56 protein-coding genes, 2 tRNA genes and 1 pseudogene (1 of these 59 running past the window's edge) are annotated in these 57,671 nt (G+C 40.2%); 34 read left to right on the top strand and 25 right to left on the bottom strand.

The annotated features are described in order from the left end of the window. The 14 genes from GTQ34_RS10330 to GTQ34_RS10265 all read left to right on the top strand — a co-directional run. Window positions 1–83, top strand: partial view of a thymidylate synthase gene (locus tag GTQ34_RS10330; protein WP_166523732.1) — the final stretch only. The gene continues 742 nt to the left of window position 1, outside the view; the window shows 83 of its 825 coding nt (coding positions 743–825); the start codon falls outside the window, past its left edge; it ends in the stop codon at window positions 81–83. Between the two features lie 91 nt (window positions 84–174). After that, window positions 175–669, top strand: coding sequence for a nuclear transport factor 2 family protein (locus tag GTQ34_RS10325; RefSeq protein WP_166523731.1), 495 nt, complete (start codon window positions 175–177; stop codon window positions 667–669). An 85-nt stretch (window positions 670–754) separates the two neighbouring features. Then, window positions 755–1,216, top strand: coding sequence for a VOC family protein (locus GTQ34_RS10320; protein WP_166523730.1), 462 nt, complete (start codon window positions 755–757; stop codon window positions 1,214–1,216). A 21-nt stretch (window positions 1,217–1,237) separates the two neighbouring features. Next, window positions 1,238–1,990: a class I SAM-dependent methyltransferase gene (locus tag GTQ34_RS10315; protein ID WP_166523729.1), complete on the top strand. Its 753-nt coding sequence runs from the start codon at window positions 1,238–1,240 to the stop codon at window positions 1,988–1,990. 7 nt (window positions 1,991–1,997) lie between these two features. After that, the gene (locus GTQ34_RS10310) at window positions 1,998–3,140 is read left to right on the top strand and encodes a DUF819 family protein (RefSeq protein ID WP_235915020.1); all 1,143 of its coding nucleotides are present in this window, start codon (window positions 1,998–2,000) and stop codon (window positions 3,138–3,140) included. A gap of 27 nt (window positions 3,141–3,167) precedes the next feature. Beyond that, window positions 3,168–3,743 (top strand): Crp/Fnr family transcriptional regulator, encoded by a 576-nt coding sequence (locus tag GTQ34_RS10305; RefSeq protein WP_166523728.1) that lies wholly within the window; start codon window positions 3,168–3,170, stop codon window positions 3,741–3,743. Window positions 3,744–3,812: 69 nt separating this feature from the next. Beyond that, window positions 3,813–4,490 (top strand): hypothetical protein, encoded by a 678-nt coding sequence (locus GTQ34_RS10300; RefSeq protein WP_166523727.1) that lies wholly within the window; start codon window positions 3,813–3,815, stop codon window positions 4,488–4,490. Window positions 4,491–4,609: 119 nt separating this feature from the next. After that, complete coding sequence (locus GTQ34_RS10295; protein WP_166523726.1) at window positions 4,610–6,169, top strand: sugar porter family MFS transporter; 1,560 nt, start codon at window positions 4,610–4,612, stop codon at window positions 6,167–6,169. Window positions 6,170–6,186: 17 nt separating this feature from the next. After that, window positions 6,187–6,534 (top strand): nuclear transport factor 2 family protein, encoded by a 348-nt coding sequence (locus tag GTQ34_RS10290; RefSeq protein WP_166523725.1) that lies wholly within the window; start codon window positions 6,187–6,189, stop codon window positions 6,532–6,534. A gap of 14 nt (window positions 6,535–6,548) precedes the next feature. Further along, window positions 6,549–6,875: an antibiotic biosynthesis monooxygenase gene (locus GTQ34_RS10285; protein ID WP_166523724.1), complete on the top strand. Its 327-nt coding sequence runs from the start codon at window positions 6,549–6,551 to the stop codon at window positions 6,873–6,875. Between the two features lie 168 nt (window positions 6,876–7,043). Next, complete coding sequence (locus GTQ34_RS10280; RefSeq protein WP_166523723.1) at window positions 7,044–7,373, top strand: ArsR/SmtB family transcription factor; 330 nt, start codon at window positions 7,044–7,046, stop codon at window positions 7,371–7,373. Then, on the top strand, window positions 7,366–7,833 hold the full coding sequence (locus GTQ34_RS10275) for an SRPBCC family protein (protein ID WP_166523722.1): 468 nt from the start codon (window positions 7,366–7,368) through the stop codon (window positions 7,831–7,833). Before GTQ34_RS10280 ends, GTQ34_RS10275 begins: the two co-directional genes overlap by 8 nt. 16 nt (window positions 7,834–7,849) lie before the next feature. Then, window positions 7,850–8,077, top strand: a complete 228-nt coding sequence (locus GTQ34_RS10270) for a DUF1059 domain-containing protein (protein WP_235915019.1) — start codon at window positions 7,850–7,852, stop codon at window positions 8,075–8,077. Window positions 8,078–8,220: 143 nt separating this feature from the next. Continuing rightward, window positions 8,221–9,099, top strand: a complete 879-nt coding sequence (locus GTQ34_RS10265) for a DUF5694 domain-containing protein (protein WP_166523720.1) — start codon at window positions 8,221–8,223, stop codon at window positions 9,097–9,099. 9 nt (window positions 9,100–9,108) lie between these two features. Here GTQ34_RS10265 and GTQ34_RS10260 read toward each other — a convergent pair whose 3' ends face one another. Then, entirely contained in the window at window positions 9,109–9,903 is a 795-nt protein-coding gene (locus GTQ34_RS10260) for a hypothetical protein (protein WP_166523719.1), read from the bottom strand. 64 nt (window positions 9,904–9,967) lie between these two features. Further along, on the bottom strand, window positions 9,968–11,071 hold the full coding sequence (locus tag GTQ34_RS10255; RefSeq protein WP_166523718.1) for a helix-turn-helix domain-containing protein: 1,104 nt from the start codon (window positions 11,069–11,071) through the stop codon (window positions 9,968–9,970). 120 nt (window positions 11,072–11,191) lie between these two features. Here GTQ34_RS10255 and egtB point away from each other — a divergent pair, with 120 nt between their 5' ends. The 3 genes from egtB to GTQ34_RS10240 are packed head-to-tail and all read left to right on the top strand — an operon-like array spanning window position 11,192 to window position 13,622. Beyond that, the gene (egtB, locus tag GTQ34_RS10250) at window positions 11,192–12,352 is read left to right on the top strand and encodes an ergothioneine biosynthesis protein EgtB (RefSeq protein WP_166523717.1); all 1,161 of its coding nucleotides are present in this window, start codon (window positions 11,192–11,194) and stop codon (window positions 12,350–12,352) included. Between the two features lie 16 nt (window positions 12,353–12,368). Further along, a complete protein-coding gene (egtD, locus tag GTQ34_RS10245) occupies window positions 12,369–13,337 on the top strand; it encodes an L-histidine N(alpha)-methyltransferase (protein ID WP_166523716.1) in 969 nt (322 codons plus the stop codon). Between the two features lie 3 nt (window positions 13,338–13,340). Then, window positions 13,341–13,622: a DUF427 domain-containing protein gene (locus GTQ34_RS10240; RefSeq protein ID WP_166523715.1), complete on the top strand. Its 282-nt coding sequence runs from the start codon at window positions 13,341–13,343 to the stop codon at window positions 13,620–13,622. A gap of 24 nt (window positions 13,623–13,646) precedes the next feature. Here the strand turns inward: GTQ34_RS10240 and GTQ34_RS10235 are convergent, their stop codons facing one another. Together GTQ34_RS10235 and GTQ34_RS10230 are read right to left on the bottom strand one after the other, a co-directional pair. Further along, window positions 13,647–13,943 carry an isoamylase early set domain-containing protein gene (locus tag GTQ34_RS10235; RefSeq protein ID WP_166523714.1) on the bottom strand — a complete coding sequence of 99 codons (297 nt, stop codon included), beginning with the start codon at window positions 13,941–13,943 and terminating at the stop codon, window positions 13,647–13,649. Window positions 13,944–14,085: 142 nt separating this feature from the next. After that, window positions 14,086–15,180 (bottom strand): aminotransferase class V-fold PLP-dependent enzyme, encoded by a 1,095-nt coding sequence (locus tag GTQ34_RS10230; protein WP_166523713.1) that lies wholly within the window; start codon window positions 15,178–15,180, stop codon window positions 14,086–14,088. Between the two features lie 54 nt (window positions 15,181–15,234). On the opposite strand from GTQ34_RS10230, the gene GTQ34_RS10225 reads away from it, so the two are divergent. Next, on the top strand, window positions 15,235–15,627 hold the full coding sequence (locus GTQ34_RS10225) for a 2TM domain-containing protein (RefSeq protein ID WP_166523712.1): 393 nt from the start codon (window positions 15,235–15,237) through the stop codon (window positions 15,625–15,627). Beyond that, window positions 15,624–16,115: a dihydrofolate reductase gene (locus tag GTQ34_RS10220; RefSeq protein ID WP_166523711.1), complete on the top strand. Its 492-nt coding sequence runs from the start codon at window positions 15,624–15,626 to the stop codon at window positions 16,113–16,115. The genes GTQ34_RS10225 and GTQ34_RS10220 overlap by 4 nt, the downstream gene beginning before the upstream one ends. A 3-nt stretch (window positions 16,116–16,118) precedes the next feature. Here the strand turns inward: GTQ34_RS10220 and murI are convergent, their stop codons facing one another. The 8 genes from murI to GTQ34_RS10180 all read right to left on the bottom strand — a co-directional run bounded on the left by murI (window position 16,119) and on the right by GTQ34_RS10180 (window position 24,197). Further along, on the bottom strand, window positions 16,119–16,898 hold the full coding sequence (gene murI / locus GTQ34_RS10215; RefSeq protein ID WP_166523710.1) for a glutamate racemase: 780 nt from the start codon (window positions 16,896–16,898) through the stop codon (window positions 16,119–16,121). Between the two features lie 86 nt (window positions 16,899–16,984). After that, complete coding sequence (locus tag GTQ34_RS10210; protein WP_166523709.1) at window positions 16,985–17,494, bottom strand: OmpH/Skp family outer membrane protein; 510 nt, start codon at window positions 17,492–17,494, stop codon at window positions 16,985–16,987. A gap of 45 nt (window positions 17,495–17,539) precedes the next feature. Then, window positions 17,540–18,376 carry an OmpH/Skp family outer membrane protein gene (locus GTQ34_RS10205; RefSeq protein ID WP_166523708.1) on the bottom strand — a complete coding sequence of 279 codons (837 nt, stop codon included), beginning with the start codon at window positions 18,374–18,376 and terminating at the stop codon, window positions 17,540–17,542. Window positions 18,377–18,474: 98 nt separating this feature from the next. Next, window positions 18,475–21,147 carry a BamA/OMP85 family outer membrane protein gene (locus GTQ34_RS10200; protein WP_166523707.1) on the bottom strand — a complete coding sequence of 891 codons (2,673 nt, stop codon included), beginning with the start codon at window positions 21,145–21,147 and terminating at the stop codon, window positions 18,475–18,477. Further along, window positions 21,119–21,859, bottom strand: a complete 741-nt coding sequence (locus GTQ34_RS10195) for an isoprenyl transferase (protein ID WP_166523706.1) — start codon at window positions 21,857–21,859, stop codon at window positions 21,119–21,121. Before GTQ34_RS10195 ends, GTQ34_RS10200 begins: the two co-directional genes overlap by 29 nt. A 1-nt stretch (window position 21,860) precedes the next feature. After that, window positions 21,861–22,544: a type IX secretion system protein PorG gene (porG, locus tag GTQ34_RS10190; protein WP_166523705.1), complete on the bottom strand. Its 684-nt coding sequence runs from the start codon at window positions 22,542–22,544 to the stop codon at window positions 21,861–21,863. Window positions 22,545–22,657: 113 nt separating this feature from the next. Next, a complete protein-coding gene (locus GTQ34_RS10185; protein WP_166523704.1) occupies window positions 22,658–23,539 on the bottom strand; it encodes an NAD kinase in 882 nt (293 codons plus the stop codon). 1 nt (window position 23,540) lies between these two features. Next, window positions 23,541–24,197, bottom strand: a complete 657-nt coding sequence (locus GTQ34_RS10180; RefSeq protein WP_166523703.1) for a CBS domain-containing protein — start codon at window positions 24,195–24,197, stop codon at window positions 23,541–23,543. An 85-nt stretch (window positions 24,198–24,282) separates the two neighbouring features. Here GTQ34_RS10180 and GTQ34_RS10175 point away from each other — a divergent pair, with 85 nt between their 5' ends. The 7 genes from GTQ34_RS10175 to clpX all read left to right on the top strand — a co-directional run bounded on the left by GTQ34_RS10175 (window position 24,283) and on the right by clpX (window position 31,333). Then, the gene (locus GTQ34_RS10175) at window positions 24,283–24,999 is read left to right on the top strand and encodes a pyridoxine 5'-phosphate synthase (protein ID WP_166523702.1); all 717 of its coding nucleotides are present in this window, start codon (window positions 24,283–24,285) and stop codon (window positions 24,997–24,999) included. Next, window positions 24,999–25,769, top strand: coding sequence for an alpha/beta fold hydrolase (locus GTQ34_RS10170; protein WP_166523701.1), 771 nt, complete (start codon window positions 24,999–25,001; stop codon window positions 25,767–25,769). Before GTQ34_RS10175 ends, GTQ34_RS10170 begins: the two co-directional genes overlap by 1 nt. A 134-nt stretch (window positions 25,770–25,903) precedes the next feature. After that, window positions 25,904–27,400 (top strand): SGNH/GDSL hydrolase family protein, encoded by a 1,497-nt coding sequence (locus GTQ34_RS10165; protein WP_166523700.1) that lies wholly within the window; start codon window positions 25,904–25,906, stop codon window positions 27,398–27,400. Window positions 27,401–27,474: 74 nt separating this feature from the next. Then, entirely contained in the window at window positions 27,475–27,819 is a 345-nt protein-coding gene (locus GTQ34_RS10160) for a phage holin family protein (RefSeq protein WP_166523699.1), read from the top strand. A gap of 97 nt (window positions 27,820–27,916) precedes the next feature. After that, complete coding sequence (gene tig / locus GTQ34_RS10155; RefSeq protein ID WP_166523698.1) at window positions 27,917–29,239, top strand: trigger factor; 1,323 nt, start codon at window positions 27,917–27,919, stop codon at window positions 29,237–29,239. A gap of 90 nt (window positions 29,240–29,329) precedes the next feature. After that, on the top strand, window positions 29,330–30,010 hold the full coding sequence (gene clpP / locus GTQ34_RS10150) for an ATP-dependent Clp endopeptidase proteolytic subunit ClpP (RefSeq protein ID WP_166523697.1): 681 nt from the start codon (window positions 29,330–29,332) through the stop codon (window positions 30,008–30,010). Window positions 30,011–30,097: 87 nt separating this feature from the next. Further along, window positions 30,098–31,333 (top strand): ATP-dependent Clp protease ATP-binding subunit ClpX, encoded by a 1,236-nt coding sequence (gene clpX, locus GTQ34_RS10145; protein WP_166523696.1) that lies wholly within the window; start codon window positions 30,098–30,100, stop codon window positions 31,331–31,333. 4 nt (window positions 31,334–31,337) lie between these two features. On the opposite strand, the gene GTQ34_RS10140 is transcribed toward clpX, so the two are convergent. Both GTQ34_RS10140 and GTQ34_RS10135 read right to left on the bottom strand, forming a co-directional pair. Then, complete coding sequence (locus GTQ34_RS10140) at window positions 31,338–31,877, bottom strand: alpha/beta fold hydrolase (protein WP_166523695.1); 540 nt, start codon at window positions 31,875–31,877, stop codon at window positions 31,338–31,340. Between the two features lie 177 nt (window positions 31,878–32,054). Continuing rightward, a complete protein-coding gene (locus GTQ34_RS10135) occupies window positions 32,055–33,566 on the bottom strand; it encodes a GH3 auxin-responsive promoter family protein (RefSeq protein ID WP_166523694.1) in 1,512 nt (503 codons plus the stop codon). 96 nt (window positions 33,567–33,662) lie between these two features. Between GTQ34_RS10135 and GTQ34_RS10130 the strand changes: the two genes are divergently transcribed. The 3 genes from GTQ34_RS10130 to GTQ34_RS10120 all read left to right on the top strand — a co-directional run bounded on the left by GTQ34_RS10130 (window position 33,663) and on the right by GTQ34_RS10120 (window position 36,701). Beyond that, window positions 33,663–34,457, top strand: a complete 795-nt coding sequence (locus GTQ34_RS10130) for a DUF2797 domain-containing protein (protein ID WP_166523693.1) — start codon at window positions 33,663–33,665, stop codon at window positions 34,455–34,457. A 30-nt stretch (window positions 34,458–34,487) separates the two neighbouring features. After that, entirely contained in the window at window positions 34,488–35,822 is a 1,335-nt protein-coding gene (locus GTQ34_RS10125) for a YfcC family protein (protein ID WP_166523692.1), read from the top strand. A 111-nt stretch (window positions 35,823–35,933) separates the two neighbouring features. Then, entirely contained in the window at window positions 35,934–36,701 is a 768-nt protein-coding gene (locus GTQ34_RS10120) for a DUF6090 family protein (protein ID WP_166523691.1), read from the top strand. A gap of 4 nt (window positions 36,702–36,705) precedes the next feature. Here the strand turns inward: GTQ34_RS10120 and GTQ34_RS10115 are convergent, their stop codons facing one another. From GTQ34_RS10115 to sppA, 3 genes are read right to left on the bottom strand one after another with little or no spacing between them, the layout of a single operon-like run. Next, window positions 36,706–39,393, bottom strand: a complete 2,688-nt coding sequence (locus tag GTQ34_RS10115) for an AsmA-like C-terminal region-containing protein (protein ID WP_166523690.1) — start codon at window positions 39,391–39,393, stop codon at window positions 36,706–36,708. A gap of 36 nt (window positions 39,394–39,429) precedes the next feature. Beyond that, a complete protein-coding gene (locus GTQ34_RS10110; RefSeq protein ID WP_166523689.1) occupies window positions 39,430–40,137 on the bottom strand; it encodes a queuosine precursor transporter in 708 nt (235 codons plus the stop codon). A gap of 4 nt (window positions 40,138–40,141) precedes the next feature. Continuing rightward, a complete protein-coding gene (gene sppA, locus GTQ34_RS10105) occupies window positions 40,142–41,902 on the bottom strand; it encodes a signal peptide peptidase SppA (protein WP_166523688.1) in 1,761 nt (586 codons plus the stop codon). Window positions 41,903–41,973: 71 nt separating this feature from the next. On the opposite strand from sppA, the gene folK reads away from it, so the two are divergent. Then, window positions 41,974–43,116 (top strand): 2-amino-4-hydroxy-6-hydroxymethyldihydropteridine diphosphokinase, encoded by a 1,143-nt coding sequence (gene folK / locus GTQ34_RS10100; protein WP_166523687.1) that lies wholly within the window; start codon window positions 41,974–41,976, stop codon window positions 43,114–43,116. Between the two features lie 114 nt (window positions 43,117–43,230). Here the strand turns inward: folK and GTQ34_RS10095 are convergent, their stop codons facing one another. Further along, on the bottom strand, window positions 43,231–43,773 hold the full coding sequence (locus GTQ34_RS10095; protein WP_166523686.1) for an RNA methyltransferase: 543 nt from the start codon (window positions 43,771–43,773) through the stop codon (window positions 43,231–43,233). Between the two features lie 152 nt (window positions 43,774–43,925). Between GTQ34_RS10095 and mutS the strand changes: the two genes are divergently transcribed. From mutS to GTQ34_RS10080, 3 genes are all read left to right on the top strand, one after another. Beyond that, complete coding sequence (mutS, locus tag GTQ34_RS10090; RefSeq protein WP_166523977.1) at window positions 43,926–46,508, top strand: DNA mismatch repair protein MutS; 2,583 nt, start codon at window positions 43,926–43,928, stop codon at window positions 46,506–46,508. 76 nt (window positions 46,509–46,584) lie between these two features. Then, window positions 46,585–46,657 (top strand) — tRNA-Gly (locus tag GTQ34_RS10085). 38 nt (window positions 46,658–46,695) lie between these two features. Further along, window positions 46,696–46,780 (top strand) — tRNA-Leu (locus GTQ34_RS10080). A gap of 247 nt (window positions 46,781–47,027) precedes the next feature. Here GTQ34_RS10080 and GTQ34_RS10075 read toward each other — a convergent pair. From GTQ34_RS10075 to GTQ34_RS10045, 7 genes are all read right to left on the bottom strand, one after another. Further along, entirely contained in the window at window positions 47,028–47,966 is a 939-nt protein-coding gene (locus GTQ34_RS10075) for a hypothetical protein (protein ID WP_166523685.1), read from the bottom strand. Between the two features lie 108 nt (window positions 47,967–48,074). After that, the gene (locus GTQ34_RS10070) at window positions 48,075–49,310 is read right to left on the bottom strand and encodes a BspA family leucine-rich repeat surface protein (protein ID WP_166523684.1); all 1,236 of its coding nucleotides are present in this window, start codon (window positions 49,308–49,310) and stop codon (window positions 48,075–48,077) included. Between the two features lie 62 nt (window positions 49,311–49,372). Continuing rightward, the gene (locus tag GTQ34_RS10065) at window positions 49,373–50,728 is read right to left on the bottom strand and encodes a Kelch repeat-containing protein (protein WP_166523683.1); all 1,356 of its coding nucleotides are present in this window, start codon (window positions 50,726–50,728) and stop codon (window positions 49,373–49,375) included. A gap of 145 nt (window positions 50,729–50,873) precedes the next feature. Continuing rightward, a complete protein-coding gene (locus GTQ34_RS10060) occupies window positions 50,874–52,520 on the bottom strand; it encodes a leucine-rich repeat domain-containing protein (protein WP_166523682.1) in 1,647 nt (548 codons plus the stop codon). Window positions 52,521–53,624: 1,104 nt separating this feature from the next. Then, complete coding sequence (locus tag GTQ34_RS10055) at window positions 53,625–54,029, bottom strand: response regulator (protein ID WP_166523681.1); 405 nt, start codon at window positions 54,027–54,029, stop codon at window positions 53,625–53,627. Next, a complete protein-coding gene (locus GTQ34_RS10050; RefSeq protein ID WP_166523680.1) occupies window positions 54,026–56,224 on the bottom strand; it encodes a PAS domain-containing sensor histidine kinase in 2,199 nt (732 codons plus the stop codon). Before GTQ34_RS10050 ends, GTQ34_RS10055 begins: the two co-directional genes overlap by 4 nt. 169 nt (window positions 56,225–56,393) lie before the next feature. Continuing rightward, a complete protein-coding gene (locus GTQ34_RS10045; RefSeq protein WP_166523679.1) occupies window positions 56,394–57,419 on the bottom strand; it encodes an alpha/beta hydrolase in 1,026 nt (341 codons plus the stop codon). A 90-nt stretch (window positions 57,420–57,509) separates the two neighbouring features. On the opposite strand from GTQ34_RS10045, the pseudogene GTQ34_RS16795 reads away from it, so the two are divergent. Beyond that, window positions 57,510–57,671: pseudogene (locus tag GTQ34_RS16795) on the top strand (NRAMP family divalent metal transporter); the annotation flags it as partial.

The raw sequence follows: 57,671 nt of genomic DNA, 5'->3' as shown, positions 1-57,671 counted from the left end.
ACATTTTTGGCTTTACTTTTGACGATTTTGAACTGCTCAACTACGACCCACATCCAGCGATACGTGCGGCGGTGGCTGTGTAAAGAAGTTAAAACTTATCACATTTATTCCTAATTTGGGAGCATATAGATGTATTTTACGTCCATATAAACAAGTTGTAGCCAATTAGAATAAATGAAAAAAATGAAGTTGATTTTTATATTATATATTTTAATAGGGCTCAATTTCCATTCTTGTTCAGACGAAGAAAGTAGTATTGGAAAAATTGTTGAAGATTACTACGAGACGTTCAATAAACGTCAAGATTTCAATAAGTTTCTCTCATTTTACGATGAGAAAATAATACTCGAAGATATAATTAATGGAGATAGAGTTATTGGTAAGAAGGAATTAAGTGATTTTTTTGATTGGAACAATCCTAATTTTAAGAGTTTGGATTCAAATACTTTAATAATTGAAAACAAAATCATTAATAATAACACCTCCGTTGTAAAAGGATACTTTACAAGGTTCCAATGGGGACATTCCGAATTTGAGTCGATGCATTTCACCACGATTTTGACTTTTAATGAATCGAAAAAAATAGTAAAGCAAGTAGATTGGATAAATTACCCTTCAACACTTGTCAATTACAATGAAAGAAGGAATTCAAATGAATGGATAGAATGAAAATTGGCTGCAACAAAGCATAAAATATTCATTTGCCTTATGCGACCACATACCATTTATAAGCGTCGTTGTAAAAAACAAAAAAATGATCAAAGGCCTTTATGAAACACATTTGTTTGTGGAGAACCTTCAACGCTCCATAGACTTTTACGGAAAAGTCCTTGGCCTAAAACAATGCCATTATGAAGAAGAACGCAGAGTTGCCTTTTTTTGGATTGGAAAAGACAAGCAGTTTATGCTTGGACTTTGGGAAAAACCCAAAGAAGAAATAGATGTCAGGCATTTTGCATTCGAATGTGAGCCCGATTGGATTTTAAACGAATCTGTAAATTTTTTAAAATCCCGGAATTTGAAATGCAGGAACTTCCTTAACGATGGAACTGAGCGACCCATGGTATTTGCCTGGATGCCGGCCATAGCCATATATTTTGATGACCCCGATGGGCACTCCCTCGAATTTATCGGAATTTTGGATGGAGAAGGAAAACCAGAAAATGGCATAATTTCCTATGACCGTTGGATAGAACTTGAAAAGGATGTCCCGTAATATTGGATTTGATAAAATTGAATGGAAAGTAATTATAATGTAGGAGATTTAATATACGATGCCAACATTTACGATGGCATGAACAGCAACCTCAATGATTTGCCATTTTACAAAAAGTGGCTTCCTAAAAACAAAGATTCTCGTATTTTGGAGCTTTGTTGTGGAACAGGCAGATTAACACTACCAATTGCAAAGGATGGATATGATATCACAGGAGTGGACTATACGGATTCCATGCTCGAAAAAGCAAAAGCAAAAGCCCGTGAAGAAGAGATCAAATTGGAATTTATTGAAGCCGATATTCGCCATTTGAGTTTGCCGAAAAAATATGACGTCATTTTCATCCCCTTCAATTCAATACATCATTTATATACCAATGAAGATTTGTTTCAGGCATTTACAGTAGTGAAAAATCATCTTAAAAAGGGCGGTCTTTTTTTGTTGGATTGTTTTAATCCCAATATGCAATTTATTGTTGAAGGAGAAAAAGGACAAAAAGATATTACAGATTATACCACTGAAGATGGTAGGCAAGTATCGATAAAAGAGACCATGCGTTACGAAAACAAGACGCAAATCAATCGGATAGAATGGCATTATTATATAAATGGCAAGTTTCAGTCGGTTCAAAATTTGGATATGCGATTGTTTTTCCCTCAAGAGTTGGATTCTTACCTAGAACGGAATGGTTTCAGGATCATCCATAAGTTTGGAACCTTCAAAGAAGATGCTTTTCAAGACAGCTCGGAAAAACAAATATTTGTTTGTCAATAAATTATCCATGAACTTCACCACCCAGCCATTCTACGTACTATCCATTTTATGTTTTATGGTGGTTGCAGCGGTGTACGCCGGAAAAACCAAATTTGGAAAACAGTTTGGTGCTGCATTGTTGGTCATTCTGTTCACGGCAGTTCTGGCCAACCTGAAAATCATTCCTTCGGCTTCCAACAGCATTCCACTCTATGATGGTATTTTTAAATATATCGCTCCGATTTCCATTTTTTACCTGTTGTTAAACGTTAACTTGGTTTCTATCAAGCGGGCAGGTCTGCCGATGATCGGTTTATTTTTGGTGGGTTCGCTGGCCACAACTTTGGGCATTCTCATCTCGTGGGTGTTACTCTCACCCGAAAATATTCTGGGTGAAGACGGAAAAGTCATTGCGGGTATGCTCACAGGCACCTACACGGGCGGGAGCGTCAATTTTAATGCCGTAGCTTTGGAATACGACTTTCAAGAAAAAGGGATTCTGTATGCCGGGACCATAGCCGTCGACAATGTAGTCACCACACTTTGGATAGTGGTAACACTTGCATTTCCTGTTGTTCTACGACGTTTTTGGAAAGACAAAAAAGTTTTAAAATCCTATGAACACTTAGAAAAAAAAGGGCGTCCTGAAGAGGAAAGCATGGACCTGCACTCCCTAATGTGGTTGCTGTTTTTGGGGGTTGGCGCCTACTTCGTCTCCGATGTCATTAAACAGCTTGTACCTCAGATTCCATCCATTTTAACCTTGTCTACCATTGGCATTCTATTGGCCCAAACAAAGTTTGTGTCCGGATTAAAGGGCAGTCATAATTTAGGATTGTATTTGGTGTTCCTGTTCTTGGCGGTCATCGGCGCGTATTGTGAGCTTTCCGCCGTTACAGCACTAAAAGATATCGGCCTGGCCTTATTGCTTTTTACGGCTTTGGCTGTTTTGCTGCATGGAATAATTGTAATTGTAATGGGAGGTTTAGTGTACCGCGATTGGGAGATGATAGCCATTGTAAGCCAGGCCAATGTTGGGGGTGGCACCACAGCCATAGCATTGGCCGAATCCTTTAATCGAAAAGAACTGATATTACCGGCAATTCTAGTGGGTACACTCGGAAATGCATTGGGCACCTATCTTGGATTTTTAGTAGTTTTCATCCTTTGAAACGAAACTAAAAACAACCTCAACGTCATGCAAAGTAGGGAATCGTTAGTAAATTTTATTTTGAAAGTCGTCGAAATCTCCAATGACGATGCCCAGCAAATTGCTAAATCCTTCCACCCTGTCACATTAAGGGAAAAAGATTTTTTAGTTCATCAAAATGAAGTAAGCGATGATTATTTTTATCTAGAAACTGGCTTGATGCGAACATTTCTCCATGATTTGGACGGCAACGAGATTACCATTGAATTTTTCATTGAGAACAATATTGTTTTTGAGGTTACCTCCTTTTTCAAGCGAGTTCCATCAGAAGCCAATATCCAAGCCATCACAGACTGTTCTGGTTTTAGAATCTCTTACGGGGAACTGAATACACTTTTTCATAACAAACCGGCCTTTCGAGATTTCGGTCGTGCCATTTTGGTCAAGGAGTTTATCGCCTCCCAAAAAAGAAATTATGGCATGATCAACAAAACCGCAGCCGAACGCTACCAAGAGCTATTAACTGCAAAACCTCAAATTTTACAGTATTCACCCCTTAAATATATCGCTTCCTACTTGGGAGTTACCGACAGCACCCTTAGCAGGCTAAGAAAAAAACTATAAATCATATTTCTTGCCTTTTGTCAAGTGGGTTTAAAAGCTACTGTCAGAAATTTGAACAAAAATCAAGGTATGGCAGCAGTTTCCATTACGACAACCATTCTTTTTATATTAACCACTTTTCTGACGCTGTGGTTCTTCCATAAAGCTGGTAAGAACAAAGGTGTTCTCTTGGGACTGTTGATTTGGATGATCATTACTGGCCTCCTAGGTATTTTTGGATTCTACAGCGTCGAAAATGCCATGCCACCAAGATTCATCTTTTTGTTGGGTCCCGGGATGCTATTCGTTGTCTTTCTTCTTATAACCAAAAAAGGTAGGTCTTTCGTAGATATGCTGGATTTAAAATGGTTGACCCTGTTACATGTGGTCCGCGTCCCAGTCGAAATTGTACTTTACTATATTTTTTTGGAAGGCTTGGTTCCAGAGTTGATGACCTTTGAAGGTTGGAATTACGATATTATCTCCGGGCTTTCAGCCCCAATCATATTTTATTTGGTTTTTGTGCAAAAGTGGATAGGCAGAAACGCCCTGTTACTTTGGAATTTCATTTGTTTGGGGTTGCTCCTAAATATTTTGACCATTGCCGTTTTAAGTGCCCAAACTCCATTTCAACAACTGGCTTTTGAACAACCGAATATTGGTGTTGCTTATTTTCCCTTTGTGTGGTTACCTACACTCGTTGTCCCTCTTGTCCTCGTTTCCCATTTGGCAAGCATAAGACAGTTATTGCATCGAAAAACTATTTGATTCCTAACAATATTCCCATTTATGGGAAGTCATCTTTTTTGGACCCAAATTCGATGTTTCAGGCAATGGAAGATTTATAGTATCTTGATGCGATAATCAACCACAAAGCCATTCTTCTCATGACCAAAGAAACACTTTTCACCACCCGTATTGCTCTGATTGTAGCCTTGGGTGGTTTTCTTATGGGGTTTGATGCCTCCGTAATTTCCGGGGTGAACAAATTCGTACAAATAGATTTCAATCTCACTGATTTGGAATTGGGTTTTTCTGTCAGTTCCCTGACCATTGTCGCGGCCCTAGCCATGATGTTTTCTGGACCATTGAGTGACCGTTTTGGAAGAAGGGTGGTGTTAAAACTTTGCGCCATTGTCTTCTTCATATCTGCAGTTGGATCGGCATTCGCTCCAAATTTTCCGCTTTTTCTAGTATTTCGAATGCTTGGGGGCATTGGTGTAGGAGCATCTTTGATACTTGCGCCCATGTATATTGCTGAGATTGCCCCACCCAAACAAAGGGGAAAATTGGTTTCCTTTAACCAGTTGAACATTGTTTTGGGTATCACTGTAGCATTCTTCAGCAACTATTATATTCTTTCCCTTGGCGATTCCGAAACTGAATGGGTTAAATCACTGGGGATTGCTGAAAACAATTGGCGCTGGATGTTGAGTGTAGAAGCATTGCCCGCCGTGTTGTACTTTTTTGGCCTCTTGACCGTCCCCAGAAGTCCCAGATGGCTTATTATGAAGGCCAAAGTAGATGAGGCAAAACTGGTGCTTCGAAAGTTTAGCTCAGCAGAGCAGGCAGAAAAAGACCTAAAAGCGGTGACCGAGTCCTTAAATAGCACAGCGAACAAGGAAAAAACCCGTATCGCGGAATTGTTCAAACCGGCCATGCGCTTGGTGATCACCATAGGCCTGGTCGTGGGTATTTTACAGCAGATAACGGGAATTAATTCGGTCTTCTTTTATGCACCCATGATTTTTGAGCAATCCGGGATTGGCACGGACGCTTCGTTCATCCAGGCAATTCTTGTGGGGGTAACAAACCTCGTTTTTACCATTTTGGCCATGGTATTGATCGATAAACTGGGGCGAAAACCACTTTTGGCATTTGGTGTGGCCGGGATAGCCGTGTTCATGGCCTTACTGGCTTATGGCTTCAGTGCGGCCAACTATACCCTTACCCAAGATAAGATTGATCAACTTTCGGACGCAAAACTAAGAACAGAGGTTTCCGTGTTGGCTGGAAAATCATTTAAAAACGATGTGCAATACAAAAACGAAATAAAAGCATTGCTAGGAAACGAAAGGGCGAAGCAATACGAGTCAGAATTGATTACCGCTGCGATAGATATGAATCCCTCTTTAATCCTTATTGGCATCATCGGTTTTGTGGCCTGTTTTGCCATTTCTTTAGGCCCCGTTATGTGGGTGCTGTTCTCAGAACTGTTTCCTTTAAAAATCCGGGGGATTGCCATTTCATTCGTCGGGTTTGTGAATTCAGCGGTATCAGCTGGGGTACAGTTCATCTTTCCGTGGGAACTGTCCACCATTGGCAGTGCATGGACTTTCTTGATTTACGGACTATTTGCCTTGGCGGGGCTGATTTTTATCATCCGTGTAATTCCAGAGACCAAAGGAAAATCCCTGGAAGAGCTGGAAGCGCAATTGGTGAAATAACAAAAAGCATGCCTACAATGTCCAATAAAGAATTGTGTCTATACTACCTGGAAAAATACGCTGCTAAAGACCTTTCAGTAATTGATGATCTATTTTCGGATGACATTGTCCTCCGTGATTGGAAAATTCGGGTGGTTGGAAAACAAGCGGCCTTACGGGAAACCCAGAAAAACTTTGAAGCCGCAGATTCCATTGAAATTGATGTGCTATCTACTTATGAAAACGAAGACACCGTAGCTGCAGAGTTAAAAATCACCGTTGACAATACGGAAGAGCTCTTTGTTGTGGATGTTATTACTTTTAATCCTTTTGGAAAGATAACGTCCATTAGGGCCTATTTGGGGAGAGGCGATTCTTTAACCTAACTAAAACTGGAAAAATGATTTCAAGAATCTGGCATGGTTACACCACCAAAGACAATGCTGATGTATACGAAAACCTTTTGAAAACTGAGATATTTCCAGGAATCGAAAAGAAAAATATCACGGGATACAAAGGCATTCAACTTCTAAGAAGGGAATTGGACAACGAAGTGGAATTCATCACCATAATGTGGTTTGAGAACATGAAATCTGTGACACAATTTGTGGGTAAAAATCCAGAAAAAGTATATGTTCCCGAAAAAGCATGTCAAGTACTTTCGCGATTTGACAACAAATCAAGCCACTATGAACTTAGACATCAGCTGGAATACGGGGGCATTTAAAAGCCTTAACCAACGATCTTGCAAGAATATCTTCTTCAAAGAATTTAGAGTTGATTTGTAATGGCTTAAATATCAATATACTATCTTAAGTTCTTTTTAAAAATCTTAAAAATATTTGCGTAACCTAATGGTTACATTTATATTAGTAACCGATTAGTTACTCAATTTATGCGTAGAGATGTCTTTCAAGCCATTGCAGACCCAAAAAGACGCGAAATTATAGAGCTTTTGGCAAAAGAACCCTTAACAGTAAACGCCATAGCTGAAAATTTCAACATAAGTCGACCTGCTATTTCTAAACACTTAAAAATCTTGAAAGAATGTGAAATAGTTGATTTCAAAAAAGAAGGCAGGGAACGTTTTTGTTTTATTAAGCCCAAAAACCTTATACCGGCTTTTATGTGGATTGATCGTTACAGGGACTTGTGGGAAGACAAGTTGGACTCGTTTGAAGACTATCTGGCAAAACTACAAGCTAAAAATCCATCTGATGAATAAATCCAACTTAGACAACCGTACCATTACCATTCAACGCACATTTGATGCCCCTTTGGCTCTGGTTTGGAAGGCCTGGACCCAAGCTGAGCACATTGCTCAATGGTGGAGTCCCAAAGGAATAATTACAAAAGTGGTTGAGCATAATTTTACCGTAGGTGGTAAATGGAAATACATCATGCCCATGCCCAATGGTCAAGAATTTATAGCCGAGGGAGAATATCTTGAGATAGAGGAACATAAAAGAATAGTATCATTGGCCAATTTTAAGCCCATGACCGAAGGCGTTGAAATACAAGCCTTTTTCAAGGCAAATGGGGACAAAACGGATTTTACCTTTAATGTGGTCCATCCAACCGAAGCTTATAAAATTCAACAAGAAAAAATGGGCATCATGAACGGTTGGGGTTCGGTATTCGACCGCCTTGACGCACTTTTAAAAAATCAAATCAATAATACATAGCACCATTATGAAAACCATGACATGCAAACAATTAGGTGGCGCCTGCAAACAGAAATTCCAAGCAGAAACCTTTGACGAAATCGCTGAATTGAGCAAGAAACATGGAATGGAGATGTTCCAAAAAAAAGACAAAGCCCATTTGGAGGCCATAAGCAAAATGCAGACGTTGATGGAATCTCCTAAACAGATGCAGGAGTGGTTTGAGAACAAAAGAAAAGAGTTTGAAGCACTTCCAGATGAATAAGATTTTTGTTTTCAGTGGATAATATAAACCCGTTTGAGATTTAAGGTTGAGCTTACCAACCAAAGTGACTTTAAGAATTTTTGTTGCTGACTGTAACAAATCTCAAGTTGAGCCATCTTTCTTAAAACATTAAACCTTTTGCCATGGCTCAAAAATGGGGTATCTCTCTTTCAATTGTTCTTTTTGTGTTTTCAATTCATATAACTGCGCAGGAATCCAATTCCAAAACATCAACAAAGCAAGCTTTGCTTATTGGCACCTTTCACTACCACAACCCTGGCGCTGACGTAGCAAAAACCAAAAGTTTTGACATATTATCTGAAAAGTCCCAGACTGAACTGGAAACAATCACTCAAAAGATAAAGGCTTTTGACCCAAATCAAATTTTTGTGGAATGGCCCTACGACGAGCAGGAAAAGCTCGATTCGTTATACCAACTGTATTTGGACAATAAATACTTTACAAACGATAGCCTTTCCGACTTTTACTTGAAGAATGAAATCTTTCAATTGGCTTTTCGTGCGGCGAAAAAATCAGGATTGAAGTCGGTAAAAGCTATTGATTACAGAAACACTGAATTTCCCTTTGACAGTTTGATGACGGTTGTGGCAACCTCCGGGCAAACGGATTTACAAAACGTAATCCTAAAGGGAATCGAAAGTTTCAGCAGGGATTTTGACGAGAAAATTGAGCAAGGGATATCCTTATTGGATCTTACCTACCATCTTAATTCGGAGCAGGATAGGCAGATAAGTAACCTATTCCATACCGAAATACCGCTTCTGGTTGGGAACTCAGATAACTTTATTGGACCCTATCTTACAGCGGAATGGTATCGTAGAAATTTGTATATGTGGTCTTTGATTCAAAAGGGAACCAGGGCTGATGACCAACGGGTAATGGTACTATTGGGTGCCAGCCATATAGCGCTTATCAAGGATTTTGTTGACAAGAACACAAATTGGAACTCCCTAGAATTAGAAGAAGTGATGAAACAAGAATCAAAATCACTAAAACATTAGATTTCTCTTCTATCTTCCATTGAATTCGATTCCCGGACTCATGACCAGCAAGTAAAAAACAACCATCCCCATTAAAAAAAGTTGTAATACCAAATTCTTGGTATCCACGAAACTAGGGGATTTCATCTCCTTTTTCGTACTGAAGAATCCTAAAACAAAAAGAGGGAATAAAAAAGTGAATCCGTTGCCAATACCCCCCATAAGCATCATAAATCGGTCGGTGGTTGGAATCAAGACTGAGGACACAACCGACAACACCGTGGATGTGAACAAGGGAACCCAGTACAGTATTTTGGACGAACTTATAGTTCCCCAACCCATGAACCACTTGCCGTATCGTACAGCGACCCAAACCCCAAAAGTTAAAAGCAAGAGTCCTCCAAAGGTCTCCATAAATTCCCAAAGCATTCGGTTTTGTATTCCTTCCAAAATCATGGACCAGTCCATCCCCTTGCTGATGTAGCGCCCAAAGCCAATATAGGAACCCGATTGCATAAGGTTTAATGCCACCGAGACCCATAAGAAATAATTGGTGGTATAATTTTTAAACGTTCTTGACCTTAGCAGTAAAAATGCCCCGATGGCCCATACTATATTGAAAAGGGAACCACCGGCCTTTACCCATCGGAGACCCAAATCACTGACATCCTCAAGATTATGGTTCAAATACATCCCGTCTACAGAAAGTACTTCTCCACCAACCATGATGACCATAAACCCATGCCCTATAATTTCATGGCCAACCTGTAATATAGACCAAGCACCTGCTGATAAGAGGATAATTCGTAGAAACTGAGCTTTCATTATATAGTTTTCGCCAAAATAAAAGATAAAAATACTGTTACAGGTCTACCCCGCTAGGTGTGGACTAGATAATGGATTGCCTGTATTCGTTGGGAGACTTCCCTGTTACTTTCTTAAAAACCTTGTAAAAGCCAGATTTTGAATTGAAACCACTATCCTGAGCAACCCCAAAAATGGTTAAATGGGAATTATCTGGATTGGCCAATCTCATTTTGAATTCATCAATACGATACCTGTTTATCAGATCGAAGAATGAGGATTCCATTGTTTCATTGATCAGCTGTGATATTTGATAGGCGGGAAGTTGCAATGCTTCAGCTAGGTCCATAAGATTGAGTTCTGGGTCCAGATATGGTTTCTCCGACTCAAAATAGGTGGTCAGCTTTCTCTTGAGCTTTTCCTTGTCCTGTTCCTTTAGTCCTGAGGCTGCATATTTTTTCATTGCGCCCATTTCTGGAAAGGAAAAATTTCTTGCGGCACCTATTTGACCGACCATAAACACCTGCAAGGTCAGTACCGCACAGACAATCAAAAAAGAGCTTTCAATCACCATAATTTCCATGTCTCCCAAAAAAATCGAACCTATTATCAAAAGCGACGCCATCAAGTAGGAGGTCAACCAATAATTAAGCCAATCCACATTGGTGCGTATTCCATCAGAATACAGGGTTTTTATTTTGAACCGATAGCCCTTTATCTTATTGAACAAGACAAGAGTAAGTGCTGCAAATATGGGAATGAAGGAAGTGGTTACCAGATAAGTCCATAAAGGAGCGTGATTGGAATACACAATCAACAAACCGACTTGGCGGGTATAGCCCAATTTGCCCATGGTAAAGAAAAGCAGAACATACCCCAAAAAAGTAAGACAATAGATTACAACCAGCCTTGTGGACGCTTTCTGGTACACTTCCCGTATATAGAGCGAAACAAGAAAAATGTGAAGCAATGGAAGGGCATTGCCAAACGCGGTAACCAAAGGTAATTTATCCAAATGGTTTTGAAAGCCAGCTCCCAGAAACAATAGATGTAAAACAACCAATAGAAGCCAAGCAGCAAGATAGAGGTTACCCTTGGTTTTGGTTGATTTTCGTACTAGGAGTGTAAATACAAAAACGGTTATGGAGACTCCAAAAATGACAATTCCAGTGCTCAATGTGACTTCCATGAGTACAAAGTAACAAATACTTGAAGAGCTATTTATATACAAAGGTCGTGCACCTTAACGTTTGAACAGACTCTATGACAAAACTATTATTCCTTATCTTTAAAGGAGTAAAAACCTACTATGATAATAACCGATTCATTGCTGGATTTCTTTCTGGAAACCCGTTCCCATACTGAAGCTATTTGTGAACCCTTGGAGATTGAGGACTATGTAGTTCAACCCATTGTGGACGTTAGTCCTCCCAAATGGCATTTGGGACACACCACTTGGTTTTTTGAGGAATTTATCCTTAAACCCCATACGGAAAACTACAAGGAATTTAATGTGGATTTCTCCTTTGTTTTCAATAGCTATTACGAAACAGTAGGAAAGCGCGTGGTCCGTTCAGACCGAGGCAATTTATCAAGACCTTCTGTAAAAAAAGTGTATGAATACCGAAATTACGTGACAGAGGGCATCAAAAAAATGTTTTTGGAAAACCAAAATGACACTTTGAACGGTTTACTTGAAATAGGAATACATCATGAGAAACAGCACCAGGAGCTGTTGCTGACGGACATTAAATACATTTTGGGCAATAACCCGTTGTTACCGGAATATTCCAAATCTTTCGAGGACCACCCATTGGAATCACACGAACAAGATTGGATATCGATTGAAGCGGGAATATATGAAATAGGACATGATTCTGAAGACTTTTGCTATGATAACGAATTGGGTCGACATAAAGTTTACCTACAGCCATTTTCTATTTCCAATAAGCTGGTCACCAATGGGGAATACGTTCAATTTATTGAAGCTGGTGGCTATGAACGCTTTGCTATTTGGCATGCCGAAGGTTGGGATTGGGTAAACCAGAATAGAGTTTCGGCACCACTATATTGGCACAAGGTTGATGGCTCTTGGCATCACTACACTGCCCAAGGTTTACAACAAGTTGATTCCGCAGCTCCGGTGACCCACATTTCCTATTTTGAAGCCTTTGCCTATGCGCAGTGGAAAGGTAATAGATTACCCACAGAATTTGAATGGGAGGTGGCGCAAGCCTATTTTTCATGGGGCAAACGTTGGGAGTGGACCGAAAGTGCATACCTACCCTACCCCAATTACCAAAAAGTTGATGGGGCCCTTGGCGAATACAACGGAAAATTCATGGTGAACCAAAAAGTGCTCCGTGGTAGTTCTGTTGCCACACCATCCAAACACACAAGACACACGTACAGAAACTTTTTTCACCCTCAATTACGATGGCAATTTACCGGGATAAGGTTGGCCAAATAATTACGACACAGTTTTTATGCAAAACGAAAAGATTCCGGTTTTTACCTCAGCTTTTGAGCAAGAAGTATATGAAGGGCTAACAAATTATCCCAAACATTTATCCTCCAAGTATTTTTATGATGAAGTAGGGGATAAACTTTTTCAGGACATCATGGCGATGCCTGAATATTATCTTACCAATTGCGAATTTGATATTCTTGAGATCCATAAGGAAGAAATTGTATCGCTCTTTACCAATAATGAAGAACCCTTTAGCCTATTTGAATTGGGTGCAGGAGATGGGAAAAAGACCAAAATATTGCTAGAGCACTTGATAAACCAAAATATCCCGTTTGATTATCGCCCCATTGACATCAGCCATAACGCGCTGCACCAGCTCACACAATCCCTCAAAAGCGAAATTCCCAATATTACCATTCACCCACTGCAAGGAACCTACTTTGAAACCCTAAAGAATATTGGTGAAACAAATGGACGAAGGAAGGTTATCCTGTTTTTAGGATCCAATATTGGAAACTTATTGCATCCCGTGGCTGTTGATTTTTTGCAAAACATGAAGGACGCAATCAATAAAGATGATTTGATTTTCATGGGTTTTGACCAAAAAAAGCATCCCCAGACCATTTTGGATGCCTATAACGACAAGACAGGTATTACGGAAGCTTTCAACAAGAACATCTTGGTGCGCATCAATAAGGAAATGGGCGGTAATTTCGAGGTAGATAATTTTTTACACTGGGAAGTCTATGACCCCGAAACGGGAACGGCAAAGAGTTATTTGGTCTCCAATGTAGACCAAACCGTTTACATTGAAAGCTTGGAACTGGAAGTGCAACTGAAACGCTGGGAGACCATTCACACGGAAATTTCACAAAAGTATGATGATGAGGTAGTGGAATGGTTGGCCGAAAAGTCAGGATTAAAGATTGTGACCTCTTTCTCTGACCATCAGGAAAATTATAAAAACTATGTTTTTAAGAAATAAGCTATGAAAGCCATTTGGAACAATACTGTAATTGCGGAAAGTGATAATACCGTTGTCATTGAAAACAACCACTACTTTCCTCCGGAAAGCATCAAAAAAGAATACTTCAAGTCGAGCGACACCCATACCACCTGTCCATGGAAAGGTATGGCATCGTATTATTCCCTAGACGTGGATGGAAAAGAAAACCCTGATGCCGCCTGGTACTATCCAGAGACAAGCGAATTGGCCAAGTCCATCAAAGGACACGTCGCCTTTTGGAAAGGAGTCGCCATTGAGGAATAAGCCCCAATGGCGATTTTTTAATGTTTACAATTCAATAACGGCATTCTCAGTACCCGCATAATCGTTCCATTGGTAACGATCGGCGGCTTCATCATTAATGTAGTTACCGTCTACAATATATCGGAACTCGAAAGTGTTTTCTTTTGGAAGGTCAAAAGTGCCTTTAAAAGTTCCGTTCTTTAATTTCTTTAGCATACTGCCTTTTGGGTTCCAGTTGTTGAAATCGCCAACAACAGCTACTTTCTTTGCTTCTTCTGCTGGCACGGTAAATGTAACTTTACATACCGGCTTGCTCTTTAGGTATTGTTTTTTTATTGCCATGGTTTCAGCTCTTTTAGATTTTAAGGCAAAACAAAATATAAAACCTCTTATTTACAATAAGTTAAGCTCGATTTATCATATTGATAAAATAATCCTAACAATAGGGTTACCTTATTAATATTGAGAAGTATTTTTTTCCAAATCACAATTTTGCGCTGTTGGCTTTCAGTATTTTCGCAATGGTCTCAATCTCATCTTCGGTATTATAGAAGTGAAAACTCAGCCGAATTCCCTTTCCACGAAGAGAGCAGACCACCTCTTTGTCTCTCAATTGATGAAATAATGCTTTGTCTCCACTAACATTAAAAATGGTACTGTGCTGTTTCCGTTGCACCACTGCCTCTTCCAAAAGTCCCAAAGCAGAAAATTGTTCTATTGATTTTTTGGACAATCGACTCAGTTGTGCCTGTATGTGTTTAACACCTATTTCATTCAGGAAGTCCAGGCCAAAGCTGAGACTGCCAAAATTTAATGAAGCCAAATGACCTGGTTCCAGGTGCCTGCAAAACGGAATATTTTCTCTTTTGCTTAAATCTCCAGCTACGGAACCATATCCGGTAAACTTTAGGTCGAACCTGTTTTTAACCTCATCCTTGACCAGAAAAAAACCGTTGCCAAATCCCGCCAAGAGCCATTTATAGCCACTGCTGCCCAATATATCGATTCCCGAGTTCCCAAAATTAAAGGGTTCCGTGCCACAAAATTGGGTGCCGTCTGCAATTAACATGAGGTTGGGAAAGTCTTTTTTTAGCTTCTTGAGAAATTCCAGGTCTATCTTTATTCCATTGACCCACTGTACCACACTCAATGCCAAAACATCAATCGCTCCACCAGCAACTTTGTCGTAAATACGCTCTTCCAATCGATGGTCTATTTCCACATATTCCCTTTTAAAATTTCTCGACTCGAAAGGCCAGTTCAGGGAGGGGTAATCCTCTTTCAGTAGTAATGCTTTTTGGTTTTTCGGGAGTCCTTCCAAAATAATATTGAGTCCCATACTGAAATTGGGAACCAAGGCTACATCATCAGGATGACAATGAAAAAAATCACCTACGGTACTTCGGATATCTGGAATTTTTTCAAAATTCTTCATCTTTACCTCGCTACCTCCTATCAAGTAGTCCAAATCATGCCCTTGCCGCCATTCCATCAAATCTTCACTTAAAAGACCTGTGGCAGCAGTGTTTGCATAAATGCATTGTTGGAGAACCGGAAATTTCTTTCTTAAATTTTGCATTGAACAACTATTGGAATCAATTCAACTATATTTGTTATTAAAGATAGCCATTCCATGTTGTCCTTCGGAAAAAAGAAAGAGCGCTCCATTAATCTTGAACAACACGAACTGCTGGAAAATGCCCAAAAACGCATCAAGCAGAAAAAGCGAGTGTTCTCCCATTTGGTCATTTTTTTGATTGGGAGCGTTTTCTTGATCTTAATCAACAAAATCTTCAAGTATGGTGAGTCTTATGATTGGTTTTTGTGGGCGATTTTAATCTGGGCCTTTTTGCTAGTGGTACACGCCTTTAATGTGTTCGTTACCCAGAAGTTCATGGGTCAGGAGTGGGAACGTCAGCAGCGGGAACGCCTTGTAGCCAAGCAAAAAGAGCGTATTTCTGAAATACAAAAGGAGATTGAAACGGATTTTCCGTTGTCCAAGGTCAATAAAAAAAAAGAACCTTGAAGAAACTCATTATTATTGCCGCGGCTGGAGAGAACAATGCCTTGGGTAAGGACAATGACCTTCCATGGCATCTTCCCGATGATTTCAAACGGTTTAAGGCCTTGACTTCTGGCCATAAAATCATTATGGGCCGAAAAACCTTGGAGAGTTTTCCCAAGCCTCTTCCCCAAAGGGAACATATCGTTATAACACGTGACAGGAATTATGTTCCCAAATTTCCATGTACAGTGGTACATTCTCTTGGGGCAGCCCTGGATTTGGTCGAAGAAAATGAGGCGGCTTTTATTATTGGTGGTGGTGAAATCTACAGTCAGGCCATGGCCCATGCCACCAATATTGAGTTAACGAGAATTCATACTTCTTTTGAAGCCGATACTTTTTTTCCCGAAATTGATGAGACCCAATGGACTTTGGTCAAGGAGGCCCATCATCTGAAGGATGATAAACACAATCATGACTTTACGTTCCTTACCTACAAGCGGAAATAGCCTTTAGAAATCCATAGAAAAAATCTCGGAATTGGGACTTTGTACAAGATTTTCAAGTACCGCGGTATTCGAGTTACTGTAAAAAATGTGGGTTGGGGTTCCTTTTCTATCAGACAACAGCCCTTCTTTTTTAAGTACGGCATAGGTCTGTCTCGCCACCGCTTCACCTGAATCGATAATTTTGATATCACCCGGAAGCATTTTCTTTAGTACAGGTATTAAATAGGGATAGTGCGTACATCCCAAAACGAGGCTATCTATGTTTTGCTCCAACATAGGATCAATGTATTCCGCGAGTAGGTTTTGCATGGCTTTTGAATCGGTTTGCCCGGCTTCAATAAGTTCAACCAACCCTTTTCCTTCACGTTCGATGATGGTTATTCCTTGCGCAAACAGTTTGGATGTGTTATGGAACAAACTACTGGAAAGTGTTCCCTTGGTGGCCAATACACCCACTTTTTTGGTCTTTGTTTGAAGTGCTGCGGGCTTAATTGCTGGTTCAATACCGATAAAAGGTATGTTATAGTTGGCCCTTAACTGTGCAATGGCATTCGTAGTGGCGGTATTACATGCGACTACGATAATCTTACAGTTTTTTGTAAGCAGCAGCTCGGTATTCTTGATACTCAGGGCAAGAATTTCCTTCTCCGTTTTGCCACCATAGGGGGCATTGGCACTATCAGCCAAGTACACGGTATCTTCATAGGGAAGTTTTTTAACGATTTCCTTCCAAATGGATGTACCCCCAACTCCAGAATCAAAAATACCTATGGGTTCATGCATGTCCAAAAATAGCAGCTAAGTTGAAATAAAAAAACCGCTTTGTCCAAAGGGCAAAGCGGTCTTCAAAATTTGGTGTAACGTAGCTTTTAAAAACCCAATTCTTGTTTTACGGAAGGTAAAAGGTCTTTTCCTTTAGCCACGATAAGGCTCAATCCTGGGCTGGCGTCGATTACATAATCGAACCCTTGTGCAGCGGCCACCTTTTCTATGGCTGCTTTTGCCTTATCGGATATGGGTGCAAAAAGTTCTTGTTGCTTTTTTTGCATTTCTTGCATTGCTGCCTGCTCAGCTTCCTGAATGTTTTTTTCGAACCCTTGGAGTTCCACTGCCCTTTTTTGATTTTCCTCCTCGGACTTTGAAGTGGCTTCATTGGAGTATTGGGTGTACTTATTTCTAAGTTCCGTCATGGAACTCTCAATGTCTGCCCTATACGTTTCTTGCAGTTTTTTCAGTTCTGCCTGTGCTGATTTCATCTCCGGCATTTCAGATAACAATTGTTGCACATTGATGTGGGCAACCTTGCTCTGTGCATTTACAAACCCCGTAGCTGCTACAAATAAAACTAGGGCTACAGCAATCTTCTTTACATTTTTCATGATTCTAAGTTACTATTTTGAATGTTAATTTTAGTGTTTCAATATTTATTGTTGTATTGAATCTTTTGTCTGTTCCTGCGCTTTTTTCCGTTCTTCCAATTTCTCTTTACGTTTGGCCTCGCGCTCTTCCAATAATTTTTTTCTTCTTGCCTCGTAGGCCTTTTTTCGTTCTTCCCTTAGTCTTAGTTGCTCGGTTCTCCGGTCTTCAGCTGCCTTGGCCTTGGTCTCTCTATTTTCTTCAGCTTTCGCTTGTCTTTCTTTAAGGGCCTCACTGATTTGTTCATCTGTGGCTTCCTCTTCCTGCTTGAACTTGTCCAGTCGACTCTTTTCCTTGGCCTTTTTGTTGGAAGCGCTTACCTTTCTGGTACGTCCTATTTCCCTCAAAACCAAATCACTGATGTCATGTCTTTTTTCGGAGTACAACATTACAACATCTGCCGATTTATCGAAAATAAAATCATATCTTTTATTACCGCCGATTTTTTGTACCTCGTTAAACACTTGGTCCTGTATGGGCTGTATCAATAGCTGTTTTTGCAGGACCAAATCCCCTTGAGGGCCGAAACGGTCTTGTTGGTATTTCAGCATTTCAGTCTCCAAAATTTGAATTTCCTCCTCACGCTCAGCTATTAGCTCATCGGTAAGCAACACCTTTTCTGCCGAAAGGTCTTTCTTCATTTGCTCAACAGTACTTTGTTTGAGCTCAATTTCCTGTTTCCATTTTTCGGCCTTTCTGTTCAGCTGTTCCGTGGCTTCTCTATATTCCTCAACATTTTCCAGAATGTATTCCATATCCACATAACCTATCCGAACACCACGTTGGGAGAATCCATATAGCGATGACATTAAAACAGCTATTGTCAAAAGAACTTTGGTACTCATTTTTGGTTCCGCATTTTGTATAGAAAATATCGTGCCAAAATAACTAATTAATTTAAAATGAGTTATTTATAAATTACTAAAACACAAATTTTCTTTGATTAAAATTGCTGTCCGATAATGAAGTGCGTTTGCCAGCCGCTTGGTCCTGTTGATTGCGGTCTGGCATCTGAATCAAAGCCATAACCAAAATCAATCCCCAAGAGTCCGAATGCCGGCATAAATATACGTAGCCCCACTCCGGCAGATCTTTTTAATTCAAACGGATTAAAGTCGTTAAAATTGTTGAATGCGTTTCCTGCCTCCAAAAATGAAAGTGCATAAATGGATGCTGATGGTTTCAGGGTCAATGGATAACGCAACTCCAATGAGAACTTGTTGTAGATGGTACCACCGTCCTGTTCTACTCTATTGGTAATTGGATTTAAGCTGAACGGGGTTAGTGAGCTGTTTTCATAACCTCTCAGCTGAATTACATCCCTACCATCCAAGGTGAAGTTCCCTAGCCCATCACCACCGACGAAAAACCTTTCAAAAGGTACATTTCCTATATCTTGGTTATAGCTTCCCAAAAAACCAAACTCGGCATTGGTACGCAATACCAATTTGTCAACTAAATTGGTGTACCAGTCGCCACGAAATTTAATCTTATAGAATTCCAAAAGCTTAAATCGTTCCTCTTCCAGCCTTTCCAAATCATCACTCAACTGTTCGAATTCCAACTGCTCCTCTATATTTGCTGGGTTGGGCCCTATTTCAAAAAGTCGTTCTGTGGTAGAATCAATATCCTCCCTCAATTGCTTGAAGTCCTTTGAACCAAAAAGTGAATAGGGAGGGGTGAATTTTGCCGTTAGCTCAAAGTTGGAGCCGCTCAATGGGAAGATTCTACTCGGTCCCTGCGAATTTCTTGATATTCCAAAGGTATAGCTCAAAGAATTGGAGCTACCATTTCCAAAATTGAAAAGTCCATTGTTGAAATTATCAAAATCGTACAACTGGTAACTCAAGGAATGGGATACGGTAAAGAAATCATCAGGCCATTGTACTCTTTTGGCCAAACCAGCTGAAACACCAGTAATGGCAAAACCCCTGCTACGGTCCACATCCAACCTACCACTATTGTCAAAATTGGTGGCAAATTGCTGGGTACGTGAGAGGGATAGGTTGAATCGCACTGGTTTCTTGCCGCCTAACCAAGGTTCGGCAAAGTTTAGACTGTAAACACGAAATGTTCTACTGGCCTGCAAACGGAGGGCAAAAGTCTGCCCGTCTCCCATGGGAACAGGTTTGTAAGCTTCTCCGTTGAAAATGTTCTTCAGGGAGAAGTTACTGAATGAAAGTCCCAAAGTACCGATAAAACCGCCGCCGCCAAAACCTCCTTGAAGTTCTATCTGGCTGGAACCGGCTTCCACAAGGCTGTATTTTATGTCCACGGTACCGGCATTGGGATCGGGGTTTTGAATATCTGGAACAATCTGTTCGGCATCAAAGAAACCCAATTGCCCCAATTCCCGAATACTACGTACCAGGTTGTCTTTACTATACTTCTGTCCGGGTCTAGTTCTTAGTTCCCTAAAAATTACATGGTCGTTGGTCTTGTCGTTTCCAACCACCGTAACATGATCTAAAAAGGTTTCTTTTCCTTCTATGATTCGTATTTCAAAATCAATCGTGTCATTAGCTGCCGAAATCTCAACTGGATTAATGCTTGAGAAAAGGTACCCATTGTTCTGATACAAATTGGTCAAGTCTTGGGCATCGGGTTTGGAGTCGTCTGCAATGCGTTCTTTCAACAATACACCATTGTACGTCTGCCCTTTTCGAATACCTAACACTTGACTCAATTGCCTATCGGTATAGACCGAGTTGCCCACAAAGTTGATTTCTCCAAAGTAATATTTGTTCCCTTCTTCTACCTTTATCTTAAGATCGATATTGTTTTCGTCCACTTTGGTAAACGTATCCATTAAAATACGGGCATCTCTGTAACCTTTTTCAGCATAGGCGTCCACCAGACTGTTAAGGTCTTCCCTATAGTCTTCTTCTATGTATTTTGATTTTTTCCAAAAACGGTAAAACTTCTTCTTTTTGGTTTTCTTTAAAGACTTGCGAAGCCGCTTATCAGACAGCTTTTCGTTTCCTTCAAATACGATTTTCCGTATTTTGACCTTATCCCCTTTCTTGACATTGATCACCATGCTCTGAGCATTGGTCGCCGAAGTATCTGCCGTAGTGGCAATGTTCACCCTAGCGTTCAGGAAACCCTGTTTCTTGTATTTATTCTGAAGGTAGTTTTTGGTATTGGTGATTAAACTTTCAGTAATCTTTTTTCCTTTTTTAAGGTCGGTATCGTTAATAATGTCTTCAACCTTACGCTTCTTTACACCGTAAACAGTAACGTTGGTCAAGGTAGGACGCTCCAAAATGCTTAGTTCCAAAAATATCTCATCCCCTTCTATTTTTGTATAGTACATTTCCACATTGCTGAAAAGCTCAAGGCTCCACAACTTTTTGATTACTGCACTAATTTCATCACCAGGTACTGTAATAGGCTGACCGACCCTAAGACCAGTATACGTCTTTACGGTTTGTTCGTTATAGCTTTGAAGGCCTGTTACTTCCAGACCACCCAATATATAGCGTTTTCCATCCTCAAAGGAAGTGTCCTGAGCAAAAGTTTGAACAGTGAAAAGCAACAGGGGAATCAGTAGTGCTAAGTATGGTCGGATGAAGTATTTTATACCTTTAGTTAAGTTGTTCGCTAGTTTTTCCAAATCGTCGTTCTCTATTTTGGTAACTTAATATTGCCTCTACCAAATGATGCTCTCTAAAATCGGGCCAAAATACATCAATAAAATATAATTCAGCGTATGCTATCTGCCAAAGTAAAAAATTGCTTATCCTACGTTCCCCACTGGTTCGGATAAGCAAGTCCACATCTGGCATAAAATGCGTGTAAAGATGAGTATTTATAACGGTTTCGTCAATATTTTCAGGTGAAATTATATTATTTTTAACTTTGGTCGCAATCGCTGTTACTGCTGATTTAATTTCTTCCCTAGACCCGTAACTTAAGGCCAATGTAAGGGTCATCCCCGTGTTGTTGGATGTTTTTGAAATAACCTCAGAAAGTTCTTTTTGTGCTTTGGATGGAAGGGAATCTATTTTGCCGATGGCCCTCAACCTTATGTTGTTCTTGCTCAAGGTCTTCATTTCTTTCCGTAGCGAGGCCACCAATAATCGCATCAAAGTCTGAATTTCGACTTTTGGACGGTTCCAGTTTTCTGTGGAAAAAGCATATAAGGTTAAAAACTGAATTTCCAGCTTGGCGCAGCTCTCAACGGTGTTCCTTACCGCTTCAACACCATTTTCGTGCCCAAAAACGCGAAGCTTACCCCTCTCTTTGGCCCATCTGCCATTGCCGTCCATGATAATGGCCACATGTTTGGGAAGTTTATCTTTGTTTAGGTCTTCTAGCGTATGCATGTTATTGAAAACAATCCTGGCAGGGCTTGCGTCCAAAGGTATACGTTAATGTAAAACCCGAAAAGACGTACCAGTCATCGCTCAATATATTTCCGAATCTAAACTGCTCAAAATTGGAACCTTCAGGATTGCTAGCATCCAAATTGTCCGTAAACGTATATCTGGCCCCAATCTCGGCACCAAGAATCAGGTATTGGTTTAACCGATACTTTGCCCCAACCGTCATTGGAATTGCAAAACTACCTTCTTTTTGGTTAATATCCTGCACCTGAAGGGCATCAATGTAGTTAAAATCGTATCTAAAATAGGTCAATCCCGTGTAAAGATAAGGGGTAAAGGCTGGTCCTAGTTTATGCAGATTATATTCAACAAAGTTGAATTCCAACCCCAATGAGGCTTCGAGCACCGAATTTTCAACCACATAATCACGCTGTTGTCGTGAAGATTTGCCTGATTTTGAATCGTCTGCGGTGAAATCTCCGTATAAAATACTTGCCCGCCAAGCGTATCTTTTGCTTTTGTTCCATTTAAATATACCGCCAAATGCCGGTCCTGAAGGCAAAATATAATTCGTGCGGCCCACATCTCCAATCACATTGGCCCCTCCTGCAAAAACACCAACCTCATAGGTCTGTGCACTTACCTTTACCACACAGCAAAGAAAAATAGCCAAAACTATTCTCATACTATCCAAAAAATTACGCATGTTAAGAGTAAAGGAAGATCTATAGATTTCTGGTTATTCATGTTCTCCTTTGATAAACAGTTTTTAGCCTTTTTTATTGTTTTTAAAAGGGCTCAATTCCGTTTGTCTTCACCCCAGAGCAATTTGTTGCGAAGTGTTTTCAGGAAGCTTTCAGACTTATACTCAATCATTTTAATAGTAAAATCGGATTTTTTTACCTTGATTTCCTTCCCATTGGGGATATTGGCTATTCTTGAATCCAACGAAACAAGATGTGTATGTTCCCTACCTGAAACCTTAAGACGTATTTGCGTGCCATCGTCAATGACCAAAGGACGAGCGTTTAGGTTGTGCGGAGCAATCGGAGTAAGGACCAAGGCTCTTGCATTGGGCGCAATAACAGGTCCACCACAGCTCAAGGAATAACCTGTAGATCCAGTAGGTGTGGAGATAATAAGTCCATCGGCCCAATATGAGGTGAGATATTCATCGTTCAAATACGTTTCCACCGTGATCATCGAAGTAGTGTCCTTTCGGCTCACGGTTATCTCGTTAAGGGCAAAATTCATATCTCCAATTTCATCTATATCCTCGTTGAGCTCAACTTCCAGCAAGGTTCTTTCCTCGACGGTGTAACGACCTGCAACGAATTCAGATACCACCTTGCGGACGTCCTCTTTTTTGAAGGTAGAAAGAAAACCCAATCTACCGGTATTTACCCCTACAATGGGTATACCCAAATCCTTTATGTAAGTAACGGCTCGAAGCATGGTCCCGTCGCCACCAAAACTGACAAAAATATCAAAGGAAGCATTCAGTCCATTGTCTTGCGTGAATGTCCCGTAGTCCATTCCCCGAAAATGTTTGGAAATTTCTTTCGCAAACTTTTTCTCAAAAAAAATTGTGGATTCAATTTGATGAAGTTCCTCCAACAAATCTTTCAAGTAGATGAGATCTTCTTCCTGAATTGCTTGACCGTAAATGGCAATCTTCATGCTACACGTTAAGGTATTTTTCCAAATAGTCTGATCGCTGTTTCAAGTCCTCTAAAAACTGATCGTCACTATTTCCGAACACAATAGTATAGTTGTATCTTCTAAAGGTCTGTGCCACCTCGTTAAGGTTTTGGGTCCCTATTTTTAGTGTGATTTGAACAACATCATTCATGGAATCTGTAATGAATGCTCCCAAAAGACGAGCGTTGTTGCTCTCTACTATTTGGGCTATTTCACTGAAAGAATAATCCTTTATTCCTGTAGAAACCACCAAAATTGCACCAGGTTCCCTAAAAAAAGGAGTATCAATGAACATGCCCACGATATCCTCTAAGTCGTAATATCCTATTATTATATGATCGTCATCCAAAATAGGTAACACGTTGGCTTCATTTCTTGCGAACATTTCCAAAACGTCCAACCAGGAGGTTTCCTTACCCACATAGAAAGTTTCCAACTCATATCGAAAATCCTCAATCTTTTTATCTGGTTCGTAGCAGGCCAAATCGTTTTCGGAGAGCAACCCTATGTAAATTCCATTTTCGGTAACACCTACATGCGAGAACGTAGTCTCTTCAAAAAAACGTATTACTTCTTCCAAGGTCTCGGAGACCTCAAAAATGGGAATAGTGGTTAAAATTTGATCGTGAATCTGCATGATTTTCCTATTGGGTGCAAAATACTAATTTTAAATCGCAAAAGGTGTGCCTAATTCTTATTTTTGACACGCTAAAAAGGACTCTATGACAAAGTTGAGTGTCAATATCAACAAACTGGCCACCTTGCGAAATTCACGTGGTGGCAACCAACCTAATTTAATTACTGCTGCGCAGGATATCGAAGCGTTCGGTGCACAGGGCATCACCATTCATCCTAGACCGGATGAGCGACACATACGTTATAAAGATGCCCATGACCTTAAAAAGGTGGTGACTACAGAACTCAATATAGAGGGCAATCCCATTCCGAAATTCATCGATTTGGTCCTCGAGGTAAAACCAACCCAGGTAACCTTGGTACCCGACGCGGAGGATGCCATTACCTCCAATGCAGGGTGGGATACCCATAAGAACAAAGACTTTTTGGCGGATGTCATTAAAACTTTTAAACAACATGGAATTCGCACGTCCATCTTTGTAGATCCAGAGGTAACCATGGTTAAAGGGGCGGCCGATACGGGAACAGATCACATAGAGCTCTACACGGAAAGCTACGCTAAAATGTTTGCAGCGGGTGAGGCCGAAAAGGGAATCCAGCCTTATGTCGATGCAGCCAAGATAGCTCACGAACTTGGACTAGGTATAAACGCAGGCCATGATTTGAATCTTGAAAATATCAGATTTTTTAAAGAACGTATCCCTCATCTGCTAGAGGTATCCATAGGTCATGCACTTATCTGCGAGTCCATTTATTTAGGATTGGAAAATGTTGTCAGCATGTATTTACACCGATTAAAATAATGGAAATATTGCATTCAAAGATTATGGGCACAGGAAAGCCATTGCTTATTTTGCATGGTTTTTTAGGGATGTCCGACAACTGGAAAACACTGGGAAGCAAATATGCTGAACAAGGTTTTGAAGTACATCTGCTAGACCAACGCAATCACGGCAAAAGTTTTCACTCACCAGACTTTGACTATGTCATATTATGCCAGGATGTCGTGAATTATATAAAACACCACCATCTTGATGAAATAAATGTATTGGGGCATTCCATGGGAGGCAAAACGGCCATGCAATTGGCTATTTCCAACCCAGAAATAGTATCGAAACTTTTGGTAGCGGATATTGCACCCAAGTTTTACCCACCCCACCACCAACATATTATTGATGCACTGATCCAACTTGATTTTAATCACATTACCAGCCGAAAAGAAGCCGACAAACAACTTTCAAAACATCTATCTGATTTTGGAATACGGCAATTTCTGCTGAAAAATCTTTATTGGAAGGACAAAAGCACGCTTGGATTCCGGTTTAATCTTGACGTATTGAAAAACAAAATAGAAGAAATCGGGGAAAACATTGATTCCACTGCTACTTATCATGGACCAACTCTTTTTATAAGGGGTGACAGATCTGAATATATCATGCCAAATGATTTTCAGATAATAATAAAAAACTTTCCCAATGCAGCCTTGGAAACCGTGGATAATGCCGGGCATTGGCTTCATGCCGAAAATCCAAATCAGTTCTTTAAGAAAACGTTACAGTTTTTAAATTCATAAAAATCATCCCTTTTTATTATGCATGCATAATTTTTTTGGGCATTTTATTGGCTGTATAACAAATTTGACATAGTTTTGGTTAATTCAGATATAACCATAAATTTAACTTAAACTAACTCTAACGGATTTTGGATATGAAAAAGTTCTATGCCTTATTTCTTTTTGTGGGCGCTCTCTTTGTTGCGTGCAGCGAGGACGACACACCTGTTGATACCCCAGACCCAGACCCCATAGTATATACTTCCGGAACCGCAAATTTTTCCAATTATGTGGCAGTTGGTAACTCCCTCACTGCTGGATTCTCCGACAATGCCCTATTTATAGATGGCCAGGAGGCTTCACTTCCAAACATGCTGGCCTCAAATTTTGCGCTGGCCGGTGGAGGAAGTTTCGAAATCCCTTTTATGGCGGACAACTTAGGTGGATTGACCCTCGGAGGTAACCCAATTTCCGAGAACAGGTTTTTCTTGGCCTTTTTGCCAGATGGCCCATCTCCCACTCCAGTAGAGGGACAAGGAACAACTGAAGTTTCAACAAAACTTGCAGGCCCATTCAATAATATGGGAGTGCCCGGCGCAAAAAGCTATGAGCTATTGGCCCCTGGCTATGGCAGCGTGGCCGGAGTGGCAATGGGAACGGCCAATCCTTATTTTGCAAGATTTTCTTCTTCAGAATCTGCAACGGTTGTTGGTGATGCCGTGGCTCAAAACCCTACTTTTTTCTCATTATGGGCAGGTGCGAATGATATTTTATTGTATGCCACTAATGGAGGTGACGGTGTTGACCAAACAGGAAATTTGAATCCTGCTACCTATTCTAGAAACGATATTACCGATCCTAATGTATTTGCAGGTTCTTTGGATGGTATTTTACAGGCCATGACGGCCAATGGTGCCGAAGGTGTTATTGCCAATCTGCCCAACGTAACGGATATCCCCTATTTCAATACAGTGCCCCATAACCCAGTTCCTCTGGATGCAGCAACCGCAGCTCTTTTAAATGGTGCTTATGAGGCATATAATCAAGGTTTATTGCTTGCTCAGAGTTTCATGCTCATAGATGCTGACGAAGTTTCCAAAAGAACAATTTCATTTTCGGCCGGCGATACCAATGCCGTAGTACTATTGGACGAAGACTTGACAGACTTGACAGGTGTTGACCCGGGATTGATCAATATGAGACAGGCCACAGCTGAAGACTTGATGGTATTGACTTCAAGAAATTTTATTGGCACTTTGGCCAACCCAGCGGATCCTACTTCGATAAATGGGGTAGCCATTCCCTTGGCTGACCAGTGGGTTTTGACTCCAGAAGAACAAGAAGCTGTGGAAACAGCATTAAATGCCTATAACCAAACCATAGAGACCTTGGCTGGAGCATACGATTTGGCTTTGGTGGATGCCAATGCACTCTTAAACGAATTAAAGACAACTGGTTTCCCACAAACTGATGGCAGTACGGTAACGGCCACTTTCGCAACAGGAGGGGGTTTTTCACTGGATGGTGTGCACCCAGCACCCAGAGGGTATGCTATTTTAGCCAATGCATTTGTGGCAGCCATCAATGCAAAGTTTGGATCTAACCTACCCGGAGTTAATCCATTAGATTACACTGGGCTTTATATTCAATAAACTAACTTATTTTTATATCTTATAGGCACCGTTTCGGTGCCTTTTTTTATGTAGAAAAGTTTAAAGCAAATCTTATGAAAATCATTTTACGACTTCTTTTGAATGCATTGGCCGTTATCATATTGTCCTACCTCTTGCCCGGTGTAGGTGTCGACTCCATGGTCACCGCAATACTTGTTGCCTTAGTCCTGAGCTTGCTCAACTTTTTGGTTAAACCTATTTTGATTGTATTAACATTGCCGATTACCATCATTACGCTCGGGTTATTTCTACTGGTAATCAATGCAATTATTATTCTCATTGCAGCGCATTTTATTCAAGGATTCGAAGTTTCAAGTGTGTGGTGGGCCATAATATTCAGTCTCCTACTCTCTTTTTTACAATCCTTTTTACACTCCCTTTTAAAAGAAGGCCAATAGAAGTATTTATTGACATTCAACACTTTAAAAGTTGCCGTCAAACCAAAAATATCTTACTTTTGCCACCCATTTTCGGAACAGCAAATCACGTTAGTAGATGAATATTACAAAAGAGCAGATTGATGAGCTTAATGCAGTTGTAAAAGTTGCCATCAGTAAAGAAGATTATCAAGATAAGGTCGATAGCATCCTAAAGGACTATCGTAAACAAGCCAACATTCCCGGTTTTAGAAAAGGGCAGGTCCCTATGGGCCTCATTAAAAAACAATACGGCAAGGCCGTTTTGGTGGATGAGGTGAATAAATTGTTGCAAGACAATCTCAACAAATATCTAACAGAAGAAAAACTGGATGTATTGGGCAACCCCTTGCCTAGACAACAAGAAAACTTCGATTGGGAAAACGAAAATCTCGATTTTGAGTTTGAATTGGGATTGGCTCCAAGTTTTGATGTAAGTCTAAAAACAAAAAAGCCCATTGTACATTACAAGATTGTAGCGGACAAAAAAATGATTGATGACCAAGTGGAACGTATTCAGAAACAATACGGAAAATTGGTGTCGAAAAAGGAGGTAGAGAAAGGTGATGAGATCACTGGTACTTTTACCAATGAAGCAGAAGAAATAGACAATAAAACCACTATTGAACTCAGTAAGATAAAAGGTAAAAAGGCACTAAACGCCTTGGTGGGAAAAAAAGTAGGGGATACCGTTTCGTTATCCACCAAAGGACTCTTCAAAGAAGAATACCTGCTCTCCAGCGCATTGGGCATTTCCCGAGAAAAGGCTGAAAAGCTGAACATTGAGGTGAACTTTATCGTAGAGGAAATCAACGAACGTCAACCCGCCACATTGGACCAAGAATTGTTCGATAAGTTGTTTGGAAAAGACAATGTGAAGTCAGAACAAGAATTGAAAGAAAGAATCAAGGAAGATTCTGAAAAACAATTTGAACAGCAGGCTGATCAAAAGTTGCTGAACGACGTTACCGAAAGATTGATTGATGACACCAAGTTTGAACTTCCAGCAGATTTTTTAAGAAAGTGGATTCAAATCAGTGGAGAAAAAATGCTAACCGATGACGAAGCAAAAGAGGAATTTGAAAAATCTGAAAAAGGGCTTCGTTATCAACTTATAGAGGGAAAAATAATCAAGGAAAACAATCTTCAAGTACAATTTGAGGAGTTGAAGGAATTTGCCAAAGGTTTTGTCAAATCCCAAATGGCGCAATATGGTCACATAAATCCAGAGGAGCAGGAATTGGAAAATATTGCCAATCGTGTTTTGGGCAACCAGGATGAAGTAAAGCGTCTCTCAGAACAGTTAATGAGCCAGAAGTTGTTGGACCTTTATAAGGAGAAAGCCAACCTTAAAGTAAAAGAGGTAACCTATGACAACTTTGTTAAGGAAGCCTACAGCTAATCATTGGCTAAAAGAAAAATAAGTATCTTTACGGTGCCGAAAAGCCAGTTTTTCGGCACCTTTTTTTTAAGATAACACGAAGAAAATCCTATGGATTACGGAAAAGAATTCAAAAAATACGCCACCCAGCATCATGGAATCAATAGCATGCATTACGACCAAATAGTAAGCAGTCTATATCCCACGAACATGACGCCAAACATCATTGAAGAAAGACAGCTGAATGCCATTGCGATGGATGTTTTTTCTCGATTGATGATGGACAGAATCATTTTTTTGGGTACCGGGATCAATGACCAAGTGGCCAATATTGTACAGGCACAGTTGCTGTTTTTGGAAAGTGCTGATGCCTCCAAGGACATTCAGATTTATATTAACTCCCCCGGCGGAAGTGTATATGCCGGTTTGGGTATTTACGATACCATGCAGTTCATTAAACCCAATGTGGCAACCATCTGTACTGGAATAGCCGCCTCTATGGCAGCGGTGCTGCTTTGTGCTGGGCATGAAGGTAAAAGAAGTGGATTGACCCATTCAAGGGTAATGATCCATCAACCGCTTTCAGGAGCAAGGGGACAAGCCAGTGATATAGAAATTGCAGCGAAGGAAGTATTGAAAATCAAAGACGAACTCTATCAAATCATATCAAAGCACTCGGGACAGACTTTTGACAAGGTCTACGAGGATAGTGACCGTGACTACTGGATGAAGGCCGAAGAGGCCAAAGCATACGGTATGATTGATGAAATCTTAGTAAGGGATAACTCCTAAAGACCTTCAAAATGCTCTAAAAACGGGCCACTTTATAAACCAAATGCCCATTTTTTGCGTTATTAGTGGTTGAATATAGTAGTTGATATGGCAAAGGAAAACTTAGAATGCTCTTTTTGTGGTAGAAAAAAACCAGAAACCAATCTATTGATTGCTGGTTTGGATGCACACATTTGTGATAGATGTATAGAGCAGGCCCATAGCATTGTAGCCGAAGAGTCCAAACAATCGAAAAATCAAGACCTCTCCTCTGAGTTGGTATTGAAAAAACCAGTTGAAATCTGTGATTTTCTGGACACTTTCGTTATTGGGCAAGAAAGAACAAAGAAAGTAATGTCCGTTGCCGTTTACAACCACTATAAACGACTTTTACAACCCAAAGGCAAAGATGATGATGTTGAAATACAAAAAAGTAACATTGTTATGGTTGGGCAAACGGGAACTGGAAAAACCCTGATTGCCAAGACCATTGCCAAAATGCTCAATGTCCCTTTGGCCATTGTGGATGCCACGGTACTTACCGAAGCAGGTTATGTAGGTGAAGATGTGGAAAGCATCCTTACCCGACTGTTACAAGCAGCTGACTATAACTTGGAAAAAGCAGAAAGAGGTATCGTCTTCATTGATGAGATTGATAAAATTGCCAGAAAAAGTGACAATCCATCTATTACTCGTGACGTATCCGGAGAAGGAGTACAACAAGGACTTCTAAAATTACTGGAAGGCACCACGGTCAACGTTCCCCCAAAGGGAGGTCGAAAACATCCGGACCAAAAATTTATTGAGGTCAACACAGAAAATATCCTATTTGTTGCTGGTGGTGCATTTGATGGCATCGAACGTATAATTACCAAGCGTTTGAACATGCAGGCTGTAGGTTATAGTGCTTCCAAAGCAGAGGACAGATTGGATAATGAAAACATTCTTCAATATATTATACCCAAAGATCTCAAAGATTTTGGACTGATTCCTGAAATTATAGGAAGACTTCCAGTGCTAACCCACATGAATCCATTGGACGCCAAAACACTCAGGGCAATCTTGACAGAACCAAAAAATGCCATCATAAAACAGTATGAAAAGCTCTTTGCAATGGACGATATTACCTTCACCATTACGGAGCAAGCTTTGAACTATATTGTAGAAAAAGCGGTGGAGTACAAATTGGGAGCACGTGGTCTACGTTCGCTTTGCGAAGCAGTGTTTACCGATGCCATGTTTACACTACCAAGCAGCGATGTAAGCGAGTTTAAGGTGACCAAGGCCTACGCCGAGGAAAAGCTTAGCTACGAAACCATCAAAAAACTCAAGGTCGTATCCTAAGGGATTAAACCACTTTTTTGGTGACTTTTTGCAAAAGTCCAAGACAAACATCCGCTATAATCTTTTCATCGGTATATAGATGATGTCCAAAACTTGGAATGATTTTTAGGTCGACACCCAATTGCATGGCCCATTTTAAATCGGGTTTATGTTTATCGCATTCGCCAAACATAAGATTCATTAACACATTGGGAGCGTGTTCTTCCATCCGTATCCTGGTAGATGACAGCGCAGTCAGTGATTTCACTGGAAGACCCTTCAGTGCCGCTTTCCAGGCAATGGTGCCTCCTGTACTAAAAGCCAGATAATGGGCTGGCTCGGTTTCTTTTCGTAACAGACTTGCAACAGCCGCATCGATGCCTCCATTAACAAATGCGTTATGGATGTTTTCTTCAGAGGAGATGGGCACATCGATGTCACCCAACTGCTGGCAATCGTAAAAAGTAATGTCAAAATATTGCTGCAGATACCCAAAATAAGAAGCTATCCAGAGCCCCTTTTTGGCTCCCCACATATCTGAAACAACAACAAGTTTATTTGCCATAATATTTATTGGTTTTTTATTTAGCAAAGATTTGATAGGGGAAATTTCATCAATAAACGCTGAAAAGTCGCTTTTATTTGTTCAAAAGAAACCTTTGTTCGATGAAAGGTCAAACTTTACGAAAACGTTTTCGTAAAATTAAGGATTAATAGTGAAGTACCCTAAAACTTTGGGTGATTATTGGTTCAATTGCAATAATTCTTCTAGATAAACACGCTCGTTGGACAACCTGGGAATCTTGTGTTGTCCCCCCAATTTGTTCTTGGATTTTAGCCAATCATGGAACAAATTCTTCCTGGCCAAATGTACTGTGGGCATCTTTAGCGTCATATTGTTGTATCGTTTGGCCTCATAATCTGAGTTAAGCGATTTTAAGGCATTGTCCAAAAATTCTGTGAAGTAAGCTATGTCCTTTGGAGGTTTTCTAAATTCAATGATCCATTCATGACTTCCTTTATCACTTCCATCCATAAAAATGGGAGCGGCTGTATAGTCCATAATCTCTGCGTCAGTCTTTTGACATACCCGCTTTAAGGCCTCCTCGGCATTTTCGATGATCAATTCTTCACCAAAAGCATTCATGTGGTGCTTAGTACGACCTGTAATCCTGATCCGATAGGGATTTTTCGAGGTAAACCGGATGGTATCTCCAATTTTATATCGCCAAAGACCTGCATTGGTAGTAATCACCATCGCATAGTTTACCCCTAACTTTACATCCCACAGGGGAATGGCCTTTTCTTCATTGCTGCTAGAATCCAAGGGAATGAACTCATAGAAAATACCATAGTCCAGCATCAACAGTAAATCTTCAGAGTTGTTTCTATCCTGGATGCCGAAAAATCCTTCCGATGCATTGTAGGTTTCGTAGTAGTTGAACTTTTTTCTGGGGAGTAGTTTCTTGTATTGATCTTTGTATGGCGTGAAACTTACTCCTCCGTGAAAATATACTTCCAAGTTTTCCCAAATCTCAAAAAGATGGTTCTTTCCGGTCTTTTCCAATACCTCGTTCAACAACACCAACATCCAAGAAGGCACCCCAACCAAACTGGTCACGTTTTCATGGATGCTCTCCTCGATTATTGCCTCCAATTTAGATTCCCACTCGCTCATTAATGAAACTTTATTACTGGGCGTACTGCTATATTCTGCCCATAGGGGCATGTTGTCAATCAAAATGGCCGAAAGATCTCCGAAAAAAGTCCCGTTGTCCTCATACAATTCCTTGCTACCTCCCAACCGTAAACTCTTTCCTGTAAATAGTTGTGAGTCTTCGTTATTGTTCAAATACAGACAGAGCAAATCCTTGCTGGACTTGTAATGGCAATCTTCCAACGCCTCTGTGCTTACGGGTATAAATTTGCTTTTGGCATTGGTAGTGCCACTGCTCTTGGCAAACCATTTAATGGTCGTGGGCCAAAATAGTTTTTGTTCGCCCCTGCGCGTCCTTTCTATCAAAGGAGCAACATCCTCATAGCTTACAATGGGCACTCTATTGGCAAAATCTTCATACTTGGGAAGATCACCGAACCCATATTGTTTGCCTATCATGGTATCCTTGGAAAAATCAACCAAATATCGCAATACTTCGTTCTGCACATCCAATGGATACTTTAGAAAGAGCTCTATTTGATGATATCGCTTTCTCAATAGCCAAGATGCAATGGAATTGAATAAGGGTATTGGCATTTTAGGTATATTTAACCAAGAATTTAGTCGGGTGCAACAGCTAAAATAGCTTTTCTGGCATTCATTATCAAATCAGTAAAAAACATCCATCCCAGTATGCTTTACGAAGGAGTACTCCGAAAGATGCAAACCGAAAATGGCAGTCCCATACAATATTTTTTGGTCTTCGAAAAAGATTTTCTTAACCTGAACCAAGCCCTGGACAAAGAAATCCAGATTGATTTCATCAAGTTTCAATGTCTTAACTGTGGTCAGGAAAGACCCATTTACCGGCAGGGGTTCTGCAAATCCTGTTTCTATGAAACACCATCAGCCGGAGAATGGATTATGAAACCGGAATTGAGCACCGCTCATTTGGATAAGGAAGATCGCGATTTGGAGTTTGAGAAAAGAATGCAACTACAGCCCCATATTGTCTATTTGGCCAATTCGAGCAACGTTAAGGTTGGAGTAACAAGAAAATCGCAGGTGCCTACCCGTTGGATTGATCAAGGAGCACATGAAGCCATCGAAATTGTGGAAGTACCCAATCGCTATTTGGCGGGAATTACGGAAGTGGCTCTAAAAGAATATGTAAGTGACAAGACAAGTTGGCAAAAAATGCTCACCAACCGCATCGAGGATGTCGATTTGGTGGAATGGCGGAACAAATTGAAGGCCAGTATCCCAGATGAAGTGACCGACTATTTTATTGCGTCCAACACTGAAACCCATCTAAATTTTCCTGTATTGCAATATCCAGAAAAGGTAAAAAGTCTTAACCTTGATAAGACCCCTAGTTATCGGGGAACATTAAAGGGCATAAAAGGGCAATACCTCATCTTTGATGATGGCACAGTTTTTAATGTCCGCAGCAATGAGGGATATTATGTGGGAATAGGCATCAATTGAATTTTATGCTGAATTACTAACAACGACTTAATGAAAAAATTTCCCAATGCATTTGTCATTATCATCGGCGTTGCTTTCTTGGCATGGGCACTCACCTACCTAATTCCACAGGGGTCATATCAGAGAACAGTGAATGAAGAATCTGGGGTGGCCCGGGTTATTAACGACTCGTACCAAACCATAGATGCAGAATATCTATCCCCTTTTGATTTTCTGTTAGCCATTCCTGAGGGCATTGCGGGAAGGGCGGAAACTATAGTGCTAATACTTCTTATTGGGGGCTGTTTTTACATCATCGAAAAAACAGGTGCCTTGAACCAAGGTTTGGGCAAGCTTGTTTCGTTGTTGGAAGGAAAGGAAGTTTTGGCGCTCATAATCGTCTCCGCACTTTTTGCTGCAGGGGGAGCTACAATAGGGCTTCAAGAAGAGATTGTGGCCATGATACCCATTCTACTTCTTTTTGGGCGCAGCTTGGGCTATAATACCTTGGCCACACTTTGCATGAGCTACGGTTCAGCAGTTTTGGGAAGCGCCTTTAGCCCATCCAATCCGTTTGCCGTGATCATTGCCCAAAAAGAAGCTGGAATCCCCTTGCTTTCCGGAAGCGAGCTACGGCTTGTTGTCATGTTAGTAGCGTTCACGATTTGGATACTGTATTTGATTCGATATACCCAAAAAAACAAAATTGAAAAAGTAGAAATGCCACCCGTTGAGAAATCCTCAAGTATTAGGGGTCAAATTATACTTACCTTATTATGTGTGACCTTTGGTGTGGTAATCTATGGTGTGTTGAACATGGATTGGGGATTTAATGAGATGTCCGCCTGTTTTTTTGGACTTGGAATCGCTTCTGGCTTAGTCGGAAAATTGGGTGTAAATGAGACCGGTGAAATGTACATTGCTGGATTTAGAGAGATGATTTTTGCTTGCATAATTCTTGGATTGGCCAATAGCATATCATTAATTTTAAAACAGGGTATGATCATAGACACTGTAGTTTATGGACTTTTTGGCCCATTACAGTATCTTTCTCCTGCCGTTTCAGGGGTAGTCATGATGATTTCCCAATCATTACTGCATTTTCCGCTTCCCAGCTACTCAGGCCAGGCAGTCTTGACCATGCCCATACTGGTTCCCTTATCCGACCTCATCGGCCTTTCCAGGCAAACCTGCGTGCTCGCCTTTCAATATGGAGCCGTTCTAGCTGATTTCATTACCCCCACCAACGGTGCGCTTATGGCAGTTCTTGCCGTCTGCAATGTTCCGTACAATAAATGGGTAAAATTCATCTTCAAACCCTTGCTCCTACTTTTGGCCATAGGTGCCATGGCCATTGTTATTGCCGTTTCAATTGGATATGCATAATGGCAAGAAGCGGTTTACACAATTTAAAACTACGCTTCTAATTTGCTAGATTAGGGGTAACCTAAACCTACATGAAACAAATACTTAAAATGCACCAGCTGATATACTTCCATGCTCAAACTTTTTAGAAAAATCCGAAGAAAATTAATTGATGATAAAAAAATCGGCAATTACCTGTTGTATGCCATGGGAGAGATTGTTTTGGTGGTCATAGGTATTTTAATTGCCCTCGCCATAAACAATAGCAACGAAGATAGAATTAAGAGAGAAAAGGAGCAGGTGTACCTAGTGGGGCTGAAAAAAGATTTTGAAACCAGTAAAATAAAGCTGGAAGAACTCATTAGGGTAAATAGGGAAAGCTATGGAGCAGCAAAGGAAATAATGTTTCTTATGGACAAAGAGCAAAGCCCCTCTGAACAGATCTTATCAGAACTGTTTATCAAAGCCTTCGCCTATGATCTATTCTTTATTCCCAACAATTCGTTATTAAACGAAATGATCAATTCCGGGAGCCTAAAAGATATTGCCAATGTTGAACTAAGAGTGCTACTTACCAATTGGATTGCGACGGTTGATGATGTTAGCAACCAAGAAGAGTTCCTTAGTGAGCAGAGAAACAATGTGATTGAAATTTTTAGGATTGAGGGACATAGCATCCGAACCATTATGGACCGCACTGGCATGTCATCCCAATTGGGATTGCCCTTACAGAAGAACGCTTCCAGTAATCTGAAGGTATTGGAGTCCATTGCTTTCGAAAATGACATTTTAATGTTCATTATCACATCTGAAGCTACGGAGGATGCACATTACCAACCCCTTATGCAAGATCTCAACAATATTTTGGGGCTCATTGCAAAAGAAATTAAAACAAAGTAGGATACTAGTTTACCGTATCTTTCTTCTTTTTGCCCAACAACCCTCCCAAAATGGATTTGGCGGTATTTTTAACCGGATCCTGTTGCCCGGTTTTGGTGGAATCTTTGGTTTCAGGCTTATCTCCTCCCAATAATGTACCCAAAGTTTCCCTCACCCCTGGAGATTTTGTGGATGTAGAATCCTGTTTATCATTCTGCTTTAAAACATCGGACAACAAATCCCTGGCCTTATCCTTTCCTTTGCCAACCAGTTTTTGTTTTTGAATTTCAACCAATTGAGCAGTCAAATTTTTTACCCCAGAGCTCAGGTCCGTGCTCACTGTTGGATCAGTATAGCTACCTCCAATATTGGCAGTGACCGGAACCGTTAGCCCTTCCAAACTTGAATCGTCGATTTGAGCAATCAGATTGTTTACTTCTTTCCCCAAATATTTCGCAGGAACATCGAGGGTAGCTTTATACTGCATCTGGCTATCAAAAGTATGGCTTCCATCCACTTTTACTTCAATATCCTTGTACTTTAGGCTAAAGGGTTTCACTTGCACCCTTCCATTATCAAAACTCAATGCCGTCTTAAGATTGTCAAAGTTGATATTCTTAGTGTCCAGAAAATTCAATTTGTTGCCCAAGCTTGAAAGCAACGGAGCTTTTTCCGGATTTACCTTGGTAGACAACAGTTCGGCCAATAGATTCCCCGAAATTGAAGTGAGATTTGGTGTTAAATCATCTTTGAGTTTTCCCGAAATCTCGATGTCCGAGTTTAGTTTGCCTTGCAAAGCATTGGCCAACGGTGCCAATACCTGAAAAAGTTCCAGAGCTGCAAAGGACTCATCGATGTTGAAATCGGTCATGCCCAAATTCATCTCAAAAGAAGAGGTTTCACCTTTGGTGGATACCGCCCCTGAAAGCCCCAAATCCCCACCAAACAAATCGGAAGTCAAGTTTTTAACGGTAGCAGTTTCATCTCTAATGACAAAAGTGCCCTGTACATTTTTAAGATTGAGGTTGTCATAAACAACCGTATTTGCTTTGGCGTTGATGGTACAATCCAAAAAGGATGGTATTTTTATCCGCTCGTCTGTTTCTGGACTCGTTTCGGCCTGCGGTTCCCCTTCAGCCGTATCCGCTACCATAAAATCGTTCAAGGCAAATCGATTTGAGTTTACGTTAAAATTCCCTTCCATTTTTTCTTCATTGAACATAAATCCCAGGAAATTGGTCAGGGTACCACTGGCCTTAAAATCAGTGTCCCCCGTTTTTCCATCAAAGGAATTTACAGTAACTGTTGTAGGGTTGAAGGTCAACGAAGCTGTATTGATGACCATTGGATTTTTTAGCTCCTCCGAAGCATATTCAAAACCCGAAACGTTCATTTTACCCTCCGTTTTGGTGTTTTGGTATCGCTTTTTCTCCAAGGATTCCATATCGAACGAAGTGGTGACATCCGCATCCAACAATCCCTTAAGATTATAGCTTTCCGGAACAGGATAGGCCTGGGAAATATTGGCCAAGTTGATTCGGCCATCCATATGGGCCTGCACTTTGGTATTTCCCGTTAAATCCCGAATTCGGGAATTTAGGTTGAATTTATCCTGATCAATGGTAAAGGACATTTTCTTGATATCCACATAAGTATCCTCCGTAATTCCGGTGGTATTTTTTATTTCGGTGTCAATGAAAACATTACGAACGGACTTGGGCAATTGGGGATACTTAAAGGAAGCATTGTCCGATTTTATTTTGATATTGAATGTAGGAATGTGCTCTTCATCCACAAGGCCCTTAAGTTGTCCTTGCACCACAAAATCGCCACTAGTCTGAACATCCTCGATGTTCTTGGAGTATTCCTCAGGTATCACCGCCAAAAAATTCTTGAAATCAGAAGATGGTGTTTCGAACGTGATATCCACCTCTTGGTTTTCTTCATTAACCTGAACAAATCCATCAAAGACCAAGGGCAATTTGTTTACCATGGCCTTGTTTTCCATAAAGGTATATTTGTTCTCATTTAGATTGATACCCAACAGCGCATCCAAAAACAGTTTATGATTTCTAAGATAATTGGTGCTGTCCATCTCTAAAGAGATGAGCGCATGGGTATGCGTATCCAATTGCGATTCTTCCAAAGAAAGGTCCCCAGTCCCCGTATGGTTCATTTCAGAAATATCCAACCGTATACCCGAGGACAAATCATCGTATAGGATTTGGCTATCGGTAATGGCATATTCATCCATGGCGAATGTAAAATCGTTTCCGGATGCCGTCGATGCATCCGTTTCGGTACCATCCTGTTTTGCAATATCATAATTGGCATTCTCGGCGGCATCGACCTTGATGTGCAATTTTGCACCATCAATATTTAGACGCTTGATTGTAATGGGTTCCGCTGCAGACTTGAACAGCTCTTTGATCGACATACTAAGCGCCACTTCATCCGAAACAAACAGGGTATCCCCTTCAAAAGGGGCGTGGTTCACCAATGAGATTTTCTTGAGAGATACATAAGCGTTTGGGAAACTCTTGATCAAACTGAGCTGGGCATCCTCAAAGTCCAAAGTAGCGTTGATGTTATTGTTCACCTTATTCTTAACAATATCACCAATTTTACCTTCCAAAAACCAAGGCAGGGCCACAATAAGGGCAATCAGAAGAAGTAGGATAAAGCCAACAATCTTTAAGGCTCTTTTTTTCATAATTTGGGATTTTGATACAAAATAAAGGAGAAGTTGCTAATCCAAGGATATTTCTTCCCCTATTTTTAAGTTAAATCTTTTCCGCATAAGATATACGAAAAAATACAGCAAAGGGGTGTCGAACAAAGCTACCATTACCTTGAAAATGAATCCACTGAGCACCAATCCATAAAATTTATCCCAGGGCAGCACACCGAACAGGCAAAGAAGTCCCACTACAGTAAATGTATCTACAAACTGGGATGAAAAGGTGGAGAAGTTGTTCCGCAACCACAACATTCTGCCATTGGTCCTACGTTTCCAGAAATGGTAGATGGAGATATCGATGTACTGCGCAAAAAGGTAGGCCAGCATCGATGCCAAAACCCCTAGTGGCGATAGTCCGAACACCTCGGTGAAGGTTTCGTTACCAACCGGTGATGAAGGTATAGCGGGCGCTTCATTGGAAACAAAAATAATCAGCATGGAAAATACAGAGGCAAAAATACCCGCCGTTACGACCTGATTGGCCTTTTTTCGTCCATAAATCTCTGAAATCAAATCCGTGATCAAAAAGGTAATGGGATAGGGCAGAATGCCCACGGAAAGTTCAAAAAGGGGAGCTCCGAAAATGGTTACATCTCCAAAAGGCTCCCAATAGAAGAACTTTTGAAAAATGAGGTTAGAGACCACTAAAGAGGTGATGAACAGGGCTCCCAAGTATAAATAAATGGAAAACGCTGCTTTCTTGTTTTTTGGCGTCATTCGGCTATCTAATATTTAAACTGAAAGGTATTTTTGCCTGAACTCCCTTTTGCTCTGAAAACTGTTTAAATTCTTTTAAAAGCCCATATGCTTCGGATCCGATCTGCTCTTCGATGGCCCATGCACCAATTTTGGATTTCATACCGCCCATATCCTCCATAAACTGTTCAAAACTGGATTTGTATTTGGGATACTTTCTAATGCCATAGGTATCCAAACCAGCCATTTCAGCTGCTGCCCCGATAGCATCGTCCAAATTTCCCAATTCATCTATCAGGCCATTGGCTTGGGCATCCTCACCGCTCCAAACCCGACCTTGTGCCAAGGAATCCACTTCTGCCAAACTCATATGACGTCCATCGGCCACTCGTTGCAAAAAGGTATTATAGGTTTCATCAACTCCTTCTTGCAATACTTTTTGGAAAGAATCGCTCATCGGTTCGAACAGGGAATAGTCCACAGAATTTTTATTGGTGCCCAGTTGCTCTGCATTTATCCCAATGTTGTCTGCCAATTGATTGATATTCGGAATGGTTGCAAAAACACCAATGGAGCCGGTAACCGTAGTGGGTTCCGCAAAAATTTTGTCGCCTCCCACACCGATATAATAACCCCCTGAAGCTGCCACATTTCCGAAGGAAACCACCACTGGTTTCGATTTTTTGGCCAACTCTACCTCCCTCCATATAATGTCTGAGGCGAGGGAACTGCCTCCTGGAGAGTCAACCCGCAAAACAATGGCCTTGACCTTGTCATTTTTTACCGCCTTCTTCAAAGCTTCGACAATAATGCCCTGTCCAATGAAATCCTTCCCTCCTTCTCCATAAAAAATCTCTCCTTGGGCGTAGACAACCGCCACCTTATCCGACCCTCGACGAATATTTTTCTTGGAAGCCGATTTCAAATAGTCAGCAAATGAAACGTATTTGATTTCAGATTCTTTAGGGACACCTGTTTTTTGACGCAGTAAATCTTCATATTCATCAAAATGCAATTGTCCGTCAATAAGGCCGGAAGTTACTGCCAATTCTGGTGTTCTTCCTCCCAAAGTATCCGCTATTCGATTTAAATCTTGCGGGGTAATATTCCTTGTGGTGGAAATCTCATCCACCATTACATCCCAGATAGAAGTAATCAGTTCGCGAATCTGAAAGCGAGTTTCAGGACTCATCGTATCGGTAAGAAAAGGCTCCACGGCGCTTTTATATTTGCCATGGCGTACGACTTCCATTTGTATTCCTGATTTTTCCTGTAAACCTTTAAAGTATAACACCTCAGCAGATAGTCCTTTAAAGTCGAGCGCGCCTACCGGATTCAAGTAGAGTTTATCCGCAACACTGGTTAAATAGTAATCCTTTTGAGTTAAAAAATCACTATGTGCATAAATGAACTTTCCCTGTGATTTAAAATCCAAAAGCGCATCCCGTATTTCCTTGGCCTGAGCCATCCCTGCTTGTAAAAATCCAGTGGTTATGCTAATTCCTTCAATTTTATCGTCCTCTTTGGCAACCTGTATGGTATGGATTATTTCATCCAGTCCCATTTCAACATCCCAAAGTCCGGCAAAGGGGTCATTCTCATCTTTCCCTACATAATCCCTGATCGGTTCCGTGAAACCCAGTTCCAATATGGAGTTTTCTCGAACCACCACTCCATCTTCTGCCTGACCCAACAAGGCCAGAAAAATGAAGAACATGCCCAAAAGCAGCCCAAACGCCACCAAACACCCCAAAATCGCTGCCAAAACATTTTTCAAAAAGTTCATTCACCTAAAATTTTATTCGGGTTCAAATATAACCATTGTTGCATTGTTTTCTTTATTTTGCCCTTCTGATCATGGGTTTAAAACATCGGGCATATCTTTCGTTGGGGAGCAATCTTGGAAATCGCTTCGCCATGCTGCAAAAAGCGGTTCTTTTACTTCAACAAAGAGCTGGTGAAGTATTGCGTGTTTCTGCCGTTTATCAAAACCCTGCCGCGGGCTTTGAAGGGAATGATTTTTTTAATACCGCCCTGTTATTGGCTACCCATCTTTCTCCGGAGGAACTTCTTTCCCATATTTTACAGCTAGAAAAGGAATTTGGACGTGTTCGAGGGGACCAAGGATATCAATCAAGGACGTTGGACATCGATATTATTCTTTATGATGATGAAATCATACAAAAGGATAATTTGAGCATCCCACATCCCCTAATGCATGAAAGAAACTTTGTCCTGAAACCCTTGGCCGATATTGCCCCACAACTATATCACCCAGTGTTGAACAACGATATCCGTAACCTGCTTCAACAATGCTCGGACAGAAACTCCTTGACCAAGACCAAGCATAAATTGTTCAAAAATCGGCTGGAGCTTTTTTCACAGTTGCAATTTATGGCCATTGAAGGCAATATTGGGGCTGGAAAGACCACACTCTCCAAAATGATTGCCACTGATTTTAACGCCAAATTGGTTTTGGAACGCTTTGCGGACAATCCCTTTCTCCCAAAGTTTTATGAGGACCAAACCCGCTATGCATTTCCTTTGGAAATGTCTTTTTTGGCCGACCGCTACCAACAGTTCACGGATGACACCTCCCAGTTTGATCTTTTCAAGAACTTTATGGTCAGTGATTATGACATCTTTAAATCCTTGATTTTCGCCAAGATCACGTTGCAGGCCGATGAGTTTGAATTGTACAGAAAGCTCTTTACCTTTATGTACAGGGAGGTAAAAAAACCTGAGGTGTATCTGTACCTGTATCAAGACACGGAGCAACTGCTGGCAAACATTAAAAAACGGGGAAGGGATTATGAGAAAAATATCAGTGCCGATTATTTAGAAAAAATAAACCGTGGGTATCTGGATTTTCTAAAAAGCCATCCCCAGCACAACAGCCTGATTCTCAACATGAACGACGTCGATTTTGTGAACAACGCCTCTGACTACGAAGCTATTTTGAACAAAATTGAGGACCATGTGCTCCATACCTATTTTTAAGAAAATTTTTAGAAAATGTTTGGATATAACGAATGGTTTTATTTTATTAGCCATCTCGTAACGAGAAACTAACTAACTCAAACTATATATCGAGCCCCGTTTTTCCGGGGCTTTTTATTTGCCCGACCTTTCCATTTTGTTCCAGATTTCCCAGACCACAACCCCAACACTCACTGCGATGTTGAGAGAATGCTTGGTCCCAAATTGAGGGATTTCCAATACTCCGTCGCAAGCAGATACCACGTCTTGTGAAACCCCTTTTACCTCATTACCAAACACCAATGCCAGCTCTTCATCGGTAGTTATCTCGAAGTAATTCAGCATGGTAGCTCCTTCAGCCTGTTCTACGGCCAAAGTGTGAACATGGGTTTGCTTTAGCTCTTCAATAAGTTCCAAGGTATCTTTCCGATACTCCCAAGCCACACTTTCCGTAGCTCCCAAGGCCGTTTTACGAATATCTTTATGGGGTGGCGTAGCTGTGATACCACAGAGATATATCTTTTTCACCAAGAAGGCATCTGCGGTCCTAAAAACAGAACCAATATTGTTTAGACTGCGGATATTGTCCAAAACCAAGATGATAGGTGTTTTCCGTGCCTGCTTAAATGCAGTGACATCCAAACGGTCCAACTCGCTATTTTTTAGTTTACGCCCCATATTTTTCAACCATTTTGCTTAAAATATCAACAATAATTTTGGATGTTTTCCAAAAACGATACATTCGTAACCCACCTCATTTTGTTGTGCAAAAATAATTGAATTAAATCGCTTTGGCAGTCCGTTCGAAATCCAAGAAAGTAACTCCGTTGATGCAGCAGTACAACAGCATCAAGACCAAGCATCCGGATGCCTTGTTGCTCTTTCGGGTGGGTGATTTTTATGAGACTTTTGGAGAGGATGCGGTAAAGGCCGCTAAAATTTTGGATATTGTTCTGACGCAAAGGAACAATGGGGGCGACCAAACTGCCCTCGCAGGATTTCCACACCATTCCCTGAACACCTATCTGCCAAAATTGGTAAAAGCGGGGCAGCGAGTCGCTATTTGCGATCAATTGGAAGATCCCAAACAAACCAAAACCATTGTAAAACGAGGGGTAACAGAATTAGTGACCCCTGGGGTAGCCCTCAATGATGATATCTTGTCTTCCAAAAGCAACAATTTTTTGTGTGCTCTTCATTTTGGCAGAAACAAAATTGGTGTTTCCTTTCTAGATATTTCAACTGGGGAGTTTTTAACCTCCGAGGGCACTGCTGAGCAAGTGGATAAGCTGCTCCAAAACTTTGGCCCCAATGAGGTTTTGATTTCCAAAAATCATAAAAATGATTTTACGGAGCTGTTTGGAACACAGTTTCATACTTTCTATTTGGAAGATTGGATTTTCCAAGAGGATTATGCACTGGAAAGCCTCACTTCCCATTTTAAGACAAAAACCCTAAAGGGTTTTGGTATTGAGCATCTCACCCATGGCATTATAGCTTCGGGTGCGGTAATGCACTATTTGTCCGAAACACAGCACAGTCGCCTGCAACATATCAACAAGATTCAACGAATTGCTGAGGAGGAATATGTTTGGATGGACCGATTTACAATCAGAAATCTTGAACTGTACCATTCCCACCATCAAAATGCGGTAACCCTGCTGGATGTGATAGATAAAACGCTTTCTCCCATGGGCGGAAGGCTTTTGAAAAGATGGTTGGCGCTTCCTCTAAAAAACATTGAAAAGATAAGGGAACGTCATCAGGTTGTCTCTTTTTTTAAAACGGAAACCACACTTCGGGAAAAGACACAGCAATGGATTGGCAAAATGGGTGATTTAGAGCGATTGATATCTAAATTGGCCACAGGTAAAATCAATCCCAAAGAGGTAATCCTTCTCAAAAACTCTTTAGAAGCCATTGTACCCATTAAACAATTGGCCCAAGAAAGTGACAATGCATCTTTAGAAAAAATGGGGCAGCAATTGGACAGCTGCGAAATGCTTCGGTCCAAAATAAAACAAGTACTCAATGAAGATGCCCCCATCCAAATTGCAAAGGGGAATGTTATATCTGAAGGGCATTCTGAAACGTTGGACGAGTTAAGACAATTGGCTTTTTCGAGCAAAGATTACCTGGACCAAATGCTGGAAAGGGAAACGAAGCTCACTGGGATCACTTCGCTGAAAATCGCATCCAACAATGTTTTTGGGTACTACATTGAGGTCAGAAACACGCATAAAGATAAAGTCCCGGAAGGATGGGTCCGCAAACAGACCTTGGTGAATGCCGAACGGTATATTACGGAAGAACTAAAAGAATACGAAACTAAAATATTGGGCGCCGAGGAACGCATCCATGCGCTGGAACAGCAATTGTTCGACCAATTGTTGGTTTGGATGCAGGAATACATTTCCCCGGTGCAACAAAATGCACAACTTATCGCCCAACTGGACTGCCTTTGTGGTTTTGCCCAGTTATCCTTGGAGAACAACTATGTGGAACCCCAAGTGGATGATTCCACAAGATTAGAAATAAAGGCAGGAAGACACCCAGTGATTGAGAAGCAATTGCCATTGGGAGAGACCTATGTGGCCAACGATGTTCTCCTGAACCGCGACGAGCAACAGATCATTATGATCACCGGACCCAATATGAGTGGTAAATCTGCATTGTTGCGACAAACTGCACTTATTGTACTTTTGGCACAAATGGGAAGTTTTGTTCCTGCAACTGAGGTTAATTTAGGCGTTGTGGACAAAATTTTCACCCGTGTAGGGGCCAGCGATAATATCTCCATGGGCGAATCTACCTTTATGGTGGAAATGAATGAAACGGCTTCGATTCTCAATAACTTATCAGAACGAAGTTTGGTGCTTTTGGATGAAATCGGTCGAGGCACCAGCACGTATGACGGTATTTCCATCGCCTGGGCCATTTCAGAATATCTACACGAACACCCTGCAAGGGCCAAGACGCTTTTTGCCACACATTACCACGAGTTGAATGAGATGTCCACCACCTTTTTGCGAATCAAAAACTATAACGTTTCTGTAAAGGAGTTGAAGAACAATGTACTTTTTTTAAGGAAATTGGTTCCTGGCGGAAGTGAGCACAGTTTCGGAATCCATGTGGCAAAAATGGCCGGAATGCCCCAACAAGTACTTCAAAGAGCCAACAAAATACTGAAGAAACTCGAAAAATCACATTCCAGTGAAGAAATGACCGAAAAGCTCCAGCAAAGTCAGCATGAAATGCAATTGAGCTTTTTTAATCTTGATGATCCCCTGTTGGAGGAGATAAAAGATGAGATTTTGCATTTGGACATTGATACCCTTACTCCTGTGGAGGCGCTTATGAAGTTGAACGAGATCAAACGACTTTTGAGCAAGAAGAAAAAAGCTTCTTCCTGAAAATTTTCTTTCTATTTTATAGAAATGTATTAAATTTGCATCCGCACTTTACAAACAGTGCAGGGTTCTTTAAAATGCGAAAATAGCTCAGTTGGTAGAGCATCACCTTGCCAAGGTGGAGGTCGCGGGTTCGAATCCCGTTTTTCGCTCAAAACGCTGCTTGCAGCGTTTTTTTGTTTAAGTCCATGCTCGAGTGGTGGAATTGGTAGACACGCCGGACTTAAAATCCTGTGGGCATTTTGCCCGTGCGGGTTCAAGTCCCGCCTCGAGTACTTAAATCCCTTTTGACTTATTGGTTATTAGGGATTTTTTATCTTTTCTTGCAATTCTCAACTTCTTCTGAAATTTGTGTATTTATGTAAGAATACCTTCATCCTAGAATTTCAGATACTCCTTAATTTTTTCATGATTTTCTTCAACTTAGACAAATTCATTCCAGAAATCTCTCTTTACTTTTTGCAATGTGCATTCTTTGTAATTCTATTGCTTGCCGTATTTCATATAATTTGTGAAAAATGCTTAATCTTGATATTCTATTTGCCAAATAGTTTTTCTATCAAAATCATTGTAGGTTTTTTCAATTCTGATTGGTAAATCGTTGCTATCAAACTCGTATTGCACTCTTAGCTGGTCACCAACTTGAAGTATGTACAAGGGCAAGTCCACATTGTCCTCGTACGAAATCAAATTACCGTTCCATACAATAATCTGATTATTTAAATTTCCAAAGATACTTCTCCGAAAGTAAGCTAATGGTCCCTTAGGTTCAGGACTCTCCAAATAGACATGCTCATATTCATCAATTCTGTCCGGCCTGAAAACAGATTTTGCAATTGGCATTCCGTTCTCCAACGTAACCTCGGCAACAATCCCATTATCAGACCTCCATATATTACCATTTTCATCCAAATCATATTCTGTATAGAATACTACTTCCCCAGGTGGGGAGAATACGGTTTCCGCTGTGATAATATTATTGGTATACGTATAGGTAACAAATAGCGTGTCGGGAACGTTGCGATTGTTCCTTATTGTCCTGCCAGAACTCAAATTGCCATTCACATAGTCAAGACTTTCAATAAATTCAGCAGTACCTTCAGAATCGTAAGTAATACGTGTCTTTAATAGTCCACTCTCATTGTACTCATATTCTTTGTAGTTATTCAAAGTGCCATCAGGCCTAAAACTTTGTGTCCCCACTAGCTTGTTGCTTTCAAACTGATACTCGACACGGGACACCAATCCACCATTTCTGAAGCTCTCATAACTCATTTTTGCGAAAAAAACAGTTTCTTCAGGTTCAATTGGCTCTTGCTCGTCAGGTCCTGGATTCTCAGATTGTTCTTCGTTGGGTTGATCCGTGCCCTTTACCTCTTCTGTTGATGATTCAGAGTTTGAACATCCAATTGTTATAGAAATAAGGAGTAATAAAAAAAATTGGAATATTTGCACTTTCATTCTTTTTTCGGTTTAATACTAATTAAAATAATTAGAGAGACACCAATATCAAAATTGTTTTTTCATGGACTACAATTAGTAAAATTCGGCCTTGTCTCAACCCAAGCATTAGCGTCCAAAATCAAAATCGGTACACAGTATTACATTGTCAACATTCCATGCGCTTAAATCTTGATTGAAGGCCATATTGTTTTCGAACATCCCAAACATATTGGCGACGTTACCCACATTCCAAGAACTTATATCCTGATTAAATTCGCTAGTGAAAAACATATTACTCATTGCTTGAACATTGCCTACGTCCCAATTCCCTATTTCCTGATTAAAGGGGGAAGTAGCAAACATATTGGCCATATCCGTAACATTGGTCACAATCCAATTTCCAATTGGCTGATTAAATTCGGAAAGAAAAAACATGCTGTTCATGGTCGTCACGTTTTGTACGTCCCAAGCATTGATATTTTGATTGAATGGAGATCTATGGAACATATAATCCATATTCTCAACTTTACCCACTTCCCAAAGGCTTATATCTTGATTGAATGGAGATTGTGAAAACATGAAAGTCATATTAGTAACGTTGCTAACATCCCATTGACCAATATCTTGATTAAATGAGGATATCCTGAACATGAAAGACATGTCGGTTACCTTGCTTACATTCCAGTTTCCAATAGCCTGGTTAAAGTCAGAACCAGAAAACATTCCTGACATATCAATAACACTGCTTACATCCCATGAACCTATTTCTTGATTGAAAAGTGCATCGACAAACATGAAGCTCATTGTGGTAACATTACTAACGTCCCAGGTAGTGATGTCTTGGATTAATAGGACTTCTTCGAATAATAGACTTAAATCATCAACTCTAGTTGTGCACACTCTGCTCACATCTTCTCCATTGGCAACCATGTCTTTCAACATCGCCTCATCAACCACGGTATATAATATTCCATTTACCTCTCCAGTATCCCCAACTTCCGCAGTATCAAGACACTTAATAGTAATTCCATTCTCATCAAGAAATATCGGGTTGGGCGTACAGCCGTTCTCATCTACCGTTTCATTGGGTAAGGTGTTGTTGCACTGGTCCATATCGTCGGTTACACCATCACCACCGGTATCGACCTCATCATTTACTGAATCATCGTTTCCCGTGTCATCGGAACCAATATCACCTGAGTCGGTATCACCAGAATCTGGTTGAGAAGTCTCCTCATCATTGTCTGGTTCCTGGGTAGTTGGTGGAACATCTTCTGAATCACTGCTACCACTGCAGCTTACAATGATTTGAAAAATGAACAACAGTATAAAAAAACTTACTATTGTTTTACTTGATATCATAATTGAAGGGAATAATTATCTACAAAAAGTTTTCTTTAAAGTCAATTTACTGGTCAATTTCCCTAATTGTCAAGATAAATAACTTTTTCAGGATTAAATTTCCATATATGGCCTTTAGCCGATACTCCTTCATTAAATACAATGTAACTATAGACTTCTCCATTAACTTGGCCAATTTCTCTTTGCGTATTAATAGGAAAAGGAAATGGAGCAATCTCTCTCCATTCCAAAGTCTCCAGATCAAGTTCATATAGGTCCAGAAAGTTAATTGTTTCTTGAGTATCCCAATATAAACTCATCCCGATGTATGCCTTATTTCCCTGAACTAGGCTTACGATATCGTCATTAACTTCAGGCGCTTCTAATCTATTGCCGGGATAATTTGAAACCACGCTAAATGTTCCATCATCTCTGTTAAACTTGAGAACTTCGTAACTTCTATTGATAGCATAAATATCAGTACTATTTTGAAATGTGGACCGAAGTTCTGTGGTAAGGTAGTCATCACCAACAAACCTAAAGCAACAATCATTTGGGGTATAACTCCAACTCCAATCAAAATTGAAGGTATACCCAATGCCATCTAGTTGCCCACTAAAATCTCCAGTATTGTTATTTATTGTAGTAACAAGTGACCATTGATCCATATTTTGGTCATACCTCTGTAAACTATTGTTAAACGTGCTCTTTACAAATGCGGATTCTTCTAAGTCGAATCTGGTGTATCCAGTGAACGGATTAGATTCAGGTGTTGGGAAGTCTGCTCCCTGTTCCAATGTTCCAATATTTTCGTTGATTTTAAAAAATCTACCATCTTGTAACAATATAAAGGGTTCTCCACCAACAGTAATTCCGTGGTAGTTGCTGGTGTAAGTGACTCCTGAAGGCATGTAGGACCATGGAGACATCGGATAACTAGTTTCAGCAACAAAGGATTCCGAAATCGAGGTGCAAGTGAGACCATCAACAGTCACATAACCAAAAATTTCATATTGAAATCCTTCGATTATGTTGTCAAGCATTAAACTAAAACCAGATTCAGAATCTGAGCCTAGCAAATTTTCCTCTTTTGAATCGTATAACCGCCGCAAAACAAAACCGTATTCACCACTGTCCTGAATAAAATTATCATGTGGCCAATCAAGAATAATCGTGAGTGAATTTTCTCCATATTCCCCAATTATGGGCTTAAGTTCTTGAATGATATTACAAGATGAGTCCTCATCCGAAACCTCATCGTCGGAATCTGTATCATCAGAATCAGGTTGAGAAGGCTCTTCATTATTGTTTGGTTCTTGGGTAGTTGGTGGAACATCTTCCGAATCACCACTGCTACTACAACTAGTCAAACTGAGAGAACCGATAATGAGGATAATAGAAAAGGCAATTATTTGCGTAGGGTTTAATAAATGCTTCATTTAGGAAATTTCTTATTTAATAGATACAAAACAAAGAAAATTTATTTAGTTATCAGTAACGGTTTAACCGTCAATTCTGCGGATTGTCGAAAAGTCAATTTTTTTCAAAAATAAACGGTACAAAAATTGACAGACTCTGATACTATTACTCAGAGCAATTTCCATTGGAAATTGCTGTAGGTGTTGGATTTACTTGGTTGTCTTGTATTACGATTTCACCTCCAGGACCTCCATTGTCAAATAGTCCTCCTAATGAACAAAAGTCTGAAAGAATTGTGTTATTCGTAATGGTTAAATCACTATCCAATGAAGATAGGTTTTCCAATCCATTTAAAGATGTAAGTCCTGGATTTGAAGTAACAATCAAAAGACTTTGGCCATTAAAATCGTCCGAAATTAACTCTAAGGATTCCAAACCAACAAAATTTGGTAAAGCGTCATTCCTTAATATGAGCAATTGATTGACTTCCCCTAAATTATCTAATCCGACAAATGAAGTTAAAATCGGATTTTCACTTATTGATACAATAGACGCAAATACTAGACTATCTAAACCCTTAAGGTCACTTAATGAAGCATTGCCAGAGATATTTAGTTGTTCAAGGTTACTTACATTATTCAAAGCCGATAAATTCACCAAAAGGTCATTAAACCCAATCACAATTATATTTGCGTCTACCAAATTACCAAGTCCATTAAGGGTATTTAAGCTATTGTTTACTTGTATGTAAATCTCTTCTGAAGCGGTTACACCCTGAAGACCATCCAAATCGACCAATGCATGGCATTGCTCTATCCTTACTGTTTGGGCGTTTATTGCTGAGTCGGATAAAGCAGATATGTCAGATAGCAAAGGATTTACTACCAAGTTTAACACGCCATTAATCGATTTAAGATTTTCAAGACCCGAAAGGCTAGTAATATTCTCGCAATTCGATATGTTTAAAACACCTGTAATATTTGTACTTTCAATAAATTCTAAGTTTTCTAAACCCCTTAAATCCGTCAATAAATCGTTATTGTCAATTATCAAACTTCCTCCAATCAGTCTTAAGCCATTAAGTCCCTGCAGACTCTCTAAACCGGTATTTCCAACTATCCTAAATCTTTTATCGGCGGCATTGGGTCCTCGACCAAGATTGTTTAATCCTTCAAGGTTCCTTAATTCGGTAGTAAACAAAATATCCAGATGAGAACTTACATATTCCAGGCCAAGTAAGGGACTCAGATCATTTACAGACCCTGTCACTGTTAGCCCCCCCAAAATTGTAGTTATGCCCATGTCGCCAAATTCTTGAACTCTGTCTTGAGTGTCAAGCAACACATCGCCCTCAAATACAATCTCGTCCAATGTTCGAAATGAAACGTCATTGCCGTATCCGACCCCATCACCGTTGATGGCATAAGCCCTTAAAAAGAAATCGGTACTTGCAGGAATGTCTGTCCCAAAAGAAGTGAACTCGGAGGAAGGCCCATCTTGAATTACATATCTAGAAAAATATGATTCCAATGTTGGATTTCCCGTAGTCCCAATCACGAATCCAATTTCAGTTACTGGGGTATCACCATTGCTAACTAACTCACCCTTAAAAACGGCAAAGGCTATGTTCAGTTCATCAATGTTCAAAGTCCTTACCTCAGGTAAAGAGAGTTCATCAACTGGATTTTCATCGTTATTGCCATCATCTCCTTGGATTGGATTATCGGATTCAGGTTCCATGTTGCTATCGGAACTGCATGATAAAACCAAAAGAAAGGACATTATTAAAAAAGTAAACAGGAAAGGTTTCATGGCGAGTAATTACTTGGTTCCTAAGAATACAAACTCTTTAGAGAATAATCAAAAATAATTGATGAATTAACTTAAATAAATGTAGGCATTACCCATCAACATACTGATTATTACCATAACCAATTTAAATCAGAAAGTGTCCATAAGAATCATTGCTTTTTATGGCTTTGTGAAATGATACTCTTAGTCTGAGATTTAAACTCATAAGATAATTGCTCAAACTCCTGCTTCGTCAGTTTATGATTATTTATCTGGATATAATTGTTGACGTTTTTTATTCCATTATTCCACTGACCTCTTTAATAATAATCTTAAATATATTCTATCTTCAACTCCAATCCATAGAGTTGTCCCAAAAATATTGTTGTTATTGTTCGAACCATATCCCTCCAGATAACAATGAAAGAACTCTACATCTACTACTAGCTCCAAATTTTTATCCTTTTGCGGACTTTTCTTGTAGCATATTGCTTGAATGTTTACTTTAAACACATATTAAAAGCCAAATACTTCAACTATGGTTTACCGAATACTTCTTATTTTGATTCTTCTAATATTCATTTCCTGTTCTGATGATGATTGCACCAAAACGCAGACCTTGTATGGAAATACGCAATTGCAAGGCCCTCCTAGGACCGTTGAGGTCCCATGCGACTTTCCCGAGCCTGAGCCAATTCGTGAACTCTGAATATAGCGTAATGGAGTAATTCTTTTCCTTTGTTAGGCTTAGGTCATTTGAATAGACTAATAGCTTTTTGACTATTTGTTTGAATTCTTGAATTTAATTCTATTGGAGTTTGATTAAATAACGTATCAAAAAAGCAGCTGTGACGGCGCCTTTAGTTTTTCTATATTATTGGGTTCATGTCTACAGTTGTAGTATAGATTGACCCATAATCCTAGCAATAATGCTGGTTTTGTCTGTATTTTGGCCCGTTATTGCTCGGAATCAATAAATCCTTTAAACCGTAGATTTCTCGCAGGTTTTCGATAAAAGAGTTCGAGAATGGAATCGTTAGGGATACTAATCAAAAAGCCGAGATTAAACTCTCGGCTTTTTTGTTGATATCATATCCCAATAAGATTGTGCTTTACGAAACTGAATTACACGCTCTCCTCCCTTAAAATCTCCCGTAACTGATCTTCATCAACAGGTTTTACAATATAATTGCTGACCATTTCATAGGTCTCGGCTCTTTGCCGGTCAGAGGGGTTGATGGAGGAACTCACCATATAGATGGTTACCTGTTCGCGATTATGGTGGGGTATCTTAACAAAGTCATCCAGAAAACCCCAACCATCCTTTATGGGCATGTTCAAGTCCAAAAAGATAACTGAGGGGAGTTGGCCTCCTGTATTGAGAAGGTCCAATAGAGCATCAATTGCCTCCTGCCCATCATGAAATACCAATATTTCTTCGGTAAAATTCAATTTTTTCATCAAAATCTTCATCCCATATTGATGGATGGGATCGTCATCTATAATACATGCTCTTTCCAATTTGCTCATACCTGTTCTGCTTTTAAAAATTTCACTTTGAATATAGTTCCTTTGTTCACTTCACTTTCTACCGTAATGGCTCCTCCCATGGATTCAATTTGATTTTTGGTGATAAACAACCCAATTCCTCTAGCATCTTTGTGCTTGTGGAAGGTTTTGTACATGCCGAACAGCTTTTTCCCATATCGGTCAAGGTCAATGCCCAATCCATTATCTTCAACTTCCAATACCACATGGTTGCCTTCAACAGTTATATTTATGTTGATTTTACCTTCTTTTTGAGGGTCTCTATATTTTATGGCATTGGTGATCAAATTGAGAACAATACTCTCTACATAGGCAGAAATCCCTTTTATGTAAACTTCTTTCGGCGTATTGACCAGCACTTGCTGCCTGTTTTCAGTAATTAGTGCGGACACATCCTTTAATACCTTGTTCACAGTTTTTGCAAGGGATATTTTTCTTAACTTTTTGCCAGCCTCCAACTTTACCTGGACCACTTCGTTGAGATGTGCTATGGTCTCGTCAAGCCCATTTGCAGCTCGTTTTAGCATTTTCAGCGATTCTTGATGCTCCTCTGTACTTATTTCATTATCCAAAAGAAAACCAGTTATCATAGATAGATTGGCAGTATGGGAACGAAGGTTATGCGAAACAATATGGGCAAAATTCAACAAACTATTGTTCTGGCTTGTAGTAAGTTCCAACAATCCCTTTAGTTTGTTAGAAGCCTCCACCCTCGATGTTATATCCACAATTTGAGAAATGAAATGGGAAAGCTCCCCATTGATTTTCTTCACTGCTGTAACGGTCAAGAACACATGGACCACTTGTCCTTTTTTGTTGAAGTATCGTTTCTCAATTTGATATGTGCTACGGTCTCCATTAATTACTTCACTGAGCAAGGATAAATCAATGTCAATATCATCAGGATGTGTAATCTCTTGAAAGGTTAGCCTTGATAGTTCCCCTGAAGTGTAACCCAAGCTCTTGCACAGGCTCTGATTGGCCTTTATAAAAGATCCATCTTGGGACACCAAAGCCATTCCGACAGAAGAATTTTCAAAAGCTCCTTGTAATGATTCCTCACTCTGAATTAATTGCAGCTGCGCGGTCTTTAATTCGGTAATATCTTGGTTTACACCTATCATTTTAAGGGCCTTGCCATTTTCATCCCTCATAACAGAAGCTTCCGCCTTTATCCAACGTATTTCACCATTGGGCCATCGCACCCTAAAATTAGTATCAAAATCACCCTTTCCGGCAATGGCATCACTAACGGCCTTGGCGGATTCTTCCTGGTCTTCGGGCAGCACACAAGATTCCCAAGCACTGTAAACCCCTTCAAAATCCGATTTCTTTACTCCGTAAAGCCTGTACATGTTCTCATCCCAGTACAGATCATTGTTGACAATATCATATTCCCAAATACCAATTCCGGCCGTTCTTGTTGCCCTAGCATGACGCTCGCTGACTAGTTTATAGGCAATTTCTGCCTTTTTACTCCTATCAATATCTTGAAATGTTCCTACAAGCCGAACACATTTGCCATCCACCATTTCCGGTTCTCCAATGGCCCTGACCCATACATCCTTTCCATTGGCAGTGACTATCTGTAGTTCGGTATCCCAAGAAGCACCGTTTTCGATACCTTCTTTCACCAATCGAGTAATGGTGTCCCGACTATACCCTTCTTTATAAAACGAGATTCCTGTTTCTAAATTTGGAACGAAATCCTCAGGAACTTCATGGATTTCTCGGGTTATTTTGGACCAATAGATTGTGTTGTCCAATAAGTCCACTTCCCAACCTCCGATGCGAGCAACTTCCAAGGATTTTTTCAGAAGTTGTTCTTCCAACTTCTTTTCGGTAATATCCTCCAGTATCAAAATAACCCCATCAACCTTGTCTTGACCAGTGTTAACTGTATTTAATTTCCATTCATACCAAACCACTTCACCATCCTCATGTGTTACTTTGGCACTATCGCACCGTTCACCTACTCCATCCAAACAATATTGAATATCCAATTGTAGTTCCTCGGGTAATTTGGGCATGCTTCGAAAAAAAGATTTTCCTTTTATGTTCTGGGACAAACCAAAATTCTCAAGCCATATTCCTGAAAAATCTAAAAAAGATAAATCCGTACTAAGCAGGGCAACGGAAACAGGAAATGTATGAAGACTAACTTGGTTGGCAATCATGGTGCTGGCTTAGTAAGATCTAAATTAAAATTAATTAAAAACACTTAATATGTAACTAAATACCTACAAAAACGATAAAAAAAACATGAATATTGTTCAGATATGACTTAAAATCAATAATCAAAAGTCACAATAACATAAAAATGGGATCAAGATAATCCGTCCTATTTCAGAAAAACACCGATTTCTTGGAAACGGGTTTCAAGCTTAAAACCTGCTCTAAAAATTTTTCAGTCTCCCATTGCACGGATTTTAAGTCCTTTGAAGTGATATATGAGGTCATCACATGATCCCCCACATCTGGAAATGCCTTTTTCCGTTTTTTCCCTTCCTGAGTTCCCAGTTCTTCATACATAGATAGCATAGCAGGCACGGAAACCACCTTATCCTGAATAGAATCATTTCGATAAAAATAACCCATAAAGACAGGTTGGGTCACTTTGTTGAAAGTCTTGGCCGTCATGGTATTATCAACCAAAGCCTGTAGTTGGGTCAGGGCCTCCACACGATATTTAGTGGTCCAATATTTTTGTTTTTCGGTATTGGCTTCAAATTCATGATAGTTACTTCTTTTTACCATTCTTGCCAATTGCAATCCCCAAGGACCGGCCAATAATTTGGCATTGGGATCATAAATCTTAATGTTCGGGGAATACAATAAGAGCCCTACAATATCCTGGTCACCCCCAGCCAAATGCAGTGCCAAGGTTCCTCCCGTTGATGTGGCCATAACGATTACTTTTTCCCCCAATTGCTTGGCAACGGCAATCGCCTCCTTAGCCGATTCCAATACTTGGTCAGCAGTTAAGTTGAGCATGGCTTCCTTTTCTTCTAGACCATGGCCTGCCAAACGGGGCAAGTAGAGATTGCATCCATATTTTTTTGCCACCTCAACATGCAAAGGATGACCTTCCATTCTACTGGCAGACCAGCCATGTAAGTATACAATACTATACTCCGTTTTGGTCGGGATGCTATCGAACCATACAATCTTCGCCCCATTCTTGGGTTTGATGTTGGGAACGGCCTCTTCTTTAGCATTTATCCAATCTTCCAAAGCAACCAAATCTGGATTAACTTTAGGTAACGAGGTGTCCATGTTGGGCTTTTCCACCTTCGGTCCAAAAAAGTAAACCAGTCCCAGAATGGTTAATAAAACAACAAATCCTTTCAGGATTTTTACTATGACCTTCATGAGTTTCTTAAATGCAATATGGAATGTATAATGGTGCTTTTTTGGTATGACATAAATATACTATTTTAGGCCAACGTACTTTCACTTTTCATGACAAAACTGAAACCGCTTTTAAAAGCTTTGGGTCCTGGTCTTCTATTTGCGAGTATGGCCATTGGCACCTCACATTTGGTACTGTCCACTAAAGCTGGAGCACAATATGGATGGGTCATGGTTATTCCCATTGTATTGGCCAATGTGTTTTTTTTTTTT

The sequence above is a fragment of the Flagellimonas ochracea genome (assembly GCF_009903685.1).
GTDB classification, from domain to species: Bacteria; Bacteroidota; Bacteroidia; order Flavobacteriales; family Flavobacteriaceae; genus Flagellimonas; species Flagellimonas ochracea.
This window is presented reverse-complemented; position numbering and strand designations above follow the sequence as displayed.

Excerpts from the sequence above, each read along its gene's own strand:
- GTQ34_RS10325 (WP_166523731.1), top strand. The coding sequence starts at position 175 with ATGAAAAAAATGAAGTTGATTTTTATATTATATATTTTAATAGGGCTC.
- GTQ34_RS10320 (WP_166523730.1), top strand. The coding sequence starts at position 755 with ATGATCAAAGGCCTTTATGAAACACATTTGTTTGTGGAGAACCTTCAA.
- GTQ34_RS10315 (WP_166523729.1), top strand. The coding sequence starts at position 1,238 with ATGGAAAGTAATTATAATGTAGGAGATTTAATATACGATGCCAACATT.
- GTQ34_RS10310 (WP_235915020.1), top strand. The coding sequence starts at position 1,998 with ATGAACTTCACCACCCAGCCATTCTACGTACTATCCATTTTATGTTTT.
- GTQ34_RS10305 (WP_166523728.1), top strand. The coding sequence starts at position 3,168 with ATGCAAAGTAGGGAATCGTTAGTAAATTTTATTTTGAAAGTCGTCGAA.
- GTQ34_RS10300 (WP_166523727.1), top strand. The coding sequence starts at position 3,813 with ATGGCAGCAGTTTCCATTACGACAACCATTCTTTTTATATTAACCACT.
- GTQ34_RS10295 (WP_166523726.1), top strand. The coding sequence starts at position 4,610 with ATGACCAAAGAAACACTTTTCACCACCCGTATTGCTCTGATTGTAGCC.
- GTQ34_RS10290 (WP_166523725.1), top strand. The coding sequence starts at position 6,187 with ATGTCCAATAAAGAATTGTGTCTATACTACCTGGAAAAATACGCTGCT.
- GTQ34_RS10285 (WP_166523724.1), top strand. The coding sequence starts at position 6,549 with ATGATTTCAAGAATCTGGCATGGTTACACCACCAAAGACAATGCTGAT.
- GTQ34_RS10280 (WP_166523723.1), top strand. The coding sequence starts at position 7,044 with ATGCGTAGAGATGTCTTTCAAGCCATTGCAGACCCAAAAAGACGCGAA.
- GTQ34_RS10275 (WP_166523722.1), top strand. The coding sequence starts at position 7,366 with ATGAATAAATCCAACTTAGACAACCGTACCATTACCATTCAACGCACA.
- GTQ34_RS10270 (WP_235915019.1), top strand. The coding sequence starts at position 7,850 with ATGACATGCAAACAATTAGGTGGCGCCTGCAAACAGAAATTCCAAGCA.
- GTQ34_RS10265 (WP_166523720.1), top strand. The coding sequence starts at position 8,221 with ATGGCTCAAAAATGGGGTATCTCTCTTTCAATTGTTCTTTTTGTGTTT.
- GTQ34_RS10260 (WP_166523719.1), bottom strand. The coding sequence starts at position 9,903 with ATGAAAGCTCAGTTTCTACGAATTATCCTCTTATCAGCAGGTGCTTGG.
- GTQ34_RS10255 (WP_166523718.1), bottom strand. The coding sequence starts at position 11,071 with ATGGAAGTCACATTGAGCACTGGAATTGTCATTTTTGGAGTCTCCATA.
- egtB (WP_166523717.1), top strand. The coding sequence starts at position 11,192 with ATGATAATAACCGATTCATTGCTGGATTTCTTTCTGGAAACCCGTTCC.
- egtD (WP_166523716.1), top strand. The coding sequence starts at position 12,369 with ATGCAAAACGAAAAGATTCCGGTTTTTACCTCAGCTTTTGAGCAAGAA.
- GTQ34_RS10240 (WP_166523715.1), top strand. The coding sequence starts at position 13,341 with ATGAAAGCCATTTGGAACAATACTGTAATTGCGGAAAGTGATAATACC.
- GTQ34_RS10235 (WP_166523714.1), bottom strand. The coding sequence starts at position 13,943 with ATGGCAATAAAAAAACAATACCTAAAGAGCAAGCCGGTATGTAAAGTT.
- GTQ34_RS10230 (WP_166523713.1), bottom strand. The coding sequence starts at position 15,180 with ATGCAAAATTTAAGAAAGAAATTTCCGGTTCTCCAACAATGCATTTAT.
- GTQ34_RS10225 (WP_166523712.1), top strand. The coding sequence starts at position 15,235 with ATGTTGTCCTTCGGAAAAAAGAAAGAGCGCTCCATTAATCTTGAACAA.
- murI (WP_166523710.1), bottom strand. The coding sequence starts at position 16,898 with ATGCATGAACCCATAGGTATTTTTGATTCTGGAGTTGGGGGTACATCC.
- GTQ34_RS10210 (WP_166523709.1), bottom strand. The coding sequence starts at position 17,494 with ATGAAAAATGTAAAGAAGATTGCTGTAGCCCTAGTTTTATTTGTAGCA.
- GTQ34_RS10205 (WP_166523708.1), bottom strand. The coding sequence starts at position 18,376 with ATGAGTACCAAAGTTCTTTTGACAATAGCTGTTTTAATGTCATCGCTA.
- GTQ34_RS10195 (WP_166523706.1), bottom strand. The coding sequence starts at position 21,859 with ATGCATACGCTAGAAGACCTAAACAAAGATAAACTTCCCAAACATGTG.
- porG (WP_166523705.1), bottom strand. The coding sequence starts at position 22,544 with ATGAGAATAGTTTTGGCTATTTTTCTTTGCTGTGTGGTAAAGGTAAGT.
- GTQ34_RS10185 (WP_166523704.1), bottom strand. The coding sequence starts at position 23,539 with ATGAAGATTGCCATTTACGGTCAAGCAATTCAGGAAGAAGATCTCATC.
- GTQ34_RS10180 (WP_166523703.1), bottom strand. The coding sequence starts at position 24,197 with ATGCAGATTCACGATCAAATTTTAACCACTATTCCCATTTTTGAGGTC.
- GTQ34_RS10175 (WP_166523702.1), top strand. The coding sequence starts at position 24,283 with ATGACAAAGTTGAGTGTCAATATCAACAAACTGGCCACCTTGCGAAAT.
- GTQ34_RS10170 (WP_166523701.1), top strand. The coding sequence starts at position 24,999 with ATGGAAATATTGCATTCAAAGATTATGGGCACAGGAAAGCCATTGCTT.
- GTQ34_RS10165 (WP_166523700.1), top strand. The coding sequence starts at position 25,904 with ATGAAAAAGTTCTATGCCTTATTTCTTTTTGTGGGCGCTCTCTTTGTT.
- GTQ34_RS10160 (WP_166523699.1), top strand. The coding sequence starts at position 27,475 with ATGAAAATCATTTTACGACTTCTTTTGAATGCATTGGCCGTTATCATA.
- tig (WP_166523698.1), top strand. The coding sequence starts at position 27,917 with ATGAATATTACAAAAGAGCAGATTGATGAGCTTAATGCAGTTGTAAAA.
- clpP (WP_166523697.1), top strand. The coding sequence starts at position 29,330 with ATGGATTACGGAAAAGAATTCAAAAAATACGCCACCCAGCATCATGGA.
- clpX (WP_166523696.1), top strand. The coding sequence starts at position 30,098 with ATGGCAAAGGAAAACTTAGAATGCTCTTTTTGTGGTAGAAAAAAACCA.
- GTQ34_RS10140 (WP_166523695.1), bottom strand. The coding sequence starts at position 31,877 with ATGGCAAATAAACTTGTTGTTGTTTCAGATATGTGGGGAGCCAAAAAG.
- GTQ34_RS10135 (WP_166523694.1), bottom strand. The coding sequence starts at position 33,566 with ATGCCAATACCCTTATTCAATTCCATTGCATCTTGGCTATTGAGAAAG.
- GTQ34_RS10130 (WP_166523693.1), top strand. The coding sequence starts at position 33,663 with ATGCTTTACGAAGGAGTACTCCGAAAGATGCAAACCGAAAATGGCAGT.
- GTQ34_RS10125 (WP_166523692.1), top strand. The coding sequence starts at position 34,488 with ATGAAAAAATTTCCCAATGCATTTGTCATTATCATCGGCGTTGCTTTC.
- GTQ34_RS10120 (WP_166523691.1), top strand. The coding sequence starts at position 35,934 with ATGCTCAAACTTTTTAGAAAAATCCGAAGAAAATTAATTGATGATAAA.
- GTQ34_RS10115 (WP_166523690.1), bottom strand. The coding sequence starts at position 39,393 with ATGAAAAAAAGAGCCTTAAAGATTGTTGGCTTTATCCTACTTCTTCTG.
- GTQ34_RS10110 (WP_166523689.1), bottom strand. The coding sequence starts at position 40,137 with ATGACGCCAAAAAACAAGAAAGCAGCGTTTTCCATTTATTTATACTTG.
- sppA (WP_166523688.1), bottom strand. The coding sequence starts at position 41,902 with ATGAACTTTTTGAAAAATGTTTTGGCAGCGATTTTGGGGTGTTTGGTG.
- folK (WP_166523687.1), top strand. The coding sequence starts at position 41,974 with ATGGGTTTAAAACATCGGGCATATCTTTCGTTGGGGAGCAATCTTGGA.
- GTQ34_RS10095 (WP_166523686.1), bottom strand. The coding sequence starts at position 43,773 with ATGGGGCGTAAACTAAAAAATAGCGAGTTGGACCGTTTGGATGTCACT.
- mutS (WP_166523977.1), top strand. The coding sequence starts at position 43,926 with ATGCAGCAGTACAACAGCATCAAGACCAAGCATCCGGATGCCTTGTTG.
- GTQ34_RS10075 (WP_166523685.1), bottom strand. The coding sequence starts at position 47,966 with ATGAAAGTGCAAATATTCCAATTTTTTTTATTACTCCTTATTTCTATA.
- GTQ34_RS10070 (WP_166523684.1), bottom strand. The coding sequence starts at position 49,310 with ATGATATCAAGTAAAACAATAGTAAGTTTTTTTATACTGTTGTTCATT.
- GTQ34_RS10065 (WP_166523683.1), bottom strand. The coding sequence starts at position 50,728 with ATGAAGCATTTATTAAACCCTACGCAAATAATTGCCTTTTCTATTATC.
- GTQ34_RS10060 (WP_166523682.1), bottom strand. The coding sequence starts at position 52,520 with ATGAAACCTTTCCTGTTTACTTTTTTAATAATGTCCTTTCTTTTGGTT.
- GTQ34_RS10055 (WP_166523681.1), bottom strand. The coding sequence starts at position 54,029 with ATGAGCAAATTGGAAAGAGCATGTATTATAGATGACGATCCCATCCAT.
- GTQ34_RS10050 (WP_166523680.1), bottom strand. The coding sequence starts at position 56,224 with ATGATTGCCAACCAAGTTAGTCTTCATACATTTCCTGTTTCCGTTGCC.
- GTQ34_RS10045 (WP_166523679.1), bottom strand. The coding sequence starts at position 57,419 with ATGAAGGTCATAGTAAAAATCCTGAAAGGATTTGTTGTTTTATTAACC.